This is a genomic window from Cetobacterium sp. 2A (assembly GCF_014250685.1).
Classification (GTDB): domain Bacteria; phylum Fusobacteriota; class Fusobacteriia; order Fusobacteriales; family Fusobacteriaceae; genus Cetobacterium.
Window position 1 is genome coordinate 57,672 of sequence record NZ_JACFAJ010000011.1, and the last position, 57,671, is coordinate 115,342.

A 57,671-nucleotide genomic window follows, 5' to 3' on the forward strand; every position below is an offset into this window, starting at 1 on the left:
CGCTTCCTATTCTATCAAGAATTTCAATATTTTCATAAGGAGTTTCCGTATAAAATTCATCATGTTTTGCACTATATATTATTGATGTGAAATTATGAGATTTTGGTGAGTTTACGACTCTTCTTGTACTAGCTATAAGCCCAATGTTATAAGTCTTTGAAAATTCTTTAATTATATTTTCTAATTCTCCAGATTTTTTAAACATTTTTCTTAATGTCTCTTCAGAAATAAATAAAATATCAATATATGGTAAAATTTCCTCTATACTTTCCTTTGCAGTTTCCTCATCCCATAAGTTAGCTCTAAAATTTACATCAAATGAGATTAAGGTATTATTCTCTTTAAATTTTTTTATTAGTTCTTTGGAAAGAATATTTGAATTTTCACATAATCCTAAAGATATTCCACTAGTATGAAAAATTTTAGTACTGTTGTAAAGCTCATCTTTTAATTCATTGATATTTAAAGAAAAAAATGATGAATTATTTCTATCGTATACAACATTTGGCTTTCTAGGGTATGACCCAGACTCGAAGTAATATAAAGCTAATCTTTGAGAACTTGAGTTATCATCAACTATAAACTCTTGGCTGACACCGTTGCTTCTAATCATTTTTCTAGCGTATCTTCCAAGTTCATTAGTTGGTAATTTTGTTATTATAGAGCTATTTAATCCTAGTGATTTTGCCCCAACAGCTATGTTATACTCAGAACCCCCAATTTGTTTTTCCAGTAGAGATCCTTGAACTAACATTTCCCCATTGATAGAAGAAAGTCTCATAATTATTTCACCAGATGTTATAATATCATATTTCTTATCTCCAAAATTAAATATTTCTTCCATATTTAAACTCCTTTTATTTTCTCGATAAATTCTTTAGAAGCTTTTATAATTTCTTCACTTGTTCCAGACGCTAAGTTTCCACCTATCCCAACAGCTACAACTCCATTACTAAACCATTCTCTAATGTTTTCTAGATTAACTCCACCAGTTGGCATAATATTAGCTTGTGGCAATGGAGCCTTGATTGCTTTTATAAAACTTGGTCCAAAAGCACTTCCAGGAAATAATTTAACTATATCTACACCATATTCCATAGCGGTTGTTATTTCTTTGATAGTCATACAACCGGCTAAATAAGGAATTTGATATAAATTGCATAATTTTGCAATTGATTTTTCAAAATGAGGAGATACTATGTATTCTGCTCCAGCTAAAATAGCTATTCTTGCTGTAGTGGAATCTAAAACTGTTCCTGCACCAATTAGTAAATTTTTATCTGCAAACTCCTCTTTTAAACACTTAATTACATCTGTTGCATTTGGAATGGTATATGTAACCTCGATAGCCTTGATTCCTCCCTGAATACAAGCATCTGAAACTCTAATAGCTTCTTTGATATTTTCGCTTCTAATAACGGCTACTATTTTTGAATCTATGATTCTATTTAAAGTATTAATTTTCTTCATGATATCTCCTTTTTAAGATTGTTTATATACAATTTATACTAAATAAAATTATATAATGCAATTATAAAACATCAATTAAGTTCCACTTATGAAACTCAATATCTAATTTTATGATTATTATGAATATTTTTCTGTAAAATTTACTGTTTAAGGGTAATTTTAGTTAAAACTTTTGTTTCATATATGAAATTATGATAAGATAAATATGGGGTGATAAAATTTATGAAAAAAATAGTTCCAGCCATGGATAAAGCTGATAAAATTTTTATGTATCTTTATAAAAAAAATAGTTCTAATCAGAGTGATATTGCAAGGGAACTTGATATTCCTAAAGCTACTGCAAGCAGACTATTGAGCAGTTTGGTTGAATTAAATTATTTAACAATAAATAATAAAGAATATAGTTTGGGGAATAAATTTGATTATTTTTCTGATAAGAAAGAAAAGTATAGCTTAGTAAAAAATATAGCTCTTCCTTATTTAGAAGAATTGTCTTTAAGGTTTAAAGAAACATTTAAAATAAGTATTTTAGATAAAGATAAAATTAGAGCTATTGCAAGTGTTGAGAGTAGTGATTTCCATAAAATATCTGTCACAGATAATAGTATCTTTCCTCTTCATGCAGGTGCTGCAAGTAAACTTTTAATTTGTCAAATGGATGATAAAAAATTAAATAGACTTCTACCAGAACAGCTTCCAAAATATACTGAAAACACTATTATAAACAGAGAGGAATTAAAGAAGGAGCTTTTTAAAATAAATATAAAAAAAATATCTTTTGATAATAATGAACATTCAAAAGATATTTGTGCGGTTGCGACACCAATAATGGATAAATCAAATACAATTATTGCAGCTATCAGTTGTCCATATTTTAGTCCTATGTGGAGTTTAGAAAAAATTGAAGAAGTAACTAAAGAAATGTTTAAAGCATGCAATGAGATTACTAAAAGACTTAATTACTTTAATAATTTAGGTTGATTAATTGAAGATATAAAAAGAAGGTCGCTCATAATTGAGAGACCTTCTCATAAAATTTGAGATAATTTATTTAGTTGTTACATCCAATTCTTTTATATTTAAATTATCCATAGCTCTGTAGATATGAATTTGATTTTTATCTGTTACGGGTACTATATTATACAGAACAAAACTACTAGAGCTTTCAGGTTCCATAGATAGAGCTATAAAGTCTCCTTGACTTTGGTCCATTGTGTATATATAACTTCCAGATGGGAATAGAATTTCTTTAGTAACTGTATCAGCTTTCACATATGTTCTATATTGCCCTTCGTATATTTTATCTGCTTTTTTAATATCCTTTACTTCATATGACTCTACTTTCAGTTTTACTGGTTTCATAGTTTTATAATATGTAACTCCATGGTTCTCTAAAATATCTGCCACTTTTCTATATCCTGGTGGAAGAATATAAGCATAAGGTCTGCTACGTTCTAAAACAACATCTTGTTCTTTTGAAGTTTTAATTTTTACTGGGAACTCTTTAACTTCATTAGTTTCTAAATCGATAAATTTATATTTTCCCATTCCTTTATCTTTTATATTTGAAACTATTATAACCTTATCTTCATCATGGTCTTTAGTATTTAACCCTTTTTGTATAACTTCTTCTCTAGCTTTTCTTACAGTATCTCTGACTTTATCAGAATTTAAAGCTACGTCTTTTAAGAATGACTCATATATAGTTAAGTGACTTTCCACTCTTCTAGAAAAATTTTCTCTGCCAATTCCAATTCCACGAGTCTCTACTAAGATTGAAATAGAAGGAACTAGACCAAAGGCATTTCTACCAATTATTGCATCACCAGATGCCATTTCTAAAGTAAATGGTGTTTTATCTTTTTTAGGAACTGATGTATAGTACCAACTTCCTGATAAACCTTTTTTAGATAAGTTGTCTTCTCCATTTTTTATTAAAATATTGTCGGCAATATTAGTTATGTCTTTAGAAAGATTTGGATTTGTTGATGAAAGCATCAATACGTCATAGTAAGGTAAAACTCCTTTATTACCAAGTGTTGAATATCTTTCAGGAGTTGATGAATACTCATGACCATCTATTACAACTTCTGGTTGATATTTTATAAATAATTTTTTCAAAGCTTTAGTTTCTGGTAAGTTTAATTTTGTATGGTCTCTATTTATATCTTCTGGTGAAGCACTTCCTCTTTTAAATAACCATGATCCATCTGGATTAACTCTTGGGATAATAATAATATTTATTTTACTTAATAATTCTTTTTGAAAATTTTCTTTTGATAGCTGACTAATAACTGCTAGCACACCTTCACCACTTGCTGGTTCATTTCCATGTTGCTGACCTTGAATCCAAACTGTAGGTTTAGTTTTATCAAATTTATTATTTTCGCTAAAAAATAATGCTGGAATTTCTCTTCCCTCTTGAGAATAACCAATTATTTCCATTTTTATATTTTTATTTTGTTTTACTATCTTATTTAAATATTCCATCATTTCTTCTTGGCTAGTAAATGATACTTTATTTTTGTTAACTCCAGGTGTTTCAACTGTTAGAGAAACGTCTTTAAAAATATTTTCTAATTGAGCTGGCTGTACATATGTTTTTTCTTTTGGAGTATAAGGTTGAGCTATTAACGATGTTCCTACTGCAAAAAAAAGAATGCTTTTTCCTACTGATATTTTGTTTACTTTCATCGAATCCCCCCGGTAAAATAGTATTGGTACTGTATATACTTTAGTATCTTTATAAAGTCAATAGAATTATAGCTTTAACTTGAAAAGAGATGTTTTTTATGATAATATCACATATGAAGTTACTGATTTAAGAGAACATATTTTACGGGGAGATTTTTTATGAAAAAAGGTTTTGTCTTATTTTTTATTTTTAGTTTTGTATCTATTTTTAGTAAAGAGGTTATTGTTTCTCAAAAAGAGTTAATTAAAATGTATGAAAAAGAATTAAAGAAAAGTTCTGTATATGAAAAATTTAATCCAATTTATGCACGTGAAGCTGTTATCGGGGAGCAAATAAAAACAATAACTAAAGATGGCTTAGAAACTATCAATACAGCTTATGAAGGAGATTATATTGTCAAAAATCAGACTTTAGCCAAGGAAGAATATATTGTTCCTAAGGAAAAGTTTGAAAAGAGATATACTTTTATTAAAAACTTAGATAAGAATTGGAATATATATAAGCCTACAGGAGAAATAAAAGCTATAAAAGTTGAAACAAAAGAAACATTTTATATAATGGCACCTTGGAATGAAAAGATGATTGTTAAATCGGGAGATTTTTTAGTTTCACCATTGGATTATAGTGAAGTTTATAGAATAGCAAATCATGAATTTTTTGAAACGTATAAATTAAAAAAATAATTTATCAAAAAGGATACTTTTAAATGATAAAAAATTCGAAAATAAATAAATTTAATAATTATAAAAATAATTCTAAAGAATTTTTTGATAAAATGGCACATAAAAAGCATGGAGATTCATTTAGACATTACGAAAATGTTTTAAAATATCTTAATGATATTAGATTTGAAAAACTTCTTGATTTAGGAACAGGAACGGGGTCACTTTTGGAGAAGTTAGAACATAGAATTGAGAATAAAGGAACTAAATTTTATGGTATTGATATATCTTCAAAAATGATAGAAGTAGCAAGAGGGAAGAAATTGAATGCTGAATTTCTAAATGGTGATAGTGAGAACTTACCTTACGAGAATGAAATGTTTGATATAATAACTTGTATAAATTCATTTCACCACTATCCAAATCCACAATTAGTTGCAAAAGAGATAGCTAGGGTTTTAAAATTGAATGGGAAATTAATATTAGGTGAAATTTGGCTTCCACCTTTTTTTAAAAGTATAGTCAATAAGTTATTGCCTTATGGGAAATCTGGAGATTTCAAAATTTATTCAAATTCTGAAATAGAAGATATTTTTATGAAAGAAAATATAATATTGGAAGAAAAAAAATATGTATGCTTTACAAATTATACATATTTATTCAAAAAAATTTAAAAAAGGGAGAGAGTCTTGAATAATTAAATTCAAGACTCTCTCCTTTTGATTTACTTCTCTAATTTTTCAATTATTGAATTTATGAAACCTTTACACTGATCATTTTTAATAGAGTAATAAACTTCGTTTAACTCATCACTATAAAATTCTTCTAGTAAGATATTTAGAACCATTCTATTTCTATAGATGTTTGGAGTCTTTAAAAGTTCCTTTACTTCAGTTAAGCTTTCAGGAGTTCCATCTAAAAGTTTATTGACAATTGCATTTGCTTCTTCAATTATTTTATGAACTCCAGTAATTCTATCTCTACGATTTCTAACTTTATTTTTATCGTGGGGATTTCTTCCCTTGTTTAAAGTATTTAAAAGATCATATGGATTTATTGTAGGATTTAGTTTTAAAATCTCTAAAATTTCTCCATATATAATGTTGCTCTCTTTATCTTCAGCACTTTGTTTTTTTAAAGATTCAGTGTATTTAGAACAAAGTTCTATTAATAAGTTTTCCATGAATTCCTCCAAAATAATTTAATCACTTGTAGGTTAAATTATAACATAGAATTTATAGAGTTTCAGCTATTTTAATAACTTTATTTTTAAAATCGTTCATATTTTTTCTTGATAATTTTTCGTCGTAAGTTTTTAAAACTTTATTTTCAACTATAATTTTACCATTAACAATAACAGTTTCAACATTTGAAGCATTAGCTGAGTAAACAAGTGCAGAATAAGCATCATATAGAGGAACCATGTTAGCTGACTGAGTTTCAACTATAACAACATCCGCTAATTTTCCAGTTTCTAAGGATCCAATTTTATCTTCCATATGAAGTGCTTTAGCTCCACCAATAGTTGCCATTTCAACAGCTTTAATCGGAGGAAGAGCAGACCTGTCTTTTGTATCTAGTTTATGTAATTTAGCAACATAACCCATTTGTCCAATTATATCTAGTGTATTACCACTCATAGGGCCATCAGTTCCTAATCCAACTCTTAAACCTTGATCATGCATTTTAAGGGCTGGTGATATACCTTTAGCAGACTTTATGTTAGCAACCATGTTGTGAGCAACTCCAACATCTCTCTTTTTAAGAATTTCAATGTCATTATCATTTACGAATATAAGATGTGCAGCAACAAATCTTTGATCTAGAACTCCAATTGAATCTAAATACTCAACAGGACTCATATTATATTTTTCCTTATAAAATTCTGATTCTTTTTCAGTCTCAGCTACGTGCATTAAAACTGGAACATTGTATTCTTTAGACAGCTTATTAATAATTTGTAAATGTTCAGTATCATTTGTATGAGGAGCATGAGGAGCAAATGCTGGAGTTATAAGCTCATCATTTTTATAAGTTTCTATAAATTTTTTAGCATAGTCAATTCCACCAAATGGTTCTTTTGCATCGGCAACTGGGAATTTAATAACAGTTTCACCAAGAACTCCTCTAAGTCCTATTTTCTTTACTGCTTTAGCAACTTCATCTTCAAAATAATACATATCAGTAACCGTAGTTACACCAGCTTTAGCCATCTCTACACTTCCATGAAGAGCTCCTAAATAAACCATTTCAGGTGATACCATTTTATTTTCAAGAGGAAATAGATATCTTGTTAATCTATCAGGAACATCATCTGCTAAACTTCTAAATACACTCATGGAAGCATGAGTATGAGTATTTATCATTCCTGGCATAATAATTCCTTCATTTGCATCTATATTTTTTGTAGCTTTATATTTCTTTTCTAATCCTTTTTGTCCAACTTCTAAAATTTTGTTATCCTTAATTACAACAACACCATTTTCTATAACATTTTTTTCATTGTCCATAGTTAAAACAGTTCCGTTAGTGATAATGATATCAGCCTTTTCAGAAGAAAAACTTTCCTTGTTAAGTGTACCTGTTAAAATTAAAAGAGTGAAGATTGATAATAATTTTTTCATTTTTAAAGTCTCCCGTATTTTTTTTACAAAATAAAAAAATCTTCAATAGCAAAAGTCTATTGAAGATCTATGACCTTTGCTTATAGTACAGAATTTACGGATCTGTCTAGAAACTCCCAACCTTATTTTGGGGATATATAAGCTAATTAGTTATTATTTTATTTTATAAGTCGAATATATCATATTTATAATAAGGATGTCAAATTAAATTTAAATGACCTTTGATTGTTTACATCAATTTTTATAAGTGATATAATTCATTTGTTAAGTTAATTTAAAAATTTAAATTTAGGGGTGATTTGATGAGTGCAGAAATAACAGTAGAGATTAAGAATTCTTTAAGAGGACAAGGTTTTTTATCTTTAAAAGATGGTTGTCATTTTTCAGTTAGAATAGTTATACCAGCAGGGCAAATGACAAAAGAGTTCTCTACTAAAATTACAGAAATCTCCGAAAAATATGGTAGAGGATACTTCACATTAACTCAAAGACTTGATGTTGAAATTCCTTTTGTAAAATATGAAGACTTAGATTTGGTAAGAGAAGAATTAACTAAAAGTGGTTTAATAGTTGGTGGAACAGGAAAAAGAGTTAGATCTATTCATACATGTAAAGGAACAGTTTGTAGATTTGGACTTTATGATACAGAGAAGATGACTAAAGATTTTACAGAGAGATTTTATAAAAAATACTATGATATTGTTTTACCTAATAAATTTAGAATAGCCATAGCAGGTTGTAAAAATAGTTGTCCTAAACCTCAAATGTCGGATTTAGGAATAATTGGAAGAAAATTAGGATTGGTTGGAATATTTATAGGTGGAATGAACGGCAGTACTCAAATAACAGGAAAAGAAATAGCTGGACTTTATACTTTGGAGGAAGCAGGAGACGTAGTAGAAAGAGCAATCAATTTCTATAAGGAACATGGCGAGATGGGAGAAAGATTTCCTAAAATGGTAGAAAGATTAGGTTTTGAGCTCGTAGAGAAAGAATTAATAAAACAAATTTAATACAAAGAAATAAGAAGTTGAAAAAATGTTAAATATGTTTTATAATATATAGATATTGAAAAGAATGGAGATAAAATTATGACTAAATTACCAAATTGTCCAAAATGTAATTCTGAGTACACATATGAAGATGGAAATCTACTTGTATGTCCAGAGTGTAGTTATGAGTGGACTTTAGAATCAGAAAATGAAAATAGCAATGATGAGAAGATAATTAAGGATGCAAACGGAAATATTCTACAAGATGGAGATTCTGTAGCTGTAATTAAGGACCTTAAAATAAAAGGAAGTTCATTAGTTGTAAAAATGGGTACAAAAGTAAAAAACATACGTTTAGTTGATGGAGACCATGATATTGATTGTAAAATCGATGGAATTGGTGCTATGAAATTAAAGTCTGAGTTTGTAAAAAAAATATAAGTATTAAAAATGAGGCTATCGATAAAAATATCGATAGCCTTTACTTTTATTCTAAGATTTCTTGCACTCTTCCTACAGTCCCATCTTCCAATTTAACTTTTATTCCATGAGGATGAGTAGCAGAATTTGTCAGTAGACTCTGTACAATTCCTTTTGTTAGTTTACCAGTTTTTTGATCTTCTTTTTTTACAACCATAACCGTTATTCCAGGTTTTATATCTTTTCTATTTTTTCCGCTCATGTATGTGCTCCTTTATGTTTTTAAATTATTTATTATCACAAAGTATACCATATATATTGAAAAAAGTTTATTCATTAAACAAAAGACTTAATAATTGCTTTGGCTAGCACCGAAATATTTTTATATTGAGGTGTAACAGGACAAACTTCTTTTTTGGTATTAGTTAGATGGTAAACAGCAGTTCTAGCTGCTCTTACAGAGTACTCTTCTGTAAACACCATATCTTCTGGAATTTCAACAAATTGGCTAATCATAGCAAAATTGGTTGAACCATAGGGTATCAAGTCAGGACGATCAGTTAAAGCTCTTGGTTGAAACATGGAAATTATATAGGGCATCATGCAAGGAATAACATTAATGACAGTATCCATTATTTCATCCTCTTCATTTTCAAAATTTAAGTGATGAAGTAGCTCTGATAAAATCTCTTTTCCGGTACACTCTCTCATAGGTTTTTTTATATAATTTCCATTTTCTTTTGTATAAAGTCCATAACCCCAAAAGATAGTTTGTTCATCAGTTTGACCCTTGAAGTGAGGTTGGGCAGCTACTACAATTGACATTAACCAATTCGAATCTTTAAATGTCATTAGTCCACCAGTTCCAGGGATATTTCCAGAGAAATTTTCAATTTTTTTGAGTAATTTATTTCCATTCATTGTTACAGTAAATGATTCCCAATTACTCTCTTCAGGATTTCCAAAAAATACTTTTGGATTTCCTAATTCTCTTTTCTTTTTTTTAATATTTGACCAAAGAATTTCAGAAGGTGGTCTTTTAAAATTTAGCAAAGGCGGAGCATTAAAATTTCCAAGAGTTGAATTATCAGTCATACAACCATTTGTCATAAAACATAAATCATTATCATTTAATTCAATATTAAAATTATTATTCTCTTCATTTTTATAACAAATATTAGTAACCGTAATTTCATTATTTTTTTTAAAATCTAAATCAGTTACTGTACATCCCAAGTTGAAATTAACTCCATGATTAGAAAGATGTGTTTTCAAAGGTAAAATTACAGAGACATATTGGTTATATGGGGTTCTAACTATCCCTCCTAAAGTATCTATTCTTGAGAACTCTAAAATCATCCTTTTCATATAACGTTGAAATTCTACTAAACTTGACCATTTTTGAAAAGCAAATGTCGTTTGCCACATGTACCAAAAGTTAGTTTCGAAAAAATTAGGATTTAGATCAAACCAGTCAGAAATTTTTAAACCTTCAATTTTTTCTTCAGGTTCTAGCATAAGTTTAAGTAAATCTAATCTATTTTTAAAATTAAAACCCATTTTTTTAGAATTAATAATTTTTCCATTTTTATCAATAAGTCTAGCTTTAGCATGAGTTTTATGTATTTTATTGAATTCTGTAATTTCTTCTTTTACTGTTTTTTGACTATTTTCTAAAGACGGAATAAAAGATAATAAATCCCAAAAGTTTTCATAAGCTTCTTTAGTAAGCATACGTCCACCTCTACAAGAAAATCCTTCTGTTAAATTTCCCGATCCATCGTTACTTCCACCTATCTCATTTAGATTTTCTAATATATAAATATTATTTCCTTTATAGTTACAATCTTTTATCAGATATGCCGCACCTGCTAAAGAAGCTAAACCTCCACCTATGAAATAGGCTTTTTTACTATTTGTTATAGATTCCAATCAAACCACTCCCCATAATTTTTTTTCCCGTTATATACTTATACTCACAAAATTATTATTTTCTTGTATTTAAAGATGTAAAATGTTAAAATTCATCTTGTAATAATTTTTTATGGAGGAATAATGAAAAGTTTAAAAACATCTGGAGTATGTGCAAAAGAAATAAGTATAAAACTAGAAAATGATATAATAACTCAAGTGAAGTTTCACGGAGGTTGTGATGGGAATACTAGTGGACTAGAAATTTTAATAGTAGGACAGTCAAAAGATGAGATAATAAAAAAATTAAAAGGTATTGATTGTAAAGGTAGAGGAACATCGTGTCCTGACCAATTAGCTCAATTACTTGAAAAATATTAAATAAATAAATTAATGCTAGGGGAGCCTTCGGGCTGAGAAGTTTTATACTGACCCTTTGAACCTGATCTGGATTGTACCAGCGTAGGGAAGCAGTTTTGTATCGCTTATAAACTAAGTTGGTATTTTAAGCTGTGTCCTATGACACAGCTTTTTTTATTTTTTAAATAAGGAGAAGTTAGAAAATGAAAATTATTTTAAATGGAGATCCGCATGAAGTTAAGAATGGAACTACGATTTTTGAACTTTTAAAATTATTTGAAGTGTCAGAAGATGGTGTAATAGTTTTAATTGAGGAAGAAATAATTCCAAAGGAAGAATATGCAAAAGAAATTTATAATGACTGTGAAATTGAATTTTTAAGATTTGTATCGGGAGGGTAAATATATGGATAAATTATTAATTGGTGGAGTAGAATTTCAAAGTAGACTAATAACAGGAACAGGAAAATTTTCAAATTACAATTTAATTTCATCTATGCTGGAATCAAGTGAAAGTGAAATGATAACAGTAGCCTTAAGAAGAGTTGATTTAACAGGAAGAAGTGAGAATATATTAGAATATATACCTAAAAATATAACTTTACTTCCAAATACAAGTGGAGCCAGAACAGCAGAAGAAGCAATAAAAATTGCGAGAATAGCAAGAGCATCAGGATGTGGAAACTTTATAAAGATAGAAATTATTAACGACATGAAGTATTTAATGCCGGATAATGAAGAAACTGTAAAAGCGACGGAAATACTAGCAAAAGAAGGGTTCATAGTTATGCCGTATATAAATCCAGACTTGATTACTGCAAAGAAATTAGAAAAAGCTGGAGCAGCTTCGGTTATGCCTCTTGGAGCACCAATAGGTTCAAATCGTGGTTTATTAACTAAAGCGATGATTGAAATTCTTGTTGAAAATTGCAGTCTTCCAATCATAGTAGATGCTGGGATTGGAAAACCTTCTCATGCATGTGAAGCAATGGAAATGGGTGTGAGTGCTGTACTTGTTGATACTGCCATTGCCACAAGTGAAAACCCGGTTGCCATGGGACTTGCCTTTAAAAAGGCTGTAGAAGCTGGAAGGGAGGCTTATTTAGCAAAATGTCCAGAAATTAATAAAGTTGCTATAGCTTCATCGCCTTTAACTGGATTTTTGAGAGGAGTTGAAAAATAAAATGTTTCATAAAATTATAAAAAAATATGAGAATTTTGAATACGATAATTTTTTTAAAAATGTAACATTAGAAAATATAAAACAGATAATTAGAAAAAGTGGAGAAAAAAATCTGAGTGATTTAGAATTTTTATCGCTTCTTTCACCAAAAGCAGATGATTTATTAGAAGAAATGGCTATAAAGAGTAACGAGATAACAAAGAGAAACTTTGGAAAAGAGATGCATTTATATGCTCCTATATATATTTCAAATATCTGTGATAATGAATGCACTTATTGTGGATTTAAAAAATCAAATGTCATAAAAAGAAGACATCTCTCACTGGAAGAAATAGAAATTGAAGCAAAGTATATATCAGAAAATTTGGGAATTCATAGTATCATCCTTTTAACGGGAGAAAGTAATGTAAATTCTATTGAATACATAAAAAATAGTATTGAAATATTAAAAAAATATTTTGCTACAGTTATAATAGAAATACAGCCTTTAGACATTGTAGATTATGAAACATTAGTAGAAGCTGGATTAGATGGTGTAACCGTTTATCAGGAGTGTTATGAAGAAAATTTGTATGGTAAATACCATCTAAAAGGAAAAAAATCTGATTATTTCTATAGATTGGATACACCAGAAAGGGCAGCAATAGCAGATATAAGAAATGTAAATATTGGGGCACTTTTTGGATTAGGAAACGTAAAAAAAGAAGCCTTCTTAGCAGGAATACATGGAAAATATTTAATGGATAAATTTTTAAATACAGAATTTTCAATTTCAATTCCAAGAATAAAAGAAGCGTATCAGAATATAAAGCTTGAAAACATATTATCAGATAGAGAATTTGTTCAAATATTACTGGCTTATAGAATTTCATTTCCAACTTTGGGAATTAATATTTCAACTAGAGAGAATGGTGAGTTTAGAGATAATTTAATCCCTTTAGGTGTTACTAAATTTTCAGCTGGTTCAGTTACAGAAGTAGGGGGGTATTGCATCTCTAAAAATACAACTCCTCAATTTGAAACAAGTGATCATAGAAGTGTCGAAGAGATAGTTTCAATGTTAAAAGAAAAGGATTACCAACCAGTTTTTAAAAATTGGGAGGGAATATAGGATGAAAATTGGAATAGCTGGGTGTGGTGGAATTGGATCAAATGTTGCAATGCACTTAGTGAGAAGTAAAATAAGTAATTTAAAATTAGTAGATTTTGATGTAATAGAAGAAAGCAATTTAAATAGACAGTTTTACTTTAAAAATCAATTAGGGAAATATAAATCTCAAACGCTCAAAGAAAATTTATTAAAAATAGATGAGACATTGGAAATTGAAGCTCTTGTTGAAAAAATTGAACTTGAAAATATTAATAATATTTTTAAAGACTGTGATTTAATTGTAGAGGCATTTGATAACAAATTATATAAAAAACTTCTTATAGAAACCTGTAAAAACAAGACAATAATTTCCGCTAACGGAATAGCTGGAAGAGATTTAGAAAGTTTAAAATATAGAAAGTTAGGAAATCTTCATATCGTTGGAGATTTTTATAGTGATATTGATGAATATAAAACGTATTCAACGAAAGTTATGTTAGTAGCAAGTATAATGGCAAATATCGTATTAGATTATTTGGAGGATCGAAATGAGAAATAGAATAATCATTCCTGAAGGTATTTATGCAATAACTGATTCAAAGTCAGGAAAAAATAAAAATATTTTAGATTACTCGAGAGAAATTTTAGAAGCTGGAGTTAAAATTTTACAATATAGAGAAAAGAAAAAAAATACGAAAGAAAAATATCAAGAGGCTTTATTACTAAGAAAACTAACAAGAGAATTTGGAGCAGTTTTTATAGTTAATGACGATATATCTATAGCTTTAGCTGTAGAAGCGGATGGAGTACATATTGGACAAGATGATTTGCCTATTGAAGAAGTTAGAAAAATTTTAGGAGAACGTAAAATAATTGGAGTATCTACTCACAGTCCTGAACAAGCTAAAAAAGCAGCAGATTCTGGAGCAGATTATATAGGTGTTGGACCAATATTCGATACTGAGACAAAAGAAGATGTGTGTTCTACAGTTGGTCTTGAATACTTAGAATATGTTGAGAAAAATTTATCGATTCCTTATGTAGCAATAGGAGGAATAAAAACCCATAATTTAAATGAAATTTTAAACGTTGGAGCTAAAAGAATAGCAATGGTATCTGAGCTAGTTGGTGCTAAGGATACCTATGCAATAACAAAAGATATAATTTCGTCACATTTTCCATTGAACTAATTCTCTGCTTTTATTTATTTTTTTCATTGAGGCAGAAAAGTTTTTCTTAATTAAATTAATGAACAATACATCTATTAAAAATAGTTGAGAAATTCTTGAAGACATAGCAGAACTTCTTAAAGAATTTTCTTCAGATTTTGTAGTTAAATAATAATCTGACATTTTGGCTAAAGAGTTCTCGGAACCTGATGTTATTGAGAAAATAGAGATATTTTTACTCTTTGATTTTTCTACAAAATTTAGAATAGAACTAGTCTCTCCAGAGTGAGAAATTGCAATAACTAAATCATTTTTATCAAAAGAAGAGAGCTGCATAAGTTGTTTATGTGGCTCTTCATAATAAAAAGCTAATTTCCCTATTTTAATTAGTTTGTAAACTAAATCCTGAGCTACTATTCCAGAACTTCCTATTCCTATAACCATTATTTTACTTTTTTTATTTAATAGATTTATAATTTCTTTTAAAGTACTTACGTCTATTCCTTCTCTAGTTTCATTTAAAGAATTCATTTCATCTGCACATATTTTTTTGATTATAATATCTTCGTTATCTGAAACCGATACTTGATTATGAATAATAGGACTTATCATAAATTTATTTTCAAGTTCTTTAATAGTTGAGATTTTAAAATCTGAAAAACCTTTGTAGCCCATTTTTTTTACATATTTTATAACAGATGCTTGACTAACATCTAAATCCTGAGCTATTTTTGTAGAGCTGATATGTTCCAAATGTTCTTTGTTGTGAATAATATATTCATGAATTTTATCAAAAACGGTTTTCTTTTTCATAGTTTCCTCCATTTCATTTGTGTTAACTATAGAATATTGATTATTGTAAGACATTTTTATAAAATAATCAAATTTTTTCTCTATTGACAAATCTTCGAAATAGTACTACATTAGTACTGTATAGATTAAAAAATAAAAATAAAAATAATAATTATTACTTTTTGGAGGAAAATCGATGAATTTAAACGCTTTAAAAACAGAGCAAAGAAATGAAAATACATTTACTATTGATGAACTTGACTCTTATGGAATTATTTCCAAAATAAATGATGAGGATCAAACTGTTGCAATCAGTGTAAAAAATGAACTAGAAGATATAGCAAAAGCAGTTGATTTAATTGAAAAATCATTAAGTTCGGATGGAAGACTTATTTATATAGGAGCGGGAACTAGTGGAAGACTTGCTATTTTAGATTCAGCGGAGTGTCCTCCAACTTATGGATTTGATTCAAATAGAATAATAAGTTTGATAGCAGGTGGAGAAGCTGCTTTCATTGGTGCGATTGAAGGCGTTGAGGATTCTAAAGATGAGGGTGTTGAAGATTTAAAGAGACTAAATTTAAGTTCTAAAGACGTTGTTGTTGGATTGGCTGCTAGTGGGAGAACTCCTTATGTTATAGAAGCTTTAAAGTATTCAAATGAAGTGGGAGCAGGAACTATTTCCATTGCATGCAATAAAAATACAAAGATTGGAAAATTAGGAAAGGTGAATATAGAAGTAGAGGTTGGTAGTGAGGCAATTACTGGTTCTACTAGGATGAAATCTGGAACAGCACAAAAGATGATTTTAAATATGCTAAGTACTGCTGTAATGGTAAAATTAGGAAAGGTCTATAGCAACTTGATGGTAAATGTTGGATCTTTTAATGAAAAATTAATTGAAAGACAAAAGAATATAGTTATGCAAGCTACAGGTGCCTCTAGAGAGCAAGCTACAGCTATTTTAAATGAAACAGATAGAGATTGCAAGTTGTCAATATTTATGATTTTATCTGATGAAAACTTAGAGTCGGCAAAAGAAATCTTAAGTAAAAATGATTGGAATATAAAAAAGGCTTTAAAAAATTTAAATATTAAATAGGGGGAAGTGAGAAAAGTGGATTATAATTTTTTAGCAAAAAATATCATTTCAAATTTGGGTGGAAAAGAAAATATTGCAGCTGTTACAAATTGTATGACAAGGGTTAGAGTAAATGTTAAGAACAAGGAAATGGTAAATTTTGATTCTCTTTCAAATTTATCAGGAGTTATAAAAGTAATTGATGATGAAACGATACAAGTTGTAGTTGGACCTGGAAAGTCAAGAAAAATTAAAGATATAATGTCTGAAATTTTAGGCGATGACATTCAACAGGAAGAGCAATGGAAAGAAAATAAGGAGAAAATAAAATCTAAGAATCAAAGTGGATTAAAGCAGACTTTAAGAAAAATTGGAAATATTTTTGTTCCATTAATTCCGGCTATTATCGCAGCAGGTCTTTTAAATGGAATAGCTGGATACTTTGAAAATGTTCTTAAAGCAGAAGGGATTTTAGATTTTCCGTTGTGGTTAACATTTATGAAAACTATAGGTGGAGCTTTATTTAGTTCTTTTGCAATTTTTGTAGGTATCAATGCAGCTAAAGAGTTTGGAGCTACTCCAGGTCTTGGTGGAATAATTGGTGGAATAACTATTAGTTCATCTATTAATCAATTTTCAAAAGCTATGGGATTATTCAATTCTGATGTACCACTTAATTCTATATTAACAACTGGAAAAGGTGGAATAATAGGAGTTATTTTAGGGGTATGGATTTTATCTATAGTGGAAAAAAAATTAAGAAAAATTATACCAGATATGTTCGATACAATTATAACTCCAACAATTTCTGTTTCAGTTGCTGCATTTTTTACAATATTTATTATAATGCCTTTAGCTGGATTTGTATCCGATGGTATAATTAAGGTTTTAGAGACTCTGATTATGACACAGGGGCCTTTGGCTATAATATCAGGGTTTGTATTGGCAGCTTTATTCTTGCCGCTTTTATCAGTTGGATTACATCATGGTTTAATACCGTTTTATATGATACAACTTCAACAATTTGGACAAATTTCATTATTTGCTATTTTATGTATGGCTGGGCCAGCTCAGATAGGTGGAGCTCTAGCAATATATTTTAAAGCTAAAGATAATAAAAAACTTAGAGAAATTATTTCTAGTGCTCTGCCAGTTGGAGTATTAGGAGTAGGTGAACCACTACTTTATGGTGTAACATTGCCTTTAGGAAAGCCATTTATTACTGCATGTATAGGTGGAGGATTTGGAGGTATAGTTGCAGCTGTTACAGGAGTAGCAACGACTTCATTTGGTCCAGCAGGAGTGACTGCAATTCCACTTGTAGTACCTGGAAAAATCCTTTATTATATTTTAGGGTTAACAACTTCATTTATTTGTGGATTCATTTTAACATATTACTTTGGAGTACCTGATGATATAAATGAAATAAAGGTTTAAAGATGTTGGTAAATATAATTTATGGAATAATAGTCCTTATAGCAACAACTATTGGTTCTATTGCAGGAATAGGAGGCGGAGTGATTATAAAACCCGCCTTCGACACTCTTGGGATTCATAACCCAACAACTATATCATTTTATTCTTCTATTGCAGTTTTTACGATGGCGCTTATATCAATCCTAAAATTATTGAAAACGGGAGTTGTTTTGAAAAAGGAAATAATTCTTCCAATATCTTTTGGATCTATAATTGGAGGGATTTTAGGAGAAAGACTATTTAACTATATTCTGAAAAACTTAAAAAATGTAAATGATATAAAAGTAATCCAATCATCATTACTATTATTTTCTTTGTTTTTAATTTTGTTTTATACTTTAAATAAACATAAAATTAAAACGTTTAACCTAAAAAATAAATTTTGGATTTTTTTTATAGGGATGTGCCTTGGTTGTATATCAATATTTTTAGGTATTGGTGGAGGACCTTTAAATATAGCTTTGATGACAATATTTTTTTCATATGAAGCAAAAGAGGCTGCAGTTTATTCAATTGCTACCATATTTTTTTCTCAGTGTTCTAAACTTATTGATATTTCATTAAAAGGAAATTTTCTTGAATTTGATTTGTTACCATTACCTTTCATATGTATATTTGCAATTATAGGTGGATTTATTGGAACAAATTTAAATAGAAAATTTGATTCTAAAAAGATAGAAAGGATATATATTATTACTATATTTTGTTTGAGTTCACTTTGTGTAGTAAATATTTTAAGTTAAAAAAAGCCGAGCTAACTAGCCCGGCTTTTTTATTATGCTTTTATTATTTTATCGTTTGATTCCATAAATGATAGGTAATCTTCTTTAGTCATAGTTGGTTTAAAGTTATCTAAAATTTTCTTAGCTTTTGTAGCTTCGTTAGCTAGTAAATCTACAACTGTTAGAGCCATAGCTTTAGCAGGAACGATATAAGCTAATTCTTCATCTGTTATTTGGTATTCTCTTGTATGTAGAGCACCTTTAATTCCACCAAACATAGGGTGAAGAGTAGGGATTAAATGAGATACATCACCAAAATCAAATGATCCAGTAAAGTCTCCACCTTCAATCATATCCTCTTTTAGTCCTAGGAACTCTAAGTTTTCTTTTAAAACTTCTTCCATAGAATCATGTTTTAAAATTGGAAGATATCCTGGAATTTCTGTTATTTCAATACTCGCTCCAACTGCATGAGCTCCAGCAATTAGTCCTCTGTTTACTTTATAATTGGCATCAACCATTCCCTCAATTGTTCTAGCTCTAACATACGACTCCATTCTAACGTCGGCTGGAACAACGTTTACTATGTCTCCACCTTTAGTGATGATTGGATGGAATCTTACTTTATCACTCTCTTTAAATGTTTCTCTTTGAGCATGTACGTTATTAATTGCAAGCATAGCAGCATTTAATGCGTTTATACCTTCATATGGAGCTGATCCAGCATGAGATTCCTTTCCGATAAACTTAACTTGCTTTCCAATAAATCCATTACTTACAGGTCCTGTTAACACTTTTTTATCTCCAAGATCTAAAGAGTGGAACATTATTGCCATATTTACATCATCTAAAGTTCCGTTGTATATCATTTCTTGTTTTCCACCGAAATATTTTATTTTTCCAGCAGCTCTTAGACTACTTCTGTAATCTAATTCAACAAACTCTTCAGCAGGTGTTGCCATAAAATCAACTTTTCCATCTAAAAATTCTAAGACACCAGATTTTACTATTCCAACAGCAGCTCCTAACATTCCACCAATTTGAACATTGTGTCCACAAGCATGAATTGCTCCAAGAGAGTTTGCATCACAGTGATCGTTACAAGAAATAGCATCTAGTTCTCCTAGAACAGCAACTTTAGGACCAGATGATTGTTCATTAGCTCTAGCTCTACAACCTGTGTAAGCAATTCCTTCCTCAACATTTAATCCAAGTTCATTTTTAAAAAATTCACTTACAATCTTTGTACTTTCAAATTCTTTATATCCGAATTCTGGAGTAGAATAAATTTTTCTTCCAGCTTCGATTATTTTATCTCTATTCTCATCAATAGCTTTGATTACCTTTTCTTTTAGTTCTTTAATATCCATAATACACCCTCCAATTAAATTTTATATATTTAAATTTCTCCTCTTAATTTCATTACTGCTTCAGCAATAAGAGCACATGCAAAGAATATTGAGATGAAAACGATTACAGAAATTAAAGCAATTTTCCAAGACATACTTTTTAATTCCTCAATTTTATTTCCAACAGAAATTCCAGCAAATGCAAGTAAAGGAGTTGTAATTGCCATAAAGTTTATTTTATTAGTATAGTACATAAAAGGGCCCGATAATGGATTATAAGGAATACTTAATGCAAAACCAAGTATTGTAACCCATCCAAAAGCTGGAAATATTGACTTTGGAAAAACTTCTTTTATAGTTAAAGCTATTAGCGCAACTGCAAAAATCATAACCATTCCTGGGATACTTTCTATTATAGAAGTTCCTAATCCTACTTTTTGACAAAGTAAAACTAACATCCCACATAAAATAAGTATTTTAGTTTGATTTAACATTTTATTAACATTAATTGCTTGCATTAGATTTCACTCCTCTTCTTCCTAATTTTGGTTCTAAGATGGCATAAAGTTTATTAGTTAATGGTAACGTTATGAATATTAAGAAGTTTACTCCAGTTATACCAGAAAGCATATTACTAGTCGCAGCATACGCAACAACTGTATCTCTCATTTCAAATGGAACCGTCTCAGCTAATGCTGCAACTGCTGCCGTCATCATACTTCCACTTCCTACTCCACACGCCATTCCTAAAGCATAAGGGTGAATTCCTGTATGAATTGAAACTGATCCTAATATACCAAAAACAATTGTTCCTAGAACTGTTCCAATTAAATAAGTTCCTAGAACTCCACTTCCTTCTGGTGAATCAATACCATATTTTTCTCCAATTACACCAAGTGATGGTTCTCTACTGATACTTGATGTAGCTCCAACAGCCTCTCTTTTCATTCCTAAGAAAAGTGCTAATGGAAGAGCAATTAGTGGTGAAAGAATATGTCCAAATTCCTGTGCTAAGAATGCTGGTCCAGCTTCAATTATTTTTTGAAAATTTGGTCCTGCCAATGTTCCATATTTAACTCCCAAAATAAGAAGGGCCATACCTACAAACTCTCCTGCAAGTTTCACCTCTTTGTTTCCTAAAACCTTTTGTAAAGCTTTAATTTTTTTTCCTAATAAATCTGGTGTTATTATTAATCCAATTGCAACTGCATAAAGCATAGGAAAAAGAATTATATTTACTTTTCCAACTGGAATTGAAATTTTACCTATCAGTTCACACAGCACTATAATAAGAGCTGAAACTATAAGTAATTTGCTAGTAACTTGTTTCATGTTATTTTCCTCCCAAAATTTGTCCTTAATAGGTCTTTAATTACCTTGATGATATTTATACTACTTTTAAGACTAAATGTCAACAATAAATTCTATAATAAAACATTTTATATTAGATAATAACTATATTTCAAATTTTATTATTCTTCTTGGTCTACCTGCTTTTGTTTGATTTTCAAACTCAACTAATCTTCCAAACCCATTTTCTAAAATATTTTTGATGATTCTATTAGTACTTCTTTCACTAATTTCTAGGATATCAGCCAGTTCTCTACTAGAAAATTCTCTTTTATTAAATTTTTTTTGTACAGCCTTAATTTTACTAAGATAATTAGAACTAATCCCTATTTTTTTTGCAACTGAAACGAAATTATCATTGATTTGATTATTATACTCAAGTTCATTCGTTCCATATAAAGGGCCCTTTATACTTTTGCCATTTGATAAATAAACTCCAAAATTTCCTTTTTTTACACTTAAATTTAAAGCTTTTCTAGCATTTTTTTCAGCATCAACAATTGTGTTCCCATAGCCTAAGCCAATTCCAACTTTAAAGTTTTCAGTTTTTAATTTGATTAGTATACTTCTTAATTTATTTATTGAAAATTCATTTTCTAAAGTTCTTTTATTAGCAAAAAAAATATACTCTTCATTTTCGATTTTTTTAAAATTACCCTGAATCTCATTAGAATAATTTAAAAGTTCACGTTCGATTTTAAGATTTTGGCTGTTGCATAGGTGCTCGGAATCATTACAAGAAATTAATTTTATGATTTTTACTCCTAGTCTATTATCTTCAATATCTTTTAACTTTATATTATCTAATAGAAAAATAAAATTTTCTTTTATTTCAATATTTGATGCTTGAAGTCTATAAACGGGAATTCCAAGTTTCTTAAAATGAAAGTAAATATGTCCAAAAGCTGTCATTATACAATTGATATCTTTTTTGGCCAAAAGTCTTTCATATTCTAAGATATAATCTTTTTCTTCTTTTTCATCATTATGTTCTTGTAAAATATAATTAGATAGATTTATATTAAACTCTTTAAAAATTTCTTTTAATTTTTTTTTAGAAACTATATCGATTCCTAATTTTAGAGAATCTAATTTTGGAAAATCATCTTTTAATTCCCAAAAAGCTTTTATTATACTTGGAAGATCTCTTGAAGTGTAAGAAATCGGAATTTTTAAATCCATTCTATTTTTGATATGAGAATATATACCAATTCCAGTGACATAAATACCATCAACTTCATCTTGGATATTTTTAATAAGAACAAAAGTGTCTTCTACCTTCTCTTCCATAAGTTTTAAAAATTCTATATCGTTATATTCGGCAGAAAGAATATTATAGATTTTTTCTACTGAATCTGGTGAACCTACTATCGCAATTCTCATATAATACTCTCCCATCAATTTTGATTTCTAATACGAATGATAACATATCATAGTGTATTAATTCAATAGTATTTTAATTAATACAAAATAAAAAAGTGAGAAAAATCTCACTTTTTATTATAAAATATTATTTTAAATTAAATATTTTCATATCTTCATCAACAGTTGTTATTCCAGAAAGTCCAAAGTTTTCAACTAAAACTTTTAAAACAGACTCTGATAAGAACGCAGGAATAGTAGGACCAACATGAATATTTTTTATTCCTAAATATAATAGTGCTAATAGAACAATAACTGCTTTTTGTTCATACCATGCAATATTATAAATAATTGGTAAATCATTTATGTCATTAAGTCCGAATGCCTCTTTTAATTTTAAAGCAATAACCACTAATGAGTACGAATCGTTACATTGTCCAGCATCTAATACTCTTGGGATACCATTGATATCACCTAAAGGTAATTTTAAATATCTGAATTTTGCACAACCTGCTGTTAAAATAACAGTATCACTTGGAAGAGCTAATGCAAACTCTTCATAATATTTTCTACTTGGCATTCTACCATCACAGCCCGCCATAACTACAAATCTTTTGATAGCTCCGCTTTTAACAGCCTCAACAATTTTATCAGCTAAACTTAAAACTTGATTATGAGCAAATCCACCTATAACTACACCTTTTTCAATTTCAATTGGAGGATCACATTTTTTTGCCATTTCAATTAATTGTGAAAAATCTTTATTTCCATGCTCATCTCTTTCAATGTGAATACATCCTTCCATGCCAGCAGCGTTAGTTGTAAATACTTTGTCAACATAGTTAAATTTATTTTCTCCCGGTCTAAATGGAACTATGCAGTTACTTGTAAATAAGATAGGTCCATTAAATGTTGGAAATTCTTTTGTTTGTAGCCACCACGAATTTCCATAATTTCCTTTGAAGTGTTCATATTTTTTAAAGGCAGGATAGTAGTTAGCAGGAAGCATTTCTGAGTGAGTATATACATCTACCCCAGTTCCAAGAGTTTGTTCAAGTAAAAGTTCCATATCTTTTAAATCATGACCTGATATTAAAATTCCAGGATTATTTCCAACTCCAATATTAGCAGTTCCCATTTCTGGATTACCATAAGACTCGGTATTAGCTTTATCTAAGAGTGCCATAGCTTCAACACCGTACATACCGGTATCTAAAACTAGTTGGATTAACTCTTGAGGTGTAGCATCAGAATCTTCAATAGTTATAAGAGCTCTTTCAACAAAAGAAGCAATATTTTCATTCTCATATCCTAAATTAGCTGCGTGCTCAAGATATGCCGCCATTCCCTTCAATCCATACATAACGGTTTCAACTAAAGAACGTCTATCTACATCGCTATTTCTTAAAACTCCTATCTTATTAGCAAACTCTAAAACACTTTCTTCATTATAGAAAGTATATTTGGGTTCCAATAAATGAAGAAATTTGTCTTCAATATTTATGTTATGAGCAATACACTTAGCTTGTAAATTATCTCTCAATTCAATGCCATTTAAAAGAGTTTGATATAATTTTTTTTCATCAAAATTAGCATTTGTAATAGTCATAAAAAGTGAATTTAAAATAAAATAATCAGTTTTTATATCTAGTAAACCAAGGTGTCTAAGCTTGTGACTAAAAAGTGCAACTCCTTTGACTGCATAGAGCATTAAATCTTCAAATTTAGCTTCTTTTGGGAGTTTTCCACAAACTCCTCTTATAGTACAAGCACTATTTTTTGAAGTTTCTTGACATTGATAACAAAACATATTCATTTTGATCCTCCTAATATACTAAAATAAATGTAGTTTATGTAACAGTTTACTATTTATATTGTTAGTTTCCTTTTATTTACTTTGAATACAAAGAATGATAATATAGAATATTATAAAAAAGGAGTGATTATGAAATATACAATTGGACAAGTTTCAGAAAAAGTTGAAATTAGTACTTATACATTAAGATTTTATGAAAAAGAAGGCTTATTACCACTAGTTAAAAGGAATGATAAAGGAATAAGAATATTTGATAAAGATGATATATTTTGGATAGAGACAATAAAGTGTCTAAGAGAGACTGGAATGAAAATTTCAGATATAAAACATATTGTGGATTTAAGTTTAGAAGGTGATTATACCAAAGAAGAAAGAAAAAATTTACTGTTAGAGCATAGAAAAAAGATTGATTTAGAGATAAAAAAACTTAAAAACTATATCAATAAAATTAATAAAAAAATAGAAATGTATGAAAATAATCAAAAATTTTGCTAATTTTTTTTAATTGTATTGACTTAGAGTTAACTCTAAAGTGTATGATATATTTATAGCTATAAAATTATATATCTTAGGAGGAAAAAATGTTAAATTTTGATTTTTATAACCCAACACAGATAGTTTTTGGTAAGGATCGTTTAGGAGAACTAGATAATCTTATACCAAAAGAAGCTAGAGTTTTAATTCTTTATGGAGGGGGAAGTATTAAAAAATATGGAACTCTTGAAAAAGTAAAAGAAAATCTTAAAAATAGAGTAGTTTTTGAGTTTGGTGGAATTGAACCAAATCCTAAATTTAGTACATTAATGAAAGCAGTTGATGTAGTAAAATCTGAAGATATTAATTTTTTATTGGCAGTAGGTGGCGGATCTGTCATGGATGGGACTAAATTTGTTGCAATTGCTTCTAAATATATAGGACAAAATCCAGAAAAACTTTTAGAGTATGGTTTTGAGAATGTTCCAGTTGATTGTGCTATTCCATTAGCAACAATAGTAACATTGCCAGCAACTGGTTCAGAGATGAATAATGGAGCTGTTATTAGTCATAATGGGAAAAAAGTTCCAGTGTTCAGTTCTCATACTTTTCCAAAGTTTTCTATTTTAGATCCCGAACTTACATATTCTTTACCAACAACTCAAGTTGCTAATGGAATAGTTGATACTTTCATACATACAGTAGAACAATACGTGACATTTCCAGCTGAAGGAAGATTTCAGGATAGAACAGCTGAGGGAATATTACTGACTTTAATCGAAATTGGAAAGAAAACAATAGAGAATCCAACAGATTATGATTCAAGAGCAAACCTTATGTGGTGCGCAACTATGGCATTAAATGGCCTTATAGGAGCAGGAGTTCCACAAGACTGGAGCACACATATGATTGGACATGATATAACAGCTCTATTTGGTATCGACCATGCAAAATCCTTAGCTATACTACAACCAGCAATTTGGGAAATCAGAAAAGAGCAAAAGAAATTAAAATTACTTCAATATGCAGAACGGGTTTGGAATATAAAAGAAGGTAGTGATGATGAAAAAATTACTTTAGCAATTTTAAAAACTCGTGAGTTTTTTGAAAGTTTGGGCATAAAAACTTATCTTTCTGATTATGAAATTAAAGAAGAACAAATAGAGGATATTTTAAAATCTCTTGAATTAAATAAAAGAACTCATTTGTCAGAAACTGGTGATTTAACATTAGATATAACTCGTAAAATTTTAAAAAAAGCTCTAAAGAAATAATTTAATAAAAAAGAAGGGAGATATGATGGGGTTTATTTTAAAACTATTTCATTTATACAAAGATAGAAGCGACTTTTTTATAGAACTTTTCATACAACATGTTATTCTTTCATTTACAGCCATAATAGTAATAACTGTATTAGGAATATCATCTGGAATTTATATGACTAGACATAAAAATATAGCAAACATATTATTTGGAATTATGAATTTTATATATACTATCCCATCTATCGCACTTTTAGGATTTTTAGTTGTTATAACTGGAATTGGAAATGGAAGTGCCTTAATAGCTTTGGTTCTTTATGGGCTATTACCGATGATAAGAAATACCTATGTTGGCATAACAGAAGTTGACCAAATTATAATAGAATCAGCTGTAGCTATGGGTAGTACATCTCGACAACTATTATTGAAAATTCAGATTCCAATTGCTTTGCCAATAATTTTAGCAGGTTTTAGAATAATGGTAGTAATGACTATTGCGTTAACCGGAATAGCTTCTTTCATTGGTGCAGGAGGTTTAGGAGTAGCAATCTGGCGTGGAATAACCACAAATTATCCTGAAATGACTGTGGCTGGTAGTTTACTTGTTGCTCTATTTGCTGTTGTTATGGATCTAATAATTGGAATATTTGAAAAAAAATACAATAAGAGAATAACTGGTGATAAAAAAATGGAGGTGTTGGATATTGTATAAAAAAATTGGATTCTTTTTATTAATTATCACATTATTAGGCTGTAGCAAAGACGAAAAAAAAGTTGTAGTAGCTTCCAAACCTCATACTGAACAATATATTTTAGGAGAAATTATTTCTCAAACTATAGAAAATAATACCGATATAAAAGTGGAAAAAAAATTTGGAATAGGTGGTGGAACATCCAATATTCATCCAGCTATGGAAAAAGGAGATGTAGATATTTATCCAGAATATGACAGCACTGGATGGAGTTTTGTTCTTAAAAATCCTCCGTTACCAGATGGGAAAGATTTACTTTCTGAACTAAGAAAACAATACTCTTATAAATATAAAATAAAATGGTTAAATTATTACGGATTTAACAATACTTATGCTTTAGCTATGAAAAAAGATTTAGCAGAAAATTTAGGAATAAATAGTTACTCTGATTTAGCTAAAAAAAGTCAAGATTTAAAATTTGGAGCAGAATATGATTTTTATGAAAGAGAGGATGGATTTAAAAATCTTGAAAAAAATTATGGAATGGATTTTGGCAATAAAAAAGAGCTAGATATTGGACTAAAATATTTATCTATTGGAGAAAATCAAGTAGATGTAATTAATGTTTTTTCAACAGATGCGCTATTAAAAAAATATAATTTAAAAGTTTTAAATGATGATAAAAATTTATTTCCTCCATACTATGCCGCTACAGTTGTTAGAGAAGAAACATTAAAAAAATACCCAGAACTAGAACCTGCTTTGAAGAAATTAGACAATAATATTAATAACAATGAAATGATAGAGATGAATTATTTAGTTGAAATAGAAAATAAAGATCCAAAAGATGTAGCTCATGAATTTCTTAAAAATAAAGGAATAATTAAGTAAGTGAGGTGAAAAAATGAGTGAACTCATCAGATTTGAAAATGTAACAAAATCTTATGAAAATGGTAAAACCATACTCAATAATATAAATTTTACTATAAATTCTGGAGAGTTTATTACATTAATTGGAAAATCAGGATGTGGTAAAACAACTTTACTAAAACTGGTTAATCGTCTTATTAAGCCTGATAGTGGTAATATTTTTATAGAGGGAAAAGAAATAAAAAACTGGGATATAATCAAGTTGAGGAGAAGTATAGGATATGTTGTTCAACAAGTTGGACTGTTTTCTCATATGACAGTTGAAGAAAATATAGTTTATATTTTAGATTTAAAAAAAAATAATTTATTAGAAAAGAAGAAGAAAGCAAATGAACTTATTAATTTAGTTGGTTTAGATGAGAGTTATTTAATAAAATATCCAAGAGAATTGAGTGGTGGTCAAAAACAAAGAGTCGGAGTAGCGAGAGCTTTAGCTGGAAATCCGGAAATAATACTTATGGATGAACCTTTTGGAGCTGTAGATGATATTACCAGAAGAGGATTACAAGATGAATTATTGAAATTACACAAAGAGCTAGGAAAAACTATAATTTTTGTAACTCATGACATCGAAGAAGCTTTTAAAATGGGAGATAGAACTGTTCTTATGAATGATGGAAATATAATCCAATCTGGAACATTAGAACAGTTACTATTTAATCCTAAAAGTAAATTTGTAGAAACTTTCTTTGGAATTAAGGATTTTATAGCATACTTGTCTTTAACAACTGTAAAAGAAGTTATGAAACCATTGAATAATATAGATAAAATCTCCCCAAGATTATTAAAAGTAAATTCAAATATTAAACTTATTCAAGCTATAAAAATAATTTTAGAATCCAATTCTGAAAATCTATTAGTTATGGACTCTTCAGAAAAAGAAATTGGAATTTTTTCATTAAGCAATATAAGTTACAATAAATGATAATAAATTTAATCCCATTAAAATAAACACAGATCCAGATATATATTTCATTTTAGTTTGGAAAAAATTTTGAAACTTATCTGTAAACATAGCGGTAAATGTTGCAAGACTCACATACCAAAAACATTCTATGAATAGGTAAATTGTTCCAAGAATAAAAATTTCTTTTCCAATCCCATTATTAGAAGTAGTTACAAATTGTGGAATAAATGTTATAAAAAATATTAATACTTTAGGATTAGCTATATTAGTGATTATTCCTTTTGTAAAGCATTGCTTATTTTCATTTTTTTGTTTTGTAGCTGAACTACTTTTAAAACTCATTATTCCAACATATATAAGATAAACTGCTCCTATTATCTTTATACTATTAAATAAAAATGGAAAATTCGTAATTACGGCAGCAAGACCAACTGCAGCAACTATATTATAAATCATTCCTCCAGTCATTACACCAAATGCTGAAAGGATACCTTCTTTTCTTCCATAAATAGTAGAATTATTAAGAATATACATTGTTGACAATCCCGGGGTCATAGCAAAAATGAGTGATGCGAAAATAAATGTTAAATTCAATTGTTCCTCCTAAAATACTGTAATTTAAGGATATAATAACATAAATTATGAGATATTTGCAACAGGAATAATACAGTTATAAATAATATAAATTAAAAATCGATTTTAAATACAATTCACATATAAATACAAGGATTTTAAATTAGAAAGGCCTTAAAATCGATTTTACGCAGTCATCAATTTTGTCAATTATTTGTTTCATAACAATGTCGTATAATATGTATTATACGACATTGTTATGAAATACGTTGATTTTATTAGTTTTCTTGATACATTAAAAAATTTATGTATATATATACGACGTTTAGTTAATCTAAATACGACATCATGGAGGTATAGATATGAAAATTATGTTAGAATTTAATTTAGTGGATTATGAAGTAGTTGAAGCTGTCCATCAAGCTTTAATCGGGGAAGATCGTATTTTATCTGTCGAACACATGAAACAATTTTTAGAAAATAATAAAATGGGAATTTTTTCAAATGATGAAGTTAGAAAAAAAGTTTATAGTAATTTAGCTGTTAATTTTAGTGAAATAGTAGATTCAGGAATTATAAATATTAAATATGAGGCTGATCTCGATAAATTAGAAGAAATTCCAAAAATATTATTAGGGTTATCAAACGAAGAAAATAAAATATTTTTAGATTTTGTAGAAATAAACAAATAAAGATAAAATTTTTATGATACAATGTAATTTGACAAATAATTACATAGGAGAAAGTTGAAATGGATAAAATTTTAGAATTAAATGAATTAAAAAGTAAAAAGAATGAAATTATAGAAAATTTAAAAAAATATTATGATGAAATTTATGAACTTAATTGTGGTATAAAAAAAATTACTTATGATTTCCCAGAAAATTATAGAGGTAGACAATTTAAAATTATAAATAATGAGAAAGTAACTACTTATGGAAAGATGAGTCTAAAAAAAGTTGATTTATATGACTGTGAAATTTTTGCTTATCAAGTAAAAAGAAATGGAACTTATTATACAAATCCTGAAATAGTTATTTTATCTGAAAATATGAAATTAGAATGGATATAAAATCTTGAGATTATTCTCAAGATTTTTTTATTTTTTGAATACTATGAGGTATACTTTAAATGTACTAAACTCTTTGAAATATAGTTTAAGGGAGGAAGAAATGTCGATAACATCATATAATGGAAAAATACTAAGAGTAAATCTGAGTAATGGAGAAATTAAAAATGAAGTGTTAGATATGAAACTTGCTGAAAAATTCATAGGTGCTAGAGGACTGGGGACAAAAATGCTTATGAATGAAATAAATCCTACTATAGATGCACTTTCAAAAGAAAACAAACTTATAATGATGACCGGAGCTTTAACTGGAGCTAGTGTTCCTACTGGAGGAAGATATGTTGTAGTTACAAAATCTCCGCTTACTGGAATGATAGCTTGTTCAAATTCTGGTGGAGAATGGGGAGCGAAACTAAAATATTCTGGATTTGATGGTATTATATTTGAAGGAGCTTCAGATAGTCCCGTTTATTTAGTGATAGAAGATGAATATGTTGAATTAAAAGCTGCTGATAAGTTATGGGGAAAAACTAGTACTGAAACAGAAAAAATTTTAAAAGAAATTTATACTAATTCATCAGTTTTAAATATTGGCCCCGGTGGAGAAACAAAATCTCTTATGGCCGCTGTTATAAATGATGGAGATAGAGCTGCAGGTCGTTCTGGAGTTGGAGCTGTTATGGGATCAAAGAATTTAAAAGCTATAGTTGTTAAATCATCTAGAAATTCAATTCCTGTATCAGATTCAAATGCATTAAAAAATGAGATGTTAGTAGCAATGAAAAAAATAAAAGAAGACGGGGTAACTGGAACTGGTCTTCCAACTTATGGAACAGCCGTTTTAGTTAATATAATAAATGAAACAGGTAGTTTTCCAGTTAAAAATTGGCAAGGAAGCTACTCTAATCAAGTTGAAAACATTAGTGGTGAAACTATGACTGAAAAATATTTAAAAGGAACATACCATTGTCACAGATGTCCAATTGGGTGTGGAAGAGTTGTTGAAAGAAACGGAGAAAAAATTGGAGGCCCAGAATATGAAACTCTTTGGGCATATGGTGGAAACTGTGGAGTTTATGACTTACCTACAATAAATGAAGCGAATTTCTGGTGTAATGAATTAGGAATTGATGCCATCTCTGTACCGTGTACAATAGCTTCTGCTATGGAACTTTATGAAAAAGGGGCTATAACGGATGAAGAATGCGAAGGAATCCCATTAAAATTTGGAGATAAAGAAACAATTGTAGAATGGACTAAACGTATTGGATATGGACAAGGAAAGCTTGGAAAACTAATGGCTCAGGGATCTCAAAGGTTATGTGAAAAATATGGCTATCCAGAACTTTCAATGTCAGTAAAAAAACAAGAATTACCTGCTTACGATGCAAGAGGAATACAAGGAATTGGTTTAAATTATGCAACAAGTAATAGAGGTGGATGTCATGTTCGTGGTTATATGATTTCTCCAGAAGTTTTAGCTCATCCACAGTTATTGGATAGAACAACAATTGAAGGCAAAGCTCAATGGACTAAAATTTTTCAAGATTTAACTGCTGTAATTGATTCTATGGGAATGTGTTTATTTACGTCTTTTGCACTTAACATAGACGACTATGTTAATTTCATAAATGCTGGAACTGGAACTAATCATACCGCTGAATCTCTTCTTGAAACGGGAGAACGAATTTATAATTTAGAACGTCTTTTTAACCAACAAGCTGGGATGAAAGCCGAGGATGATAGACTTCCTAAGCGTCTTATAGAGGAATCCATTTCAAATGGACCATCGATAGGTCAAAAGAGTCATCTAGATAAAATGTTACCAGAATATTATACTGCTCGTGGTTGGGTTGATGCTTTTCCAACTAAAGAAACACTTATAAGATTAGGACTGGATTAAGATATGATAGAAATTAGACTTTTTGCAACATTGAGAGAGCGAAGAGAAAAGATTATTAAAATAGAATTCAAAGAAAATATTACCGGAGAAGATATCCTTAAAGATCTTAATATTTCTAAAAAAGATGTTTCTATTTTTCTAATAAATGGATTTCATTCTTCACTTGATAAAAAGTTATCTAACGGTGATATTATTTCCATTTTCCCGCCAGTTGGTGGAGGATAATAATGAAAAGATATCTTAGAAATTTAGGAACTCTAAATTCTCAAGAACAAGAGAAGTTAAAACATAAAAAAGTTTTAATAATTGGAATGGGTGGACTTGGTGGAGATATAATAGATGGATTAGCTAGATTTGGGATAGGATATCTTAGAATTATTGATTTTGATAGATTTGAATTATCAAATCTTAATAGACAACTATTAGCATCAGAAGATACTATAGGAAAACTAAAAATTGATGTAGCAAAAATTTATATAGAAAAAATAAACTCTAAAATAGTTATTGATGAAATATCTTTAAAAGTTACAGAAGAAAATATAAACAAATTTTTTAAAGATATGGATTTAGTAATAGATTGTACAGATAATATTGAAACTAAAATTCTTATAGAAAAATACTCGCAAAAGTATAATATAAATTTAATATACGGAGCTGTTGGTGGATGGTATGGAAATGTAGCTATTATCTATCCAAAAAGTCCATTTTTAAAAGATATTTATTCTAATTTTACATATGGAATAGAAAAAAAACTAGGTACTCCAAGATTTACAGTATCTATGGTTGCTTCCATCCAGTTAAATTTAGCAATTAAATCTCTTTTAAATAAGCAACTTCCTGATAAAGGGTTTTTTTATATAGATATGAGAAATTTAGAATTAGAATGGATAAAAATAGGAAGTTAAATACAATGGAAAATATAATTATAATTAGAAAAAAAATAAAAAATATCAATATTAGAATTAAACCTGAGGGGCAGGTTATTTTAACTGCCCCTTTTTTAACTACAGATGAAGAAATAAAAAATATTATTTCCAAAAAACAAAAATGGATAGAAAAACATACTAGTTTCTTTAAAGAGAACTATAAAAAAGAATTGAAAATGGAATATCTAAATGGAGATAAAATACAATATCTTGGTAATTTCTATACTTTGGAAATTATCCATGAAGATAGAGATACAGTTATTTTTAATGAAGAAAAAATAACTATTTATACTCTAAAAATAAATGATTCCAAACATAAAGAAAAATTATTAAAAGATTGGTATCTTAAAGAAGCAAGCAATAAATTTTCAATAATAATTCAAAAATATAAAAAAATAGTTAACCGACCAATTCATAAAATTTCAATAAAAAATATGAAATCCAGATGGGGGTCTTGCAACTATATCAAAAATTATATAAATTTAAATTTGAAACTTATAGAAAAATCTGAATATTGTATTGAATATGTTATATTTCACGAATTAGCTCACTTAATTCATCCGAATCATAGCAAAAACTTTTATAATTATTTACAAATTTATATGCCTGATCATAAATTGCGAAGGAGGCTACTAAATGGAAACTTCAAACTTTAATGAACTCAATGAATATATTAGTAAATTAGATAATAAAGAGGAATATCTTATTCATATTTTAAGAAAGGCTCAAGAAATTTTTGGAAGTATACCAAAAGAAATCCAAATATATATCCATAATAAAACAGGAATCCCACTTTCAAAAATTTATGGGGTATCAACATTTTATCCATTTTTTAATTTAACTCTTAAAGAGACAGAACTTTCTCCACAAGAAATTCAAGAAGTAAAATCTCCAATACTAAATAATAACCCTAAGCAGACAAAAAATATTTTGAAAATATGTGAACAAGTAAATCCTGAAGATATTAAAAGTTATATAGAGTTAGGTGGGTATGGTGGTCTTAGAAAAGCTCTAAACATGACTCATCTTCAGATATTAGACGAATTAGAAATTTCTAAATTAAGAGGAAGAGGTGGGGCAGGATTTCCAGTTTGGAAAAAATGGGAAGATGTATATAAACAAATATCAAGTGAAAAATATGTGATTTGTAATGGAAATGAAAGTGAATCTTATTCTTTTAAAGATTTTTATTTGCTTTATAATAGCCCTCAAACAATAATAGAAGGACTAATTATTGCAGGATATACAGTAAGAGCTAATAAAGGATTTATATTTATAAGATCTAATTATGCAGGAATTTTAAATAGATTAGAATTAGCACTTAAACAAGCAAGAGAATCTAATTTTCTTGGTGAAAATATAATGGGAACTGGGTTTAGTTTTGACATTGAAATTCGTTTTGGGGCTGGAGCATATGTATCTGGAGAAGAAACTGCCCTTATTCAATCTTTAATAGGAAATAGGGGGGAACCTTCTCAAAAACCACCGTATATTTTTCAAAAGGGATATAAAGGAAAACCAACTGTTTTAAATAATGTTGAAACTTTAGCAAACATTCCATATTTACTGATAAATGGTGGTGAAAATTATAGTAAAATTGGAACTAATACATCTACTGGAACTAAAATAATAACGCTTCTAGGAAATGTTAAAATTCCAGGAATAGTGGAAGTTCCTATGGGAATAACAATAAAAGAATTAATAGAAGATATTGGTGGCGGAACAGCATCTGGAGAACCTATCAAAGGAATTCAAAGTGACGGAACAGTTGGTCAATTTATAATGGAAAAGAATTTTGATAGAAAAGTTGAAATAGATAATATGGTCAATATAAAATCATTTATAGGTTTCAACGGAATAAAAGTATTAGATAAAAATGATTCTATAGTTACAGCCGTTAAAGATTCCGTTGAATTTCTTATGAATGCTTCATGTGGAAAATGTACTCCTTGCAGAATCGGAAATAGAAGAATCTACGAACTTCTAGAAAAATTATTGGATGGTCATGGAACAATGTCAGATATAGATATGATAAAAGAAATATCAACTTCTATGAAACTTGGGTCTATCTGTGGACTGGGAAAATCTATTCAGATTCCAATTATAACAGCTATGGATGAATTTTGGGATGAATTTGAAACAAAAACTATAGATAATAAAATTATACCTCCAAATTCATTAATTCATAATTTTTATGATATAAATGATAAGTGTATTGGCTGTGGTGCTTGTTCTTTGGTATGTCCTGTTTTATGTATAGAAGGGCATATTAGAGAAAAATACAAAATAGATCATTTTAGATGTATCAAATGTAATAAGTGCTATGAAGTATGTAACTTTGAAGCTATCGATAGATCATAAGGAAGGTGAATTAATGGAGATGATAAATCTTACTATCAATGGTGTATCTTTAAAAGCAGAATCTGGATCTACTATACTAAATGCTGCAAAAATTATAGGAATAAAGATTCCTAAACTCTGTAATATGGAAATGAAAGATATCGGTTTTATCCATCGACAATCCTGTTGTAGAATATGTCTTGTCGAAGTTGATGGAGTAGAAGATTTACTTCCTGCATGCTCAACTCATATTTGGGAAGGAATGAGTATAAGTACAAATAATATAAAAGTAATGACAACGAGAAGAACTATTTTAGAATTACTGCTTTCTGATCACCCAAAATCTTGTCTATACTGTCCTAAAAATCATAATTGTGAACTACAAGAGTTAGCTGCTGATCTTGGAATAAGAGAAGTTAGAATATTTGGAGCAAGCATTCCTCACGCATTGAAATATACAAAAGCTATTGTAAGAGATCCAAATAAATGTATTAAATGTAGAAGATGTGAAGCTATGTGTAGAGATATCCAAACATGTAATGTATTATCTCAAGCAGAAAGTGGATTTAGGGCTGTTGTTGAAACTGCTTTTAAAGAAAATCTAGAAGATCCTGAAAATAAAGCATGTACTTTCTGTGGACAATGCGTTGCTGTTTGTCCAGTTGCTGCAATTTATGAGACAACCTATATTTGGAAGCTCATAGAAGACTTAGCTAATCCAAAGAAAAAAGTTATAGTGCAGGTTGCTCCTTCCGTTAGAGTTTCATTGGGAGAAGAGTTTGGATTACCACCAGGAACAAATGTTACAGGAAAAATGGTTTCTGCTCTTAGAAAATTAGGATTTGATGAGGTTTTTGATACAAATTTTGCTGCTGATAATACTATAATGGAAGAGGCCGCTGAAGTAAAAGAAAGAATAGAAAAATATTTATCTGGTGATAAAGATGTTAGACTTCCTATTCTTACTTCTTGTTGTCCTGCTTGGATAAACTTTATAGAACATAATTATCCAGATATGCTAGATATTCCATCTACTACAAAATCTCCAATGGAAATATTTGGTTCTGTTGCAAAAAATATTTGGACAAAATCCCAAGGAATAGAGAGAGAAAATCTAGTATGTGTATCTATAATGCCTTGTTTAGCAAAGAAATATGAAGCTGGGAGACCAGAATTTCATTATAGAGGAAACCCTGATGTAGATTATTCTCTATCTACAAGAGAGTTGGCTTCTCTTTTAAAACAAGCGGATATTAATTTATGTAATATGGAAGAGAGTGAGTTTGATAATCCTTTAGGAGTCTGTACTGGTGCTGGTGCTATTTTTGGTAGAACTGGAGGTGTTATGGAAGCTGCTTTAAGAACTGCCTATGAGTGGATAACAGAAAAAGAACTGCTCGATGTTAATTTCTATGCTCTCAGAGGAATAGAGGAAGTTAGAGTCGCTGAAGTAATGATTGGAAGTATTCCTTTAAAAATTGGAATAGCTCATGGATTAGGGGCAGCTAGGAAACTTTTAGATAAGATTAAAAATGGAGAAGAAAATTTTCATGCTATTGAAATAATGGCTTGTAAAGGTGGATGTGTTGGTGGTGGTGGTCAACCTTTCCATCATGGAAATTTTGAAATAATTGAAAAACGAATAGCTGCAATTCAAGAAATAGATGATAAAAAAATCATTAGAAAATCTCATGATAACCCATATATTAAGCTATTATATGAAAAGTACTTTACATCTCCTCTTAGTCCTGAAGCAATTAGATTATTACATACAACATACTATCCTAAAAATAATTCCTCATCAGATTAAATAATTGTATTGACTCTATTGTAACAATAGGGTGTAAAATTATTTTACAATAAAATAATTTTACGGAGGATTAGTATTTATGTTTAAACAATTTACTAAATATGTTTTCCCATCAGTTCTGGCAATGTTTATATCATCGCTATATGTAATAGTGGATGGAATATTTGTTGGAAAAGGTGTGGGAGATTTGGCATTGGGAGCTGTAAATTTAATATTACCGCTCTCAATATCTTTTTTTGGAATAGCAACAATGTTTGCTGTAGGTGGAGGAACATTAATTTCCTCAAATTTTGGAAGAAATAAAATAAATGAAGGAGTTTTAATATTCCGTCAGGCATTTAAATTCTTAATCATTTTAAGTTTTTTTCTTAGTCTAATTGGCGTTGTTTTTGCAGAAAAAATCGTTATCATTTTGGGTGCTACTCAAAATATGGCCGATATGGCTGCTACATATTTAAGATATTACACACTATTTTGTATTCCTAACATAATAGGAATAGCACTAAATAGTTTTATTAGAAATGATGGAAACCCAAAGTTAGCTATGCTTTCTACTATTTTAGGTGCTCTAACTAATGTTTTACTGGATTATATTTTTATCTTTATATTTCAGTGGGGAATAAAAGGAGCCGCAATTGCAACTGGACTAGGTCAACTAATTACAATCTCAGTTATTCTTTTTCATTTTATATTAAAAAAAGGACATCTTTCTTTTAAAAATGTAACATTAGATTTTGGAATAATCAAAGAATTTGTAAAAATAGGATTCCCATCTTTTTTTGCAGAAATAACATTTTCAATGATAATATTCTGTATGAATATAGTTCTTGTAAAAATTGGTGGTGAAACAGGACTTGCTGCTTTTAGTATAATAAACTATCTTACTACTAATATTTATATGATATTATTGGGATTAGCATTTGGAGTTCAACCACTTATAAGCTACAATTTAGGAGCTAAAAATCCAAAGGCAATGATTTCATATTACAAAATGACTATTATCACTTCAGTTGTTATTAATTTTACTTTCTGGGCAGTATGTTATATTTTTGGTATGAAGATTATTCAATTTTTCAGTCAAAATACAGAAATTATACGGATGGCTTATTCTGGATTGAATATAATAAATGTAGCATTTTTCCTTGTTGGTATAAATCTAGCTACTACCATTTATTATCAATCTATAGGAAATCCATCATCTTCTAATGTTATATGTATTATGAGATCAATACTATTTCTACCTATTATCTTATTTATTTTATCTAAATTCTTAGGTATTAACGGAATATGGATAAGTATGATTATTTCAGAATTATTAACTTTAGGAGCTAGCGGATATTTCTTTAAAATTAATATTTCTACTTATAATGCTGTTAAAAGTATCTAATCGAAAAAAATTTATAGTAAAACTTAAGGCTCAGGGAAGTTTATTCTCTGAGCCTTAAGTTTTATTTAATTCTTATAACTTTCCCTGCTAATTCCTCATTTTTAATATAGTTATTTATCACAACTTGTCCATTTACAATAACATGGCTTATTCCTTCTGGAAATTGAATAGGGTCTTCAAAAGTTCCCTTATCAATAGTTGTATTTTCATCAAAAATTACTATGTCGGCAAAATATCCTTCTTTCAAACTTCCTCTTTCTTTTATTTTAAAAGTATCAGCTGGTTTTTTTGTCATTTTATAAATGGCTTCTTCCAATGTCATAGCCTTCATTTCTCTTACAAATTTTCCTATTACTCTTGGAAATGATCCAAATACTCTAGGATGAGGTTTTCCTCCTAATAATCCATCCGTACAAATATTACTTTCTTCTCTGGTCATAAAAGTTACTATGTGCTCATCTTTTCCATAGTAATCATACATTCCTACTGCATTTTCCTCTTCTTTTAATAAATCAAACACTGCATCATATTTATCTTTTCCTTTAAGTTCCGCTATTTCTAACAGATTTTTTCCTATACAGTCTTCATTAGCCTTTGTCTTAACAGAGGTAATGTAAATCCCTTCAAAACCTGCGAAATCTATAAAGTTATCCCAGCCTGAAATTCCATTTTCTATATCTTTTATCATTTGAGCTCTATCATTTTTATTTCCAAGCCTTTCTACTAATTTATCTGTTCCTCCAGCATGTGCCCAGGCAGGAATAATTACTCCGAGCATAGTACTTCCTGCCACATATGGATATTGATCAAATGATATTTTTATACCTTCTTCTTTACATTTATCTAAAAGATTTTCTATATCCTTTATCATTCCCCAGTTTTTCTTTCCACAGATTTTAAAATGAGAGAAATGAATTTTAACTCCACTTTCTCTTGCAATAGTTATTACTTCCTCCATAGATTCTAACATTGTATCTGCTTCACTTCTTTGATGAATAACAAGAGGTTTATCAAATTCAGCTGCAACTTTACAAATTTCAACCAATTCATCTGTTAAAGAATATGCACAAGGAATATAAATAAGTCCAGTTGAAATTCCTGCCGCACCTGCTTCCAACTCTCTTCTTGTAATTTCTTTCATTTTTTTTACTTCTTCTTCTGTAGCTACTCTTGCATCTAATCCCATCGATTCCATTCTTATATTTCCATGTGGAACTAAATATAATTCATTTGGTCCTGATCCATTTTTAGAGATTAAATCTAGATATTTATCTGTTGTTTCCCAGTCCCAACTTAACTTGTCACTATCTCCATTTAGTCCAGCGAGATTTTTTCTCCAAGAACTAACATATTCTTTAGGTAAGGGAGCCATAGATATCCCATCTTGACCTAATATTTCAGTTGTAATTCCTTGACGAATTTTTGGTTCAATAAAAGGTTCTATTAGTACTCTCAAATCTGAATGGCTATGAGTGTCTATAAATCCTGGTGCAACTATTTTTCCAGATGCATCAATAATATTATCTATTTCTTCAGTTATAACTCCTATCTTCTTTATTCTATCCCCTTCTAAAAGAATATCTCCATTATATCTTCCTTCTCTATTTCCGTTTATAATTGTTCCATTTTTTATTAAAGTTTTCTTCACTTGTATTTCCTCCTATAAATATAGATTTTTATATATTTTCAAATTCAATTTCAGGAGCAGCTTCTATTCCAATACTCCTCTCTATATATGAAATTCCAAATATTGCTATAAATGCCGCAAATCCTCCAGGAACCATGGCATTCAATCCCATAGGAGTTTTCAATACGTAAATCCATATTCCTGCTACAACTGTTCCTACTATAATTGAAACAAACCCAGCACGTGGTGTAACATTTTTATAAAAAATTGCACAAATAAATGCAGCAAAAGGTCCTGCACTTCTAAGCGCAAACGCCCCCATCATAACGCTAATAATATTACTCGCATTAAGCGCAATATAAAGTCCAACAACACCCACTATAAACATAGCAATCTTTGAAATCCAAATCTCTTTTTTATCATCTTTAACACCATTATTGATGTAAGGTCTAAAAATATCATTGGTTAACATAGTAGCAGTTCCAATCATGTTTCCTGAAGCACTACTCATAGTAGCTGCAACTATTGCTGCAAGAACAATTCCAGCTAAAACTGGCGGTGCAAATGTCAATGTTGCTTGTGCTAAAGCATTTTTTTGTACACCTCCAGCTGCATATCCATCAATACAAACATATGCCAGAAGCCCTATTATTGTAGGAATAAGTGCATAGATTGTTGATAATATTCCTGCAATAATTGATCCTAATTTTGCTGACTTTCCATCTTTAGCTGAACAGTAAGTTTGAACTATTTCCTGCCCAGTTGGAAAAGTCATACAATACATAGCCACATATCCTAAAATTGTTGTCCCTCCAATTTTTGTCATGCTAAGTATATCTATATTAGCCCCACTTGCATCTTGCATGACTTTAGCCTTCTCAAATAGAGCACTAAATCCACCAACATCTTTATTATTAACCATCACAAACATAGCTATAGTCATTCCCACAGTTATGAACAACACATGCATAAGATTTGCTGCTGTAACAGATTTAAATCCACCAAACATTGTATATATAATAACTACAATTGTACTCACTATTGCTGCTGTTTTAAAATCAAATCCAGTTACAACATTAATAATAGAAGCAGTTGCTATTATTTGAGCTCCTGTTGCCATAAATAATGCTGTAATAGATGTAAAAGCAGTAAAAATATGAGAAGGTTTTCCGTATCTTTTGCTTATTATTTCAGGAACTGTATTTGCCTGTGTTCTTCTAAAATATGGTGCGATAAATGAAACAAGTATAAAACCTATTCCACTAGCTATAACATACCATGATGCAGAAAGTCCATGTTGATACACATTAGTAGCAATCCCTGTTGTACTTGCACCCCCTGTATTAGCTGCAAATAATGTTCCAGCCAGAACCATAGGTCCTAAAGACTTACTAGCCATTAAAAAGTCATCATTACTTTGTTTTATTTTATCTTCAGGTTTTTTTCTTGAGACAAAAAGACCTATTGCAACAGTCACTGCCATATAAATAAAAATAATTATTAAAGCTGTTATTTGGGAACTATTCATAAACAATGCCTCCTAATTTATTTTCTATAAAGAGATTTCAAAATTCCATAGTAACCTTCTGTTCCTTTAACAAGTTGATTAATTTCTATATGCTCATCTATTGTATGTGCTATATTTTCTTTAGATGGTCCAAATCCTATTGTAGGAATTTGAGCTTCTCCAGCATAGTGAGACCCATTCGTACAAAATGAATACTGAGTTATTTGAGGCTGTATTCCTGCTTCCGCTAACCCCTTATAAGCTATTTTGACAAATTCATCTTCTTCACTATATAACCATCCTGGAAAAAATCTTTCTCCTTGAATTTTTGAACCTGTATAGCAATCTTCGGTAGCTTTAGCATATGATATTTGTGCATTCAATTCAGGGTCTTCACTCATCATTTCTTTTATAAGTATTTCAATAGGTTCAAGAACAGACTTTTTAGTTTCTCCCACAAGAAGTCTTCTATCAAAAGTCGCCTTACAATATTCTGGGACAACCGATGCTCCAGGATAAGGAGAAGATTTTATATCTGTAAGTACCAGGATACCTTTTCCTAAAACTTCATGTTCTGGAGATTTTAATGCCTGAATCTCATTAATTACTTTAGCCATCTTATAAACAGAATTTATTCCTTTATCAGGATTTGCTGAGTGAGCTGGTTTTCCAAATACTTCTATTATTATCTCAGCTCTTCCTCTCTGTCCAATTTTCAAATTAAGTTCTGAGGATTCACCAATAACTACATAATCTGGTTTCACAGCATCACTAATGGCTCTTGCAGCAACACCCTCAAAAATCTCTTCATGAACCACTCCAGCTACATAAATTTCTCCTTCAAAATTTCTATTTGTATCCTTTGCAAAATATGAAGCGGCGATCATCATAGCACTAAGTTGACCTTTCATATCCGATGCCCCACGGCCATAAATTTTCCCATCTACAATATCTCCTTTAAAAGGATCCTGAGTCCATTTCTCAGCATTTGGAACTGGAACCGTATCTACATGTCCATCGAATAATATTTTTTTCCCAGGTTTATTTCCCTTAATATAACCAATAATATTTCCATATTTGTCAACCGTGTATCCATCAAATTCTAATTTTTCAAACCATAACTTCATCATTTCTATAACTTTCATTTCTTTCCCAGAAATACTTGGTTGTTGAATTAAAGACTGACATAATTCTGTAAGTTGCTTTTCTCTTTCAATTGCTAACATAATTCCTCCTTAAATTGAATAATAATATTTTTCTATTCCCCAGAATATTTTCCTAACCAGACAATTTCTCTGTATTTATCTGGAGCTGTATCTCCTTCAGTACTAAAAAATAAAACTTTAGAATTATTGTCTAATTCTAAAAAACTTTTTAAACTTTTCATTTTTTCATTTTTCATAATTGACTCAAATAATCCGAGAGTAACCGCTCCCGATTCACCAGAAATTATTTTACTATCACCTGATAAAGGATTTCCAAGAATTCTCATTCCATTTGCAGCAATCCAATCAGGACAAGACACAAATGCCGTAGAATGATTTTTAAGAATTTCCCATCCAATGGTATTTGGTTCACCGCATGCAAGTCCTGCCATTATGGTTTGCATACTACCGCCTACAAATCTTGGTATACCATCTTTAGCAAGAGCTGATTTATAAAGACAATCTGCCAAATTAGATTCTACCACCACAACTTTTGGACAATCTTTTCCATAAATTGTAGAAAATACTCCTTGAACAGCTCCTGCAAGAGAACCAACGCCAGCTTGAATAAAAATATGTGTAGGTTTATCTATACCTTTACTCCTTAATTGTTCAATTGACTCAAGAACCATTGTTCCGTATCCCTGCATTATCCAAGAAGGAATTTTTTCATAATTATTCCATGCTGTATCTTGAATTATAATCCCATTTGTTTTTTCTGCATTTACGGCAGCAAGCCTTACGGCATCATCATAATTCATATCTGTTATTGATGCTTCTGCTCCTTCTGCCTTAATGTTATTAAGTCTTGTTATTGATGATCCAAAAGGCATATAAACCACAGATTTTTGTTTTAACTTATTTGCAGTCCAAGCCACGCCTCTCCCATGATTCCCATCAGTTGCCGTATAAAAAGTCACTTCTCCTAATTTTTTTTTGATATCTTCAGAGATAAGTCTTTCATAAGGTAGATTTGAAATATCTTCTTCTAATCTTTCCGCTAAAAATTTTGCCATTGCGAAAGACCCACCAAGTACCTTAAAGGCATTAAGTCCAAATCTATAGGATTCATCTTTTACAAAAATTGTATTTACTTCTAAAAGATTAGCTAAATTTTTTAATTCAGTTAAAGGAGTTGATGAATATTGAGGAAAGCTTTCATGAAATTCTTTAGCTTTCTTAACTTCATCATAAGTAAGAAAATTAATACATTCCATTTCATTATTTTTTTTAATATTATTGGGACACCACTTTATTTCCTTTTCCACAGTTAATCACCTCATACGAAAATTTTTGGTTGCTTACCCTATCAATATGCAAATTTTATGCCAATCGTTAAAAAATAAAGATTTTTCCTATTTTTTTATCTTCTAGAGATATTTATTTTAATTAAAAGATAGAAATTTAAAAAATGAGGTATCATTTTGATAACAACAGAATCAAAGTGATACCTCATTTTATTCTGTTGTTTTAACAATGTTTAGAAGCATTTTAAAAAAGTGGTCTCAAAATGATAATTATATCTTTATATGATTGTTTTTTATATTTTTTGTTATATAATAGAAATAATATATCTATAAAAAATCAATTTGGAGCCTGAATGAATTTAAATAATAGTGCTATTATAAGTCAAATTCAAATACTGAAAAGAGAGCAACAATTATCTATAAATTTACTGCAAAAAACTAATATAAATTTAGAAATCGAAATAACTCAAATGATTGAAAAAAATTTTTTTCTTCAAATAGACGAAAATAATACAAAAGATAATCATAAATATTGTGCAAATATCTCTTTCGAAGAGAATAAGTATCGTTCTGAAGAAAAACAAACCTTAAAAAAATTTTTAGAAAATCAGCTTCTAGAAATTAATGTTTCAAAAGAAATTCTGAACTGTTTAAAATACTTGATAGGAAATCTTGATGATAGAGGATTTCTATTACTTGAATTCCCTTTAATCTCTTCTCCAAAACATCTAAACATTTTAAATATTTCTAAAAAAATCTTACTCGATTTAGAGCCTAAGGGATGCGGATCTAAAAATATAAATGAATTTCTAGATTTCCAACTTAAAAAAAACTATTCAAACTATTACACGGAAAAATTTAAAATTTTAATCATGTCACAATATTTCAATAAAATTGGATTAGATAAAAATTTATATAAAAAACTTAAAATAAAAAAAATTGATTATGAAAATTTTCTAAATATTTTAAAAAATTTAAAGCTTTATCCAACTCAAAATATGCCATTTTTTACAGAACACCTATTTATAATCCCTGAAGCTTCAATCTTTATTGAAAATCAAGATTTAGTTTTAGAATTACGAAAACTTCCTAGGGTTATATTAAATGAAGATTATATAAATATGAATATCTCCTCTTTAACTAAAGAAGAAAAAGTCTTAATATTCGAAAAAAAGAGAGAAGCTTTAGATTTTATAAATGCTCTAAATTTTAGAAATAGAACAATTGAAAAAATTATAACTTTAATAACACAGAAACAAAAAGAATATATTCTAAAAAATTCGTCGCTAAAGCCACTTATTTTAAAAGATATTGCAGAAGCATTAAATCTTCACATATCAACAGTTTCTAGAAGTTTGAAAGACAAGTATATTCTAATGCCTAACTACAAAGTTAAAGCTTTGAAAGAACTGTTATGCAAAAAAATAAATGGCCAATCTTGTTCAGAAATTAAAGATAAGATTAAAGAAATCATAGAAAAAGAAGTCTCTGTCATATCTGATTATGAAATAATGCAACTTCTACTGAAACAAGGATATGATATTTCTAGAAGAAGTGTAGCAAAATATAGAAAAAGTTTAGGGATTTTAACTCTTTACAAAAGAAAAAATAAGAACGGGGTAAAATATGACTACGAATAGTTTATTGTTAGAAATAAAAGATAAAGTTCAAGAATACGCAGAAGTTATCTCTCAAGTAATTGGATTAGAGGTTGAAATTATGGACGAAAATCTAATTCGGGTAGCTGGAACAGGGATATTAAAAAAGAAAAGTGGACTTAGCATGGAAAAAGAATCACATATTTACAAACAAGTTTTGGCAGGTGGGATTACCCAAATAGTTGTAAATCCAGGCTACGATACCCTATGTTTAGACTGTGATAAGAAAAATAATTGTAATGAAAAACTTGAAATATCGATGCCTATTAAATTCAAAAATAAACCCATTGGAGTAATTGGTCTTATTTGTTTTTTAGAGGGACAAAAAGATAACTTTATTAAAAATCAAGAAAATTTCATTAAGTTTTTAGAGCAAATTTCTTCATTTATAAGCTCCAAGATTTTTGAAAATATTCAAAAGAAAATGTCTTTTTCTAAAAATGAAGCATTAAAAAAAATACTTAATGAAATATCTGATGCTATAGTTCTTTTAGATGATAAAAAAAATGTTATTCATATGAATAAAAAATCTTTAAACCTTTTTAAAATTCAATCTATAATTCCAAATCACTCATTTGTTTGTAATAAGATTGGAGAAGCTTTTATGGAAAAAACTTCTTTTTCTATAAAGTTTAATGATATCGCTATAGTTGGAATAGGAGAATTAGTAAATTTATCCCCTCATGAAGAACTTTTAATATTTAAAGAAAAAATAGAATTTCAAGAAGAAGTTTTGCAAATTATCAACTCCACATCAAGTACATTAGTTAAAGAGTTTCTTTTTTCATCCATTGAAATGAAATCTCTTTACGAAAGACTTAAAATAATATCTAAAAATCAATCTACAGTTTTAATAACCGGTGAAAGTGGAACAGGAAAAGAAATGGTTGCAAGAACCATCCATATAAAAAGTCCAAGAAATAAGAATCCTTTTATCGCTATCAACTGTGGTGCAATTCCCGAAGCTCTTTTAGAGAGTGAATTATTTGGATATAGTAAAGGGGCCTTTACTGGAGCAGATTCGAAAGGTAAAATTGGAAAATTTGAACTAGCTAATAGAGGTACTATCTTTTTAGATGAAATAGGAGATATGCCTTTATATATGCAGGTAAAACTTCTTCGTGTTCTTCAAGAAAGATCAATAGTAAAAATCGGTTCACATCAGCTTATAGACATTGATGTTAGAATTATTGCGGCCACAAATAAAAATCTTGAAAAACTTATTGCTGAAGGAAGCTTTAGAGCAGATTTATTTTATAGATTAAATGTTATCCCTATCGAAATTCCTCCTCTTAGAAAAAGACTTGATGACATCGAACTCTTTACAAATTATTTTTCTAAAAGATATTCTAAACTTTTTATGAAAAATTTTTCTGAAATTTCTCCAGAAGTTATAAAATTATTTCAAGAATATTCTTGGCCTGGAAATGTAAGAGAATTAGAAAATACCGTAGAATATATGGTAAATATAATGGGGGAAGATGGTATTTTAACCGAAAATTGTATCCCCAATAAAATTAAAACTATAAAAAATACTCAGATTAAACATAAATCTTTAGATGAAATAGAAAAGAATGCAATAATGGAACTTCTAAACGAATTCGGTCATACAAAAAAAGCTAAAATAAAAATATCAAATATTCTTAATATAGGTATAGCCACTTTATATAGAAAAATTGAAAAGTATCACATCCTTGAAAAAATTGAGATTTAAGACTTTACAAATATATAAATATGAAGTAATAAAATAAATATCAGTATCTTATTAAAAAATAGGATTATAGGAAAGGTGGTCTAGACTATGGAAAATATGGAAGTTATTCAAGAAAAAAAAAATAATTATAAATCAATTGGTTGGCTTATAATCATTTTATCAGTAGTTTCAATTTTTTATTTTGAAATATATAAAGTATGGAAAGGAGAAAATAGCCTTACAACTCAATCAGCATTTTTATTAATGCTTATCTGTCTAATTGTAGGAGAAATCATTTCTATAAAGACTAAAGCTTTTGTCCCTTCAATGTTTGTAAGTGCTATTTTATTTGTTTTAGGATTTTGGACATTTTTTCCTAAAAATATTCTACAATTGGGAGGAGTAGCGCCAAATCTTCCAACATTCTTAGTTATGTTAATGGTCGTTCATCTAGGAACAATGTTAAATATACAGGAACTAATAAATCAATGGAGAACAGTACTAGTTACTTTAGGAGGTATGCTAGGGATACTAATTGCAATCTTAACTGTAGGATCTTTAATCTTAGGAGTAGATACAGCAGCAATCGCAGCACCACCTTTAACTGGAGGATTTGTAGCGGCTCTTATGATGCAAGGAGCAGCAGGCGATAATCAACATTTATTTATACTAGCTATGGCTGTATATGTACTACAGGGATTCATAGGATATCCACTTACTAGTCTATGTTTAAAAAAAGAAGGAAAAGATTTAATAAAAAAATATAGAGAGGGAACTCTAAAATTAGATAATGATTCTACATCAAATTCAAAAAATAAAAATATTAAAAAATATAAATGGGATCTTTTTGAAAAAATCCCTACGAAATATCAAAGTGATTTTACAAATATTTTTACAATGGTAGTTTTAGTTGTCTTATCAGGATACTTAGAAATTATTTCAGCAGGATATATTTCTAAATTTGTATGGGCTTTAATTTTAGGTGTATTTGCTGCAGCTCTAGGATTTATAGAACCACAAATATTGATAAAATCAAGAAGTATGGGATTTGTATATACTATAATAATGATGTTTGTATTTTCACAACTTAATAGTATAACGCCAGAAACATTAGTTCTTTTATTAAAAGATTTTGCAATATTAATTGTTTTAGCAACTCTTGGTATTGCTATAGTATCAATACCTTTAGGAAGATTTTTAGGATGGAGTACGGCTATGTCTTTTGCAATTGGATTAGGTTCTTTAGCAGGTGGATTTCCAGCAAGTTATGTTTTAAGTGTTGAAGCAGCGAAAGTAGTTTCAGAAACAGAAGAGGAGTATAAAATAGTAGAAGAAAATATACTACCCAAAACTCTTGTTTCCGGATTTGTTAGTGCAACGTCAGGATCTGTTTTCATTGCAGGAGCAGTATTGGCATTCTTCTTTAAATAGAAAGGGGTTATATTATGGATTTAGGTTTAAAAAATAAAGTTGTTGTAATAACTGGTGGAAGTAGTGGAATTGGACTAGCTACTGTAAAAGAATTTTTAAAAGAAGGCTCTAAAGTAGCATTTTGTTCAATAGACGATAATATAAAAGAGGTTGAAGAGGAATTAAAAAACTTAGGAGAGGTAATGTCTCAAAGAGTAGATGTCTCAAAATCAGAAGAAGTATACAATTTTGCAGAAAATGTTTTTAAAAAATTTGGTTCTATTGATTGCTGGGTAAATAATGCTGGAACTATAGGTTATAAAAAAACTGATGAATATAGTGATAAAGAAATTGACTTTGTTGTAGGAGCTTGTTTTAAATCAGTAATTTTTGGGAGCCAAGCAGCATATCGTTATATGAAAAATAAAGGTGGCTCAATAATAAATGTTAGCTCTTTAGCAGCCAGATGTTCCTCGGCAGGAAGAAGTACACTTTATGGTCCCCTTAAATCAGCAATTAATAATTTAACAAATACTTTTGCTGGAGAATATTGTGCGGATAATATTAGAGTAACATGCATTATGCCGGGATTCACAATGACTCCTTTAACTAAAAATAAAATTTCAAAAGAAGAATTGGAAAAAAATTCAAATGCAACACTATTAAGAAGAATGGCTGAGCCAGAAGAAATAGCAAAACCTATATTATTTTTAGCAAGTGATGCAGCTAGTTATATGACAGCTACAACAATTGAAGTTTCTGGTGGAAGGAGCATGACTTTAAATCCAACTTTTGCATATGAAAAAAATAAATCAATATAAAATAAGGAGGGAATTATGTCAAAATTAGATAATAAACCAAACATATTAAACGATGAAAAATCAAATATTCAAAGAGGTGCTATAGGTCATAGAGCAACTTGGATGGCTCTTACTTATTTAGAAGCTAAGAATGCAAAAAAAGAGAATGATGGTGAAGAATTTGCAAGAAAAGCAATAGCTAAAACTGGTTTTAAAGATGGAGAAACACTAAAAAAACTTTGTGGTGAAGGGGAAATTAATTGTAGCGAATTTGCAGATATATTTTTAACACCAATTTTAAGAAATACATTTGAGGTTGAATTTAAAAATAAAACTGAAGATAGATTAGATGTTGAATTTCATCATTGTCCTTTATTAAAAGCATGGCAAGACTTAGGAATAGATGATGATACATGTGCCAAATTATGTGATATTGCCATGGAAGGAGATAGAAATATAGCTAAAGGAATGGGACTAGAATTCCATTTGGGAAATACTATAGCTGAAGGACATCCAACTTGTCAGATATCATTCTTCAAAAAATAATTATGTAGAAGAGGTCTTACTTGACTCTTGCAGGCTCAGGCTGTTGACAAATAAACTTTGTTGACAGCTCTTTTTTTATTCTCAAATTTTATTCTATTTAATATATTAGATATTAGGAATCTTGATTTGATTAAAAAATAATGTTACAATCGTAAAGTTAAATAACTATATAATTATATGGAGGAATCATGAAAAAAATACTAGCTACAATATTATCTTTAACAACTTCAACACTTCTATTTTCAAATACTACAACTCCAAAGAACTCTCTGGTGGATGAAACAGCAAAAAAAGCATATCTAATGACAAATGATATAAAAGGAGAGTATAGAACTATCCCATTAAATGAGGTAAAGGAGATGCTTGATAAAAAAGAAGCCATACTTCTTGATGTAAGAAATCCAGAGGAACTTAAAAATGATGGTTACATCAATCCCTCTATAAACATTCCTTTAGGAGAATTAGAAAATAGAATAGGAGAACTTGATAAGGAACAAACATATATAACTTTCTGTGCAGTAGGAGGAAGATCGGCTAAAGCTGCTGCAATACTTTCAAATAAAGGATTCAATAAAATTTATAATGCTAAAGAAGGAATAAAAGCTTGGCCTTATGAAAAACAAAAATAAAAGCTGTTGAAAACCATCATTAAGGAGAATATGGCAGACTCTTTGGTTTTTTATAAAATATAGGGGGTGAAAAGCATAGATGTTCTCTATAGGGGAAACGGCAAAACTTAATAAAATCTCTGTTCAAACACTTCATCATTATGATAAAGAAGGACTGTTAAAACCTATCCATATAAATCAAGATACTGGTTACAGATATTATTCGATAGATCAATTCCTTCAAATTGATTTTATAAAAAGATTTAAAATGTTAGGATTTTCTCTTGCAGAAATAAAAATCATTTTAAAAACAGGAGATTCTTTAGAAAATATCCAAGAAGCTGTAAAACTCCAAAAGGATATTATAAAAAAACAAATTATGAAATTGGAAAGTATTGAAAAAAATCTTGAATTTTTAGAAAAAAAAATAGAAGTAGGAATAGAAAGAAAAGATAAAAAAATTAGAATTGAAAAATTCTCTATACTTAAAATCATCTCTTCAAATTGTGAAATTGGAAACTCTCATGATTTAGAAACAAAAATTAGAAAAATGATTATTGAAGTAGAAAAAAAATATAATATCCTAGATACCATAATTATTTTAAAAGTTGATAAAAATAGATTTGAAACTGAAAATAAAACAATTTATACTGAAATTATAATCGCTCTAAACAGATATTTAGAACTATCTGAAAATTTAATTTCTATAGTAGGAAATGGAATATCCCTATGTTTAGAAAGTGCAGCGTTTGAAAACAATATTTTTTTTAATCAATTAATTAAATTTGGACAAGAAAAAAATCTTCTAACAGAAGATTTTTTATATGAAGTATATTATATAGCAAAATTAGATAATAAGAATAAAGAATATTCATTACTCGATATAATTATTCCATTAAAAAATTTATAAATTATTGCTCTTACTCCTATCCAAAGTAAGTTGTGTATTCTTAGCAATAAAATAAGCTAGTATTGTGCTAGCTAATACATCGCTAAGCCAATGATAGGATAGATATATTCTAGAAAAACCAACTAGAATACCTAATAATATCCACAAGAACTTCATTATTTTTTCATCGCTCTCTAAATAAAGGAAAAAATAAGCAGAAAATGCTGTCAGTGTATGCCCAGACGGAAAAGAAAGATACCCTCCTTTGTAGGGTATTTCTTTTTCTATAATATCTTCAACAAAATAAAATCCTAAACTATTCCACTCCTCGTAAGGACGACTTCTTGCAAAAATCACTTTTAATATAGAAACTAAAATTCCTGCAATTGTTATTGCCAAAATTACCCCAAAACTCAAATCTTTTATTCTATTATTTTTCTTTATAATACCATAAATTAAGAAAGGTGTGACTCCAAATGCAACATAGTCTGTTTCACCAAAAAGAGTTATAAATTTAAAAAAATCATTGAAATATGGAGATAATTTTGGAAAGAAAGAAACTATTCCATGTGGATATTTATTGGAAAAAATATATGCTGTTCCTTTGTCTAAAATAAAGATTACTACTAAAATTAAAAAAGAGTATTTAAATATTTTTATTATACTCTTTTTTTCAAGAGTTAGAGAAAACTTAAATAAATCTCTTCTTTTAATGAAAAGATATATAATAGTAGTCACCAAAGTAATTATTCCTATAACTTTAGGTATCTTTTCCATTTTTTTCTCCCTTTAAACAAAGTTTATATTCTTCTATTTTATACATGAATGTATATTATCCTTTTAAATTAATAGTTTTATATTAAGTCATTAATATTCGACAGAAGAATTATACTATGATAAAATTTAAAAAAACAACTGGAGGTCAATATGAATAAAATAGTTTTAATTTTTTTATTTTTTATCTCTACTTTAAGTCATTCAAAATCTCAAAATCAAATTATTATCAGTTCAGCTATAAGTTTAAAAGAAGTTGTAGATGAATTAGTAATTGAGTATAAAAGAGAAAATCCAAATGACAATATAGAATTTCTTACAAATTTTGGAGCTTCAGGATCTTTGAGAATGCAAATAGAAAATGGTGCTCCTGTAGATATAGTTATGTTTGCTGATACAAAAAATGTAAACAAATTAAAAGAGCAGGATATTATTGCATCTGATGACATTATTCAAGTAATTTATAACTCTATAACTCTTATTGGATATAAACCTTTAAATAATATTGGAGAGTTGAACGGTAAATTAATTGCTTTAGGACAGCCTGAACTAGTTCCGTTAGGAGATTACTCTAAAGAATATTTAGAAAATGTTGGATTATTTGAAGATATAAAAACAAATATAATTTTTACAAAAGATGCGAAAGCAGTTTTCAATTATGTAGAACAAGGGGAAGTAGATTACGGAATAATATATGGAAACGAAATTAAAAATTTAAAAAATAGTAAAATAATTCTTGAATTAGATAATGACAAATACACCAAACCTAAATATAGTTTTGCAATATTAAAAGAAAATAAAAATTTAACTAATGAAAAGTTTTTTAAGTTTTTACAAAGTAACCAAGCTAAAATAATTTATACAAAAAATGGTTTTAAAATTCTATGATAATTTCAGCATTACTTATAACTCTAAAAATCTCTATAATTTCAGTTTTTATTAGTGCAGTTATAACTATTTTACTAGCTTGGAAAATAAATAAAGTCGATAAAAAAAGAAAAAAAATAATAGAATGGATTGTAACTCTTCCCATATTTTTTTCTCCTTCAGCTATAGGATATGTTCTTCTTCTTATTCTTGGGAAAAAAGGAATTATTGGAGGATATCTTTATAACTATTTCGATATAAAAATAATATTTACTTGGTGGGCTGGTGTTATTGCAACTTCCGTAGTAATTTTTCCAATACTATATCAAAATATAAAAAGTGGACTTCTCGGGATTGAAAGTAGTTATATTGAAGCAGCTAAAGAAATGGGAGCCTCGAAATGGCAAACCTTAATTCATATCCAATTACCTATGATTAAAAAAAATATTTTTACAGGACTCCTTTTAGCTTTCGGTAGAGCTGTTGGAGAATTTGGTGCCACGTTGATGATTGCAGGAAATATTCCTGGAAGAACTCAAACTATTCCAATGGCTATCTATTCTGCTGTAGAATTAGGGGATTATAAAAGTGCAAATATAATTTTACTAATTATAAGTGTTATAAGTTTTATAATTTTGATTTTTTATAATTATAATTTAAAAAAAGATTAAAATAAAAATAGTTAGCAATTAAGAAATTTATCTCCCTTTTTATCATAATTCATGTTACAATAGTAACTATGCTTAGTATATAAAATTAAATAATTTAGATTATGAAAATTAGGAGAAAAAATATGGATATTATTGAATTTAAAAATGTTTCAAAGGCTTTTTTTACACAAAATTTATATAAAAATGTAAATCTAAATATAAATTCAAACGATAAAATTGCTTTAATCGGAAATAATGGTGTAGGTAAATCAACGTTCATAAAATTAATAATGGATGAACAACTTCCTGATTCAGGAAGAGTAATAATAAATGAAGATGCAACTATTTCATGTTTTGATCAATTTGGAAGAATTGATTTGAATGAAAATGTAGAAAATCTACTTAATCTTCCTTTTGAAAGAGTAATTTCAATACAAAAAGATATGGAATTAGTAGCAAGTCAATTTACAGATAATACTGAAGAAAATGAGATTTTACTAAAAAGATACTCTGATTTATCAGATGAGTTTGAAAGTTTAGGTGGATACTCTTATATCCATACTCAGTCAGAATTTATTGAGGTATTTAATCTATCTGATAAATTAAATAAAAAATTTAAAGAGTTAAGCGGTGGAGAAAAACAATATATTAGACTTGCTATTATTTTATTTAGTCAATCTGACTTAATAATTCTAGATGAACCACTTTCTTTTTTTGATAAAAAGAAGACAATGTGGCTTTCAAATTATATCTCAGAAAGTGATAAAGCGTTTATTGTAATCTCACATAATGTAGACTTTATCAAATCTTTTTCTAACAAAATATTAGACATCGATAACTACACAGTTACTGCTTACGATTGTAACTATAATAATTTCTTAAAAGAGAAAAAGATTAAATTAGCAGAAGAAAAAAGATTAAATCAAGCAACTAATACAACAGTTGAAAAGACATCAAAAGCTGTTGATAAAAAGTACATTTTAATTGAAAGATGTGAAAATAAGCATGCGCAAGCCGTTATTCTTAGAAGGATGCAAAGAGAACTTTATAGGCTTGATAAAGAGAAGATTGAATTTTCTCCAGAATATAAATATGAGTATGCTCCAGCTCCTAAAGAGATGTTCATATCAACAAAAGAAATTGATTCTGAAATTATAACTTTATCAGATATCTCTAAAGAATATCCAGACAAAGTTTTATATAAAAATGTTAATCTTAATATTTTAAAAGATAGTAAAGTTTGTATTGTTGGAGAAAATGGTTCTGGAAAATCAACTTTATTAAAAATATTAACAGGACAAGAAAGTGTTACAACTGGAGATGTTTTCATAAATAAAAAAGCAAAAATTTCTTTCATTGAGCAAGAAACTGTATTTGAAAATGAAAAAATTTCTATTATAGATTATTTAAAAGGTAAGACAGGATTATCTGACGATTTTGTGGAAGCTGCAATAGACACACTATATAACAATGAACCTGAATTTAGAGATAAAAGAATATTTATGTTATCTGGTGGAGAAAAGAAGAGACTAGAAATATTTGCAAATATTTTATCAGAAACTGATTTACTAATAATAGATGAGCCATCAACTTATATGGATGACTACTCTAGAACAACAATCGCCAATATGCTTATGGAATATGAAGGTGCAGTTATTTTAGTTACTCATGATAAAGTTTTATTGAAAAAAATAAACTTTGAAACTTATGATATTAGAGATAAAAAAATTAGACCAAAAGAATAAATAACTAAAAAATGGATACTCTTCGAGTATCCATTTTTTAATTATTTACCCTCTCTCTCCTTTTAAAATTGAAATTAAAGAGTCTGTTTACAAGAATTCACTGTAACTTCTAATACTCTTGTAAGAAAAGAAGATTTTTCCTTCATCATATCAAAATATTCTCCTTCTCTTAAGAATTTAGCTGTTCCTTCTAAAAGAAATCCAGTTCCCATATATCTGTATCCCATAACCTCATGGCTTCCTACAGTAAGTTTTACTATATTATTTTCAAGTATATTTTTTTCAGTTTTTATCATCGCAGCGGCTGGAATAAGTATTTTATTACCCTCTACAACAGTTAAGTAACTATTCCAAGTATTTGAAACATGGGCTCCATCTGTTCCACAAGTTACAATTGAAACTACTCCCTCATGCTTTATTACCTCTAAGAATTTCTCATTAAACATAACTCCTCCTTAAAACCACTTTCTAATTGACGACACATATTGTCTGTAATAATGCTATCAGATTTAGATATGTTTGTCAACAAAAATAAAATATATTTAAATTAAATTTAATCATTGAATTTAAATATTGAAAATGATAAAATTATTTATAATTAACGATAAAAGGAGTTGGCAATTATGAAAATGTCTGTAGGTGTAGAATATGCTCTTCACTGTCTTTTATATATAGTAAAATTAAAAGATAAAGATTATGTAGGAATTAAGGCTTTAGCTGAATTTCAAGGAGTTTCTGAATCTTATCTAGCTAAAATTTTTACAAAATTAGGTAAAGCTGGTATTACAAGATCAGTACCTGGAGTGAATGGTGGATATGAACTTGCTCGTAATCCAAAGGACATTTCTTTTTGGGATGTAGTGGAAGCTGTCGAAGGAAAGGAACCTCTTTTTCAATGTGCCGAGATTAGACAAAAAACAGTTCTAGTAGATCAAAATAATCTTCCGGATGTATATACAAAATGTCCATGCTTCATTAAAAAAGTAATGTTGGACGGAGAAAATGAAATGAAAAAATATCTTTCTGCAAAAAATTTAGATTGGCTCTATGATGAGGTTTACGGAAGAATTCTTCCTAAAGGATCAGAAGAGGAAACTTTAAGATGGTTTATGGAGAAAAAGGGTGAAACTTATGGAAATTAAGGATATTTGGAATGAAACTTATTGTGAAAATTCAAGAGAAGAATTAGGGTGGTATGAAGATGTGCCAGAACCCTCACTTTCTTTAATAAAAAAATATCTAAAAAATAAATCCGAGAAAATTTTAGATGCTGGATGTGGGGAAAGTACCTTGATACAATCTCTTCTTGAAAATGGATATAGCAATCTAGAAGGAATAGACTTAAGTTCCCAAGCAATAACTTTTTTAAAAGAAAATATAGAAATTCCAAAAGGTTCTAAAGTATCACTAAGAGTAGAAAATTTAACTAATCAAATTTATTTTGAAAATGTTGGTAAATTATGGCATGATAGAGCTGTTTTTCACTTTCTAGAAAATGAGTCTTCAAAAAAATCATATAAAAATAATTTAATTAATTTTCTTAAATCTGGTGGAATATTTATAATTTCTTGCTTTTCAAAAGATAATGATGCAGAAAAATGTAACGGACTTTCAGTCTATAAATATAACACTGATGATTTAATTAATTT

60 protein-coding genes and 2 riboswitches (2 of these 62 cut by a window edge) are annotated in these 57,671 nt (G+C 28.8%); of the genes, 40 read left to right on the top strand and 20 right to left on the bottom strand.

The window, feature by feature from the left end; translation table 11 throughout:
- Positions 1 to 844: the 5' portion of a sugar kinase gene (locus tag H3N56_RS11860; protein ID WP_185881407.1), read on the bottom strand. It extends 197 nt beyond the left edge of the window; only the first 844 of its 1,041 coding nucleotides appear in the window; it begins with the start codon at positions 842 to 844; its stop codon lies beyond the left edge, outside the window.
- 2 nt (positions 845 to 846) lie between these two features.
- Positions 847 to 1,470 (bottom strand): bifunctional 2-keto-4-hydroxyglutarate aldolase/2-keto-3-deoxy-6-phosphogluconate aldolase, encoded by a 624-nt coding sequence (locus H3N56_RS11865; RefSeq protein WP_221893490.1) that lies wholly within the window; start codon positions 1,468 to 1,470, stop codon positions 847 to 849.
- Between the two features lie 222 nt (positions 1,471 to 1,692).
- On the opposite strand from H3N56_RS11865, the gene H3N56_RS11870 reads away from it, so the two are divergent.
- A complete protein-coding gene (locus H3N56_RS11870; protein WP_185881408.1) occupies positions 1,693 to 2,451 on the top strand; it encodes an IclR family transcriptional regulator in 759 nt (252 codons plus the stop codon).
- A gap of 66 nt (positions 2,452 to 2,517) precedes the next feature.
- Here the strand turns inward: H3N56_RS11870 and H3N56_RS11875 are convergent, their stop codons facing one another.
- Positions 2,518 to 4,164 (bottom strand): M14 family metallocarboxypeptidase, encoded by a 1,647-nt coding sequence (locus H3N56_RS11875; protein ID WP_185881409.1) that lies wholly within the window; start codon positions 4,162 to 4,164, stop codon positions 2,518 to 2,520.
- A 159-nt stretch (positions 4,165 to 4,323) separates the two neighbouring features.
- Here H3N56_RS11875 and H3N56_RS11880 point away from each other — a divergent pair, with 159 nt between their 5' ends.
- Both H3N56_RS11880 and H3N56_RS11885 read left to right on the top strand, forming a co-directional pair.
- Positions 4,324 to 4,848 carry a hypothetical protein gene (locus tag H3N56_RS11880; RefSeq protein ID WP_185881410.1) on the top strand — a complete coding sequence of 175 codons (525 nt, stop codon included), beginning with the start codon at positions 4,324 to 4,326 and terminating at the stop codon, positions 4,846 to 4,848.
- Between the two features lie 23 nt (positions 4,849 to 4,871).
- Positions 4,872 to 5,501: a class I SAM-dependent methyltransferase gene (locus H3N56_RS11885; RefSeq protein ID WP_185881411.1), complete on the top strand. Its 630-nt coding sequence runs from the start codon at positions 4,872 to 4,874 to the stop codon at positions 5,499 to 5,501.
- A 50-nt stretch (positions 5,502 to 5,551) separates the two neighbouring features.
- On the opposite strand, the gene H3N56_RS11890 is transcribed toward H3N56_RS11885, so the two are convergent.
- Positions 5,552 to 6,010: a hypothetical protein gene (locus tag H3N56_RS11890; RefSeq protein ID WP_185881412.1), complete on the bottom strand. Its 459-nt coding sequence runs from the start codon at positions 6,008 to 6,010 to the stop codon at positions 5,552 to 5,554.
- A 52-nt stretch (positions 6,011 to 6,062) separates the two neighbouring features.
- Complete coding sequence (locus H3N56_RS11895; RefSeq protein WP_185881413.1) at positions 6,063 to 7,451, bottom strand: amidohydrolase; 1,389 nt, start codon at positions 7,449 to 7,451, stop codon at positions 6,063 to 6,065.
- 63 nt (positions 7,452 to 7,514) lie between these two features.
- A riboswitch (purine riboswitch) is annotated at positions 7,515 to 7,612 on the bottom strand.
- A 141-nt stretch (positions 7,613 to 7,753) separates the two neighbouring features.
- Here H3N56_RS11895 and H3N56_RS11900 point away from each other — a divergent pair.
- Positions 7,754 to 8,464 (top strand): sulfite reductase subunit beta (hemoprotein), encoded by a 711-nt coding sequence (locus H3N56_RS11900; RefSeq protein WP_185881414.1) that lies wholly within the window; start codon positions 7,754 to 7,756, stop codon positions 8,462 to 8,464.
- A 78-nt stretch (positions 8,465 to 8,542) separates the two neighbouring features.
- Positions 8,543 to 8,884 (top strand): zinc ribbon domain-containing protein YjdM, encoded by a 342-nt coding sequence (locus tag H3N56_RS11905; protein ID WP_185881415.1) that lies wholly within the window; start codon positions 8,543 to 8,545, stop codon positions 8,882 to 8,884.
- A 46-nt stretch (positions 8,885 to 8,930) separates the two neighbouring features.
- On the opposite strand, the gene H3N56_RS11910 is transcribed toward H3N56_RS11905, so the two are convergent.
- Positions 8,931 to 9,125, bottom strand: coding sequence for a YwbE family protein (locus tag H3N56_RS11910; protein ID WP_185881416.1), 195 nt, complete (start codon positions 9,123 to 9,125; stop codon positions 8,931 to 8,933).
- Between the two features lie 74 nt (positions 9,126 to 9,199).
- Positions 9,200 to 10,795: an oleate hydratase gene (locus H3N56_RS11915; protein WP_185881417.1), complete on the bottom strand. Its 1,596-nt coding sequence runs from the start codon at positions 10,793 to 10,795 to the stop codon at positions 9,200 to 9,202.
- A gap of 123 nt (positions 10,796 to 10,918) precedes the next feature.
- On the opposite strand from H3N56_RS11915, the gene H3N56_RS11920 reads away from it, so the two are divergent.
- The 6 genes from H3N56_RS11920 to thiE all read left to right on the top strand — a co-directional run bounded on the left by H3N56_RS11920 (position 10,919) and on the right by thiE (position 14,596).
- Positions 10,919 to 11,155 carry a TIGR03905 family TSCPD domain-containing protein gene (locus tag H3N56_RS11920; RefSeq protein ID WP_185881418.1) on the top strand — a complete coding sequence of 79 codons (237 nt, stop codon included), beginning with the start codon at positions 10,919 to 10,921 and terminating at the stop codon, positions 11,153 to 11,155.
- Positions 11,156 to 11,162: 7 nt separating this feature from the next.
- Positions 11,163 to 11,260, top strand: a riboswitch (TPP riboswitch).
- 77 nt (positions 11,261 to 11,337) lie between these two features.
- Positions 11,338 to 11,535 (top strand): sulfur carrier protein ThiS, encoded by a 198-nt coding sequence (gene thiS, locus H3N56_RS11925; RefSeq protein WP_185881419.1) that lies wholly within the window; start codon positions 11,338 to 11,340, stop codon positions 11,533 to 11,535.
- Positions 11,536 to 11,539: 4 nt separating this feature from the next.
- Positions 11,540 to 12,316: a thiazole synthase gene (locus H3N56_RS11930; protein ID WP_185881420.1), complete on the top strand. Its 777-nt coding sequence runs from the start codon at positions 11,540 to 11,542 to the stop codon at positions 12,314 to 12,316.
- Position 12,317: 1 nt separating this feature from the next.
- Positions 12,318 to 13,427 carry a 2-iminoacetate synthase ThiH gene (gene thiH / locus H3N56_RS11935; RefSeq protein ID WP_185881421.1) on the top strand — a complete coding sequence of 370 codons (1,110 nt, stop codon included), beginning with the start codon at positions 12,318 to 12,320 and terminating at the stop codon, positions 13,425 to 13,427.
- 1 nt (position 13,428) lies between these two features.
- The gene (gene thiF, locus H3N56_RS11940; RefSeq protein ID WP_185881422.1) at positions 13,429 to 13,965 is read left to right on the top strand and encodes a sulfur carrier protein ThiS adenylyltransferase ThiF; all 537 of its coding nucleotides are present in this window, start codon (positions 13,429 to 13,431) and stop codon (positions 13,963 to 13,965) included.
- Positions 13,955 to 14,596 carry a thiamine phosphate synthase gene (gene thiE / locus H3N56_RS11945; RefSeq protein ID WP_185881423.1) on the top strand — a complete coding sequence of 214 codons (642 nt, stop codon included), beginning with the start codon at positions 13,955 to 13,957 and terminating at the stop codon, positions 14,594 to 14,596. Before thiF ends, thiE begins: the two co-directional genes overlap by 11 nt.
- Here the strand turns inward: thiE and H3N56_RS11950 are convergent.
- Positions 14,576 to 15,388: a MurR/RpiR family transcriptional regulator gene (locus H3N56_RS11950; protein WP_185881424.1), complete on the bottom strand. Its 813-nt coding sequence runs from the start codon at positions 15,386 to 15,388 to the stop codon at positions 14,576 to 14,578. The genes thiE and H3N56_RS11950 overlap by 21 nt on opposite strands.
- Before the next feature lie 175 nt (positions 15,389 to 15,563).
- Here H3N56_RS11950 and murQ point away from each other — a divergent pair, with 175 nt between their 5' ends.
- The 3 genes from murQ to H3N56_RS11965 are packed head-to-tail and all read left to right on the top strand — an operon-like array spanning position 15,564 to position 18,667.
- The gene (murQ, locus tag H3N56_RS11955; protein ID WP_185881425.1) at positions 15,564 to 16,469 is read left to right on the top strand and encodes an N-acetylmuramic acid 6-phosphate etherase; all 906 of its coding nucleotides are present in this window, start codon (positions 15,564 to 15,566) and stop codon (positions 16,467 to 16,469) included.
- Between the two features lie 15 nt (positions 16,470 to 16,484).
- Positions 16,485 to 17,885 carry a PTS transporter subunit EIIC gene (locus tag H3N56_RS11960; RefSeq protein ID WP_332478670.1) on the top strand — a complete coding sequence of 467 codons (1,401 nt, stop codon included), beginning with the start codon at positions 16,485 to 16,487 and terminating at the stop codon, positions 17,883 to 17,885.
- 2 nt (positions 17,886 to 17,887) lie between these two features.
- Complete coding sequence (locus H3N56_RS11965) at positions 17,888 to 18,667, top strand: sulfite exporter TauE/SafE family protein (protein ID WP_255492198.1); 780 nt, start codon at positions 17,888 to 17,890, stop codon at positions 18,665 to 18,667.
- Between the two features lie 32 nt (positions 18,668 to 18,699).
- On the opposite strand, the gene H3N56_RS11970 is transcribed toward H3N56_RS11965, so the two are convergent.
- From H3N56_RS11970 to hcp, 5 genes are all read right to left on the bottom strand, one after another.
- Positions 18,700 to 20,016: an amidohydrolase gene (locus tag H3N56_RS11970; protein WP_185881426.1), complete on the bottom strand. Its 1,317-nt coding sequence runs from the start codon at positions 20,014 to 20,016 to the stop codon at positions 18,700 to 18,702.
- 29 nt (positions 20,017 to 20,045) lie between these two features.
- Entirely contained in the window at positions 20,046 to 20,513 is a 468-nt protein-coding gene (locus H3N56_RS11975; RefSeq protein ID WP_185881427.1) for a hypothetical protein, read from the bottom strand.
- A complete protein-coding gene (locus tag H3N56_RS11980; RefSeq protein WP_185881428.1) occupies positions 20,500 to 21,327 on the bottom strand; it encodes a DUF3100 domain-containing protein in 828 nt (275 codons plus the stop codon). Before H3N56_RS11980 ends, H3N56_RS11975 begins: the two co-directional genes overlap by 14 nt.
- Before the next feature lie 123 nt (positions 21,328 to 21,450).
- Positions 21,451 to 22,728, bottom strand: coding sequence for a hypothetical protein (locus H3N56_RS11985; RefSeq protein WP_185881429.1), 1,278 nt, complete (start codon positions 22,726 to 22,728; stop codon positions 21,451 to 21,453).
- A gap of 127 nt (positions 22,729 to 22,855) precedes the next feature.
- Entirely contained in the window at positions 22,856 to 24,523 is a 1,668-nt protein-coding gene (gene hcp, locus H3N56_RS11990; protein ID WP_185881430.1) for a hydroxylamine reductase, read from the bottom strand.
- Positions 24,524 to 24,652: 129 nt separating this feature from the next.
- Here hcp and H3N56_RS11995 point away from each other — a divergent pair, with 129 nt between their 5' ends.
- From H3N56_RS11995 to H3N56_RS12015, 5 genes are all read left to right on the top strand, one after another.
- Positions 24,653 to 25,018 (top strand): MerR family transcriptional regulator, encoded by a 366-nt coding sequence (locus tag H3N56_RS11995; RefSeq protein ID WP_185881431.1) that lies wholly within the window; start codon positions 24,653 to 24,655, stop codon positions 25,016 to 25,018.
- An 86-nt stretch (positions 25,019 to 25,104) separates the two neighbouring features.
- Positions 25,105 to 26,271: an iron-containing alcohol dehydrogenase gene (locus tag H3N56_RS12000; protein WP_185881432.1), complete on the top strand. Its 1,167-nt coding sequence runs from the start codon at positions 25,105 to 25,107 to the stop codon at positions 26,269 to 26,271.
- Between the two features lie 25 nt (positions 26,272 to 26,296).
- Complete coding sequence (locus H3N56_RS13460) at positions 26,297 to 26,971, top strand: ABC transporter permease (RefSeq protein ID WP_185881433.1); 675 nt, start codon at positions 26,297 to 26,299, stop codon at positions 26,969 to 26,971.
- On the top strand, positions 26,964 to 27,842 hold the full coding sequence (locus tag H3N56_RS13465) for a glycine betaine ABC transporter substrate-binding protein (RefSeq protein ID WP_255492199.1): 879 nt from the start codon (positions 26,964 to 26,966) through the stop codon (positions 27,840 to 27,842). Before H3N56_RS13460 ends, H3N56_RS13465 begins: the two co-directional genes overlap by 8 nt.
- Before the next feature lie 13 nt (positions 27,843 to 27,855).
- Positions 27,856 to 28,806 (top strand): ABC transporter ATP-binding protein, encoded by a 951-nt coding sequence (locus H3N56_RS12015; protein ID WP_185881434.1) that lies wholly within the window; start codon positions 27,856 to 27,858, stop codon positions 28,804 to 28,806.
- Here H3N56_RS12015 and H3N56_RS12020 read toward each other — a convergent pair.
- A complete protein-coding gene (locus H3N56_RS12020; RefSeq protein WP_185881435.1) occupies positions 28,780 to 29,382 on the bottom strand; it encodes a LysE family translocator in 603 nt (200 codons plus the stop codon). The two genes, H3N56_RS12015 and H3N56_RS12020, sit on opposite strands and share 27 nt — an antisense overlap.
- Before the next feature lie 341 nt (positions 29,383 to 29,723).
- Here H3N56_RS12020 and H3N56_RS12025 point away from each other — a divergent pair, with 341 nt between their 5' ends.
- The 9 genes from H3N56_RS12025 to H3N56_RS12065 all read left to right on the top strand — a co-directional run bounded on the left by H3N56_RS12025 (position 29,724) and on the right by H3N56_RS12065 (position 38,796).
- The gene (locus H3N56_RS12025) at positions 29,724 to 30,053 is read left to right on the top strand and encodes a hypothetical protein (protein WP_185881436.1); all 330 of its coding nucleotides are present in this window, start codon (positions 29,724 to 29,726) and stop codon (positions 30,051 to 30,053) included.
- A gap of 59 nt (positions 30,054 to 30,112) precedes the next feature.
- Positions 30,113 to 30,433: a hypothetical protein gene (locus H3N56_RS12030; RefSeq protein WP_185881437.1), complete on the top strand. Its 321-nt coding sequence runs from the start codon at positions 30,113 to 30,115 to the stop codon at positions 30,431 to 30,433.
- Positions 30,434 to 30,533: 100 nt separating this feature from the next.
- A complete protein-coding gene (locus H3N56_RS12035) occupies positions 30,534 to 32,333 on the top strand; it encodes an aldehyde ferredoxin oxidoreductase family protein (RefSeq protein WP_221893491.1) in 1,800 nt (599 codons plus the stop codon).
- 3 nt (positions 32,334 to 32,336) lie between these two features.
- Complete coding sequence (locus H3N56_RS12040; RefSeq protein WP_185881438.1) at positions 32,337 to 32,558, top strand: MoaD/ThiS family protein; 222 nt, start codon at positions 32,337 to 32,339, stop codon at positions 32,556 to 32,558.
- A gap of 2 nt (positions 32,559 to 32,560) precedes the next feature.
- Positions 32,561 to 33,238, top strand: coding sequence for a ThiF family adenylyltransferase (locus H3N56_RS12045; protein ID WP_185881439.1), 678 nt, complete (start codon positions 32,561 to 32,563; stop codon positions 33,236 to 33,238).
- A gap of 5 nt (positions 33,239 to 33,243) precedes the next feature.
- On the top strand, positions 33,244 to 33,915 hold the full coding sequence (locus H3N56_RS12050; protein WP_185881440.1) for a M48 family metallopeptidase: 672 nt from the start codon (positions 33,244 to 33,246) through the stop codon (positions 33,913 to 33,915).
- Positions 33,896 to 35,620 carry an NADH-ubiquinone oxidoreductase-F iron-sulfur binding region domain-containing protein gene (locus tag H3N56_RS12055; RefSeq protein ID WP_185881441.1) on the top strand — a complete coding sequence of 575 codons (1,725 nt, stop codon included), beginning with the start codon at positions 33,896 to 33,898 and terminating at the stop codon, positions 35,618 to 35,620. The genes H3N56_RS12050 and H3N56_RS12055 overlap by 20 nt, the downstream gene beginning before the upstream one ends.
- Before the next feature lie 13 nt (positions 35,621 to 35,633).
- The gene (locus tag H3N56_RS12060) at positions 35,634 to 37,409 is read left to right on the top strand and encodes an NADH-dependent [FeFe] hydrogenase, group A6 (protein WP_185881442.1); all 1,776 of its coding nucleotides are present in this window, start codon (positions 35,634 to 35,636) and stop codon (positions 37,407 to 37,409) included.
- A 79-nt stretch (positions 37,410 to 37,488) separates the two neighbouring features.
- Positions 37,489 to 38,796, top strand: coding sequence for an MATE family efflux transporter (locus tag H3N56_RS12065; protein ID WP_185881443.1), 1,308 nt, complete (start codon positions 37,489 to 37,491; stop codon positions 38,794 to 38,796).
- 61 nt (positions 38,797 to 38,857) lie between these two features.
- Here H3N56_RS12065 and H3N56_RS12070 read toward each other — a convergent pair whose 3' ends face one another.
- Genes H3N56_RS12070 through dpaL form a run of 4 tightly spaced genes read right to left on the bottom strand, consistent with a single transcriptional unit; the run spans position 38,858 to position 44,403 of the window.
- Positions 38,858 to 40,444 (bottom strand): D-aminoacylase, encoded by a 1,587-nt coding sequence (locus tag H3N56_RS12070; protein ID WP_185881444.1) that lies wholly within the window; start codon positions 40,442 to 40,444, stop codon positions 38,858 to 38,860.
- A 28-nt stretch (positions 40,445 to 40,472) separates the two neighbouring features.
- The gene (locus H3N56_RS12075; protein WP_185881445.1) at positions 40,473 to 41,951 is read right to left on the bottom strand and encodes a sodium:solute symporter; all 1,479 of its coding nucleotides are present in this window, start codon (positions 41,949 to 41,951) and stop codon (positions 40,473 to 40,475) included.
- 17 nt (positions 41,952 to 41,968) lie between these two features.
- Positions 41,969 to 43,156: a YgeY family selenium metabolism-linked hydrolase gene (locus H3N56_RS12080; protein WP_185881446.1), complete on the bottom strand. Its 1,188-nt coding sequence runs from the start codon at positions 43,154 to 43,156 to the stop codon at positions 41,969 to 41,971.
- A gap of 32 nt (positions 43,157 to 43,188) precedes the next feature.
- On the bottom strand, positions 43,189 to 44,403 hold the full coding sequence (dpaL, locus tag H3N56_RS12085; RefSeq protein WP_185881447.1) for a diaminopropionate ammonia-lyase: 1,215 nt from the start codon (positions 44,401 to 44,403) through the stop codon (positions 43,189 to 43,191).
- Positions 44,404 to 44,735: 332 nt separating this feature from the next.
- Between dpaL and H3N56_RS12090 the strand changes: the two genes are divergently transcribed.
- The 7 genes from H3N56_RS12090 (at position 44,736) to H3N56_RS12120 (ending at position 52,007) form a co-directional block, all read left to right on the top strand.
- Positions 44,736 to 46,022 carry a hypothetical protein gene (locus H3N56_RS12090; RefSeq protein ID WP_185881448.1) on the top strand — a complete coding sequence of 429 codons (1,287 nt, stop codon included), beginning with the start codon at positions 44,736 to 44,738 and terminating at the stop codon, positions 46,020 to 46,022.
- The gene (locus H3N56_RS12095) at positions 46,009 to 47,754 is read left to right on the top strand and encodes a sigma 54-interacting transcriptional regulator (RefSeq protein WP_185881449.1); all 1,746 of its coding nucleotides are present in this window, start codon (positions 46,009 to 46,011) and stop codon (positions 47,752 to 47,754) included. Before H3N56_RS12090 ends, H3N56_RS12095 begins: the two co-directional genes overlap by 14 nt.
- A gap of 87 nt (positions 47,755 to 47,841) precedes the next feature.
- A complete protein-coding gene (locus tag H3N56_RS12100) occupies positions 47,842 to 49,164 on the top strand; it encodes a hypothetical protein (protein ID WP_221893492.1) in 1,323 nt (440 codons plus the stop codon).
- Positions 49,165 to 49,178: 14 nt separating this feature from the next.
- Positions 49,179 to 49,964 carry an SDR family NAD(P)-dependent oxidoreductase gene (locus tag H3N56_RS12105; protein WP_185881450.1) on the top strand — a complete coding sequence of 262 codons (786 nt, stop codon included), beginning with the start codon at positions 49,179 to 49,181 and terminating at the stop codon, positions 49,962 to 49,964.
- A gap of 15 nt (positions 49,965 to 49,979) precedes the next feature.
- The gene (locus H3N56_RS12110) at positions 49,980 to 50,489 is read left to right on the top strand and encodes an L-2-amino-thiazoline-4-carboxylic acid hydrolase (RefSeq protein ID WP_185881451.1); all 510 of its coding nucleotides are present in this window, start codon (positions 49,980 to 49,982) and stop codon (positions 50,487 to 50,489) included.
- A 188-nt stretch (positions 50,490 to 50,677) separates the two neighbouring features.
- A complete protein-coding gene (locus H3N56_RS12115; RefSeq protein WP_185881452.1) occupies positions 50,678 to 51,118 on the top strand; it encodes a rhodanese-like domain-containing protein in 441 nt (146 codons plus the stop codon).
- Positions 51,119 to 51,197: 79 nt separating this feature from the next.
- Positions 51,198 to 52,007 carry a MerR family transcriptional regulator gene (locus tag H3N56_RS12120; protein ID WP_185881453.1) on the top strand — a complete coding sequence of 270 codons (810 nt, stop codon included), beginning with the start codon at positions 51,198 to 51,200 and terminating at the stop codon, positions 52,005 to 52,007.
- Here H3N56_RS12120 and H3N56_RS12125 read toward each other — a convergent pair.
- Positions 52,002 to 52,763, bottom strand: a complete 762-nt coding sequence (locus tag H3N56_RS12125) for a phosphatase PAP2 family protein (RefSeq protein WP_185881454.1) — start codon at positions 52,761 to 52,763, stop codon at positions 52,002 to 52,004. The two genes, H3N56_RS12120 and H3N56_RS12125, sit on opposite strands and share 6 nt — an antisense overlap.
- A gap of 150 nt (positions 52,764 to 52,913) precedes the next feature.
- Between H3N56_RS12125 and modA the strand changes: the two genes are divergently transcribed.
- The 3 genes from modA (at position 52,914) to H3N56_RS12140 (ending at position 56,022) form a co-directional block, all read left to right on the top strand.
- Positions 52,914 to 53,648: a molybdate ABC transporter substrate-binding protein gene (gene modA, locus H3N56_RS12130; RefSeq protein WP_185881455.1), complete on the top strand. Its 735-nt coding sequence runs from the start codon at positions 52,914 to 52,916 to the stop codon at positions 53,646 to 53,648.
- Complete coding sequence (modB, locus tag H3N56_RS12135; RefSeq protein ID WP_185881456.1) at positions 53,645 to 54,298, top strand: molybdate ABC transporter permease subunit; 654 nt, start codon at positions 53,645 to 53,647, stop codon at positions 54,296 to 54,298. Before modA ends, modB begins: the two co-directional genes overlap by 4 nt.
- A gap of 122 nt (positions 54,299 to 54,420) precedes the next feature.
- Positions 54,421 to 56,022: an ABC-F family ATP-binding cassette domain-containing protein gene (locus H3N56_RS12140; RefSeq protein ID WP_185881457.1), complete on the top strand. Its 1,602-nt coding sequence runs from the start codon at positions 54,421 to 54,423 to the stop codon at positions 56,020 to 56,022.
- A 74-nt stretch (positions 56,023 to 56,096) separates the two neighbouring features.
- Here H3N56_RS12140 and H3N56_RS12145 read toward each other — a convergent pair whose 3' ends face one another.
- On the bottom strand, positions 56,097 to 56,468 hold the full coding sequence (locus H3N56_RS12145; protein WP_185881458.1) for a pyridoxamine 5'-phosphate oxidase family protein: 372 nt from the start codon (positions 56,466 to 56,468) through the stop codon (positions 56,097 to 56,099).
- A gap of 177 nt (positions 56,469 to 56,645) precedes the next feature.
- Between H3N56_RS12145 and H3N56_RS12150 the strand changes: the two genes are divergently transcribed.
- Both H3N56_RS12150 and H3N56_RS12155 read left to right on the top strand, forming a co-directional pair.
- A complete protein-coding gene (locus H3N56_RS12150; protein WP_185881459.1) occupies positions 56,646 to 57,164 on the top strand; it encodes an Rrf2 family transcriptional regulator in 519 nt (172 codons plus the stop codon).
- Positions 57,154 to 57,671 carry the 5' portion of a methyltransferase domain-containing protein gene (locus H3N56_RS12155; RefSeq protein ID WP_185881460.1) on the top strand. The gene runs 115 nt beyond the window's last position, so only the first 518 of its 633 coding nucleotides appear in the window; its start codon is at positions 57,154 to 57,156; its stop codon lies beyond the right edge, outside the window. The genes H3N56_RS12150 and H3N56_RS12155 overlap by 11 nt, the downstream gene beginning before the upstream one ends.

Coding starts and splice junctions, on each gene's coding strand:
- H3N56_RS11865 (WP_221893490.1), bottom strand. CDS start 1,470: ATGAAGAAAATTAATACTTTAAATAGAATCATAGATTCAAAAATAGTA.
- H3N56_RS11870 (WP_185881408.1), top strand. CDS start 1,693: ATGAAAAAAATAGTTCCAGCCATGGATAAAGCTGATAAAATTTTTATG.
- H3N56_RS11875 (WP_185881409.1), bottom strand. CDS start 4,164: ATGAAAGTAAACAAAATATCAGTAGGAAAAAGCATTCTTTTTTTTGCA.
- H3N56_RS11880 (WP_185881410.1), top strand. CDS start 4,324: ATGAAAAAAGGTTTTGTCTTATTTTTTATTTTTAGTTTTGTATCTATT.
- H3N56_RS11885 (WP_185881411.1), top strand. CDS start 4,872: ATGATAAAAAATTCGAAAATAAATAAATTTAATAATTATAAAAATAAT.
- H3N56_RS11890 (WP_185881412.1), bottom strand. CDS start 6,010: ATGGAAAACTTATTAATAGAACTTTGTTCTAAATACACTGAATCTTTA.
- H3N56_RS11895 (WP_185881413.1), bottom strand. CDS start 7,451: ATGAAAAAATTATTATCAATCTTCACTCTTTTAATTTTAACAGGTACA.
- H3N56_RS11900 (WP_185881414.1), top strand. CDS start 7,754: ATGAGTGCAGAAATAACAGTAGAGATTAAGAATTCTTTAAGAGGACAA.
- H3N56_RS11905 (WP_185881415.1), top strand. CDS start 8,543: ATGACTAAATTACCAAATTGTCCAAAATGTAATTCTGAGTACACATAT.
- H3N56_RS11910 (WP_185881416.1), bottom strand. CDS start 9,125: ATGAGCGGAAAAAATAGAAAAGATATAAAACCTGGAATAACGGTTATG.
- H3N56_RS11920 (WP_185881418.1), top strand. CDS start 10,919: ATGAAAAGTTTAAAAACATCTGGAGTATGTGCAAAAGAAATAAGTATA.
- thiS (WP_185881419.1), top strand. CDS start 11,338: ATGAAAATTATTTTAAATGGAGATCCGCATGAAGTTAAGAATGGAACT.
- H3N56_RS11930 (WP_185881420.1), top strand. CDS start 11,540: ATGGATAAATTATTAATTGGTGGAGTAGAATTTCAAAGTAGACTAATA.
- thiH (WP_185881421.1), top strand. CDS start 12,318: ATGTTTCATAAAATTATAAAAAAATATGAGAATTTTGAATACGATAAT.
- thiF (WP_185881422.1), top strand. CDS start 13,429: ATGAAAATTGGAATAGCTGGGTGTGGTGGAATTGGATCAAATGTTGCA.
- thiE (WP_185881423.1), top strand. CDS start 13,955: ATGAGAAATAGAATAATCATTCCTGAAGGTATTTATGCAATAACTGAT.
- H3N56_RS11950 (WP_185881424.1), bottom strand. CDS start 15,388: ATGAAAAAGAAAACCGTTTTTGATAAAATTCATGAATATATTATTCAC.
- murQ (WP_185881425.1), top strand. CDS start 15,564: ATGAATTTAAACGCTTTAAAAACAGAGCAAAGAAATGAAAATACATTT.
- H3N56_RS11965 (WP_255492198.1), top strand. CDS start 17,888: ATGTTGGTAAATATAATTTATGGAATAATAGTCCTTATAGCAACAACT.
- H3N56_RS11970 (WP_185881426.1), bottom strand. CDS start 20,016: ATGGATATTAAAGAACTAAAAGAAAAGGTAATCAAAGCTATTGATGAG.
- H3N56_RS11975 (WP_185881427.1), bottom strand. CDS start 20,513: ATGCAAGCAATTAATGTTAATAAAATGTTAAATCAAACTAAAATACTT.
- H3N56_RS11980 (WP_185881428.1), bottom strand. CDS start 21,327: ATGAAACAAGTTACTAGCAAATTACTTATAGTTTCAGCTCTTATTATA.
- H3N56_RS11985 (WP_185881429.1), bottom strand. CDS start 22,728: ATGAGAATTGCGATAGTAGGTTCACCAGATTCAGTAGAAAAAATCTAT.
- hcp (WP_185881430.1), bottom strand. CDS start 24,523: ATGAATATGTTTTGTTATCAATGTCAAGAAACTTCAAAAAATAGTGCT.
- H3N56_RS11995 (WP_185881431.1), top strand. CDS start 24,653: ATGAAATATACAATTGGACAAGTTTCAGAAAAAGTTGAAATTAGTACT.
- H3N56_RS12000 (WP_185881432.1), top strand. CDS start 25,105: ATGTTAAATTTTGATTTTTATAACCCAACACAGATAGTTTTTGGTAAG.
- H3N56_RS13460 (WP_185881433.1), top strand. CDS start 26,297: ATGGGGTTTATTTTAAAACTATTTCATTTATACAAAGATAGAAGCGAC.
- H3N56_RS12015 (WP_185881434.1), top strand. CDS start 27,856: ATGAGTGAACTCATCAGATTTGAAAATGTAACAAAATCTTATGAAAAT.
- H3N56_RS12025 (WP_185881436.1), top strand. CDS start 29,724: ATGAAAATTATGTTAGAATTTAATTTAGTGGATTATGAAGTAGTTGAA.
- H3N56_RS12030 (WP_185881437.1), top strand. CDS start 30,113: ATGGATAAAATTTTAGAATTAAATGAATTAAAAAGTAAAAAGAATGAA.
- H3N56_RS12035 (WP_221893491.1), top strand. CDS start 30,534: ATGTCGATAACATCATATAATGGAAAAATACTAAGAGTAAATCTGAGT.
- H3N56_RS12040 (WP_185881438.1), top strand. CDS start 32,337: ATGATAGAAATTAGACTTTTTGCAACATTGAGAGAGCGAAGAGAAAAG.
- H3N56_RS12045 (WP_185881439.1), top strand. CDS start 32,561: ATGAAAAGATATCTTAGAAATTTAGGAACTCTAAATTCTCAAGAACAA.
- H3N56_RS12050 (WP_185881440.1), top strand. CDS start 33,244: ATGGAAAATATAATTATAATTAGAAAAAAAATAAAAAATATCAATATT.
- H3N56_RS12055 (WP_185881441.1), top strand. CDS start 33,896: ATGGAAACTTCAAACTTTAATGAACTCAATGAATATATTAGTAAATTA.
- H3N56_RS12060 (WP_185881442.1), top strand. CDS start 35,634: ATGGAGATGATAAATCTTACTATCAATGGTGTATCTTTAAAAGCAGAA.
- H3N56_RS12065 (WP_185881443.1), top strand. CDS start 37,489: ATGTTTAAACAATTTACTAAATATGTTTTCCCATCAGTTCTGGCAATG.
- H3N56_RS12075 (WP_185881445.1), bottom strand. CDS start 41,951: ATGAATAGTTCCCAAATAACAGCTTTAATAATTATTTTTATTTATATG.
- H3N56_RS12080 (WP_185881446.1), bottom strand. CDS start 43,156: ATGTTAGCAATTGAAAGAGAAAAGCAACTTACAGAATTATGTCAGTCT.
- H3N56_RS12090 (WP_185881448.1), top strand. CDS start 44,736: ATGAATTTAAATAATAGTGCTATTATAAGTCAAATTCAAATACTGAAA.
- H3N56_RS12095 (WP_185881449.1), top strand. CDS start 46,009: ATGACTACGAATAGTTTATTGTTAGAAATAAAAGATAAAGTTCAAGAA.
- H3N56_RS12100 (WP_221893492.1), top strand. CDS start 47,842: ATGGAAAATATGGAAGTTATTCAAGAAAAAAAAAATAATTATAAATCA.
- H3N56_RS12105 (WP_185881450.1), top strand. CDS start 49,179: ATGGATTTAGGTTTAAAAAATAAAGTTGTTGTAATAACTGGTGGAAGT.
- H3N56_RS12110 (WP_185881451.1), top strand. CDS start 49,980: ATGTCAAAATTAGATAATAAACCAAACATATTAAACGATGAAAAATCA.
- H3N56_RS12115 (WP_185881452.1), top strand. CDS start 50,678: ATGAAAAAAATACTAGCTACAATATTATCTTTAACAACTTCAACACTT.
- H3N56_RS12120 (WP_185881453.1), top strand. CDS start 51,198: ATGTTCTCTATAGGGGAAACGGCAAAACTTAATAAAATCTCTGTTCAA.
- H3N56_RS12125 (WP_185881454.1), bottom strand. CDS start 52,763: ATGGAAAAGATACCTAAAGTTATAGGAATAATTACTTTGGTGACTACT.
- modA (WP_185881455.1), top strand. CDS start 52,914: ATGAATAAAATAGTTTTAATTTTTTTATTTTTTATCTCTACTTTAAGT.
- modB (WP_185881456.1), top strand. CDS start 53,645: ATGATAATTTCAGCATTACTTATAACTCTAAAAATCTCTATAATTTCA.
- H3N56_RS12140 (WP_185881457.1), top strand. CDS start 54,421: ATGGATATTATTGAATTTAAAAATGTTTCAAAGGCTTTTTTTACACAA.
- H3N56_RS12145 (WP_185881458.1), bottom strand. CDS start 56,468: ATGTTTAATGAGAAATTCTTAGAGGTAATAAAGCATGAGGGAGTAGTT.
- H3N56_RS12150 (WP_185881459.1), top strand. CDS start 56,646: ATGAAAATGTCTGTAGGTGTAGAATATGCTCTTCACTGTCTTTTATAT.